Raw genomic sequence first — 57,671 nt, forward strand, 5'->3', positions numbered from 1 at the left:
GTCGTTTCCAACTGTTGTCCCCCTGTACAAGGTAGGTTACCCACGCGTTACTCACCCGTCCGCCACTCAGTCAACAAATCGTCACCCCGAAGGGATCGTAATAAGTTGCTTCGTTCGACTTGCATGTGTTAAGCACGCCGCCAGCGTTCATCCTGAGCCAGGATCAAACTCTCATGTTAAAAAGTTTAATTCCGAATCAGTATAAAACTGACTTGTTTACTAATAAAGGTTTCGTTTCATTAAGAAACTTAAATGAATTTCAAGGATACATGTTTTATACAAAACTGTATTAATTCAAGGTTTGTTTCACTGTTCAGTTATCAATCTTCACTCTGTTGTTGCCCTCAGCAGCAACTCGTTTATATTATCACGATGCTATGTTTTTGTCAACAACTTTTTTGATTTATTTTTTAAATCATTTATTTAGAAAACTCAGTGTTTTCTAAGTGTGCCGCTCTCAGCGGAACGAATAGTATAATAGCAAAGGATTTCACTAAAGTCAACACGTTTTTGCAAAAAAATTATTGTCTTTATTTTCCGATAATTCTAGCAATTAAGTTGTTCTCATAGACGAAATACAATAGCTGGTCTTTTTCGGCATTTTCTATTACAAACTGCCCTACTGCAGATGCTGGGAAACAGCTTGCAATATACATCAACAACCATATTGCTAACATTCCCTCAATCAATCCCGCTATTACTCCAAGAAGACGATTTACATCCCTTATTCCTGGAACTAAACCTATCCCCTTTATAATCTTGTCTATTATAAATATCACAAGTATGCCTATTAGTACTGCTATTATTGTGGCTATACCATTTATAGCAGCATCTGTAAGTTCTTCGGCTATGAACCTAATTGTAGCGTCTATTGAGCTTTGGACACTTTCTGTTATTTCTTCTTTTATTGAGGATGGAACCATTGACATGACCGCATCTTCGCCTGTGCCCACTTCCTGCTCTTCTGAGGCCGTATATCGCTCTGTAAGATGAGTTACAATACCTTCCTGGATTGTATACGGTACCTGTGTAGATGTAGATATATAATTATCAATAAAATTGCTGCCGTAGTTAACAAAGCATATTAAGAACACCCATGCTATGATTCCAAATACGATTCTCAGCATGCCTCTTCTTGCTCCACGTATAATACAGAACAATAATATTAACGCTGTGATAATTAATAAATAGTTTATTTCCATTTAGATTCCTACTTGATATATATTTCTTCTGTCTTACTATCTTCTATTAAATAATATCTCTTAGATGTAGTTCCAGGAATTACTCCATAGATTTTATCGTCAAATGTATAATTAAACTTTTTAAAGCCCTGTAGGTTATATATACTTACTTCGTTTTCATTACTGATATAGATTTCATTATTATCTAAAATAGTAATGTTGTCGTAGCTACTTTCTATTTCTTTTGAAATTAGTCTAAAACCGTATAAATTATATACGTTCAACTCGTTTACAATTTCACCATTGTCTGTTGCTGTTTCGCATATATATCCAAAATGACTATCATTATAGAATATACTTTTCATCTGCTGGCCAACTGTTATTTCTTTTGCCACAGTTGCACGAAGATTATTGTTGAAAATAATAATCTTTGAATCACTAAATGCAATAGCCTTATCATTTTTCATATATTCTACTTTTGGAATTAATGCACCTATGTAATTGTAAGATGCAACGATATTGTCCTCTTCTTCCTTACCAGCACTGGTAAAATCATAGAACACTAACTCTGTATCTAATTCACCGTTATTTACATTTATGATAGATAATAAAAGCCTAGTGGCATCAGATGAAAGGGCCATAGACACTGGATAGCCTCTGTTCTCAGGATGGATTTCACCTGATACAAGAACGGAACCATCCCTATCATACATTTGTATATAACTGGTTGTTCCCTCTTGAAGTAATATTGCTACTGTGCCTTTATCTGCCACTCTTGCCTCTATAACAGGCGTGGTTGTCGAAATAGTATTGATATATCCTTTTGAGGAGAATACATCTACTTCTGTTCCTTTTTTATCGTATACAACTATATAATCCCCACAGAAATCAATATTGGGATTTGTCATATCATATGTGTAATTCCAGATTAGGGTGCCATCAAATGTGGTATAGAATATTCCATCAGCACTATATTTAATTAGATTATTATTAAAGCTACAATAATTACTCTCGCTAGAGTCCTGTCGTTCCCATGTTTTTTCTACTTCATAATCATCATATGTAGTGATTATTCGTATAACAAATATGGATATAACAATAAATAGAAGTAATAAAATGATATAAAAATAGCGCTTCTTAGGAGGCTTATAGTCGTCATCTACTCGTCTTGCTACTACAGGCTCTTTTTCATCTGTTTCTTCTTCATTGTTTTTTTCTGGTAACTTTATAATCTTAAATTCTTCCATACTTCTCGCTTCTTACTATTTTTTAAAAAGAAAAGGGCTGTATTAACAGCCCAATTTTCTTTAATAAACAAATATTGCTATCTGATATGGCGCCATCGAAAATCCTATTGAGTACTCTCTGCCATCACATTCCTCATGAATTGGTGTGCAAGTCTCAGGAATTATTCCGCCTTCGCCTCCAAATTCCTTGTTTTCACTATCAAGCAATAATCTAAATCGTTTGTTTTCTGGAACACCTACTCGATAATCTTCGTATTTCATAGGGGTCATATTTATTACAAACAATAGATTATTTTTTCCATTCTTTGCCTTGCGAACAAAGCTAAAGATACTGCGGTAGCTATCGTTGGCATTTATCCATTCAAAGCCAGCCCATGAAACATCCTGTTCATACATTGCTGGATACTGTCTGTATATATGTAACAACTCTTTGAACATACGGGCTACATGTCTGTGATTTGGATTGTCTAATACATACCAATCAAGCTCTCTAGCTTCGCTCCACTCAGTTCCCTGAGCGAATTCTTGACCCATGAATAACAGCTTTTTGCCAGGATGGCCCATCATAAAGGCATATCCCGCCATCAGATTTTTATATTTATCAACCTCTAGTCCAGGCATCTTTGCAAGCATAGAGCCCTTCAAATGAACTACCTCGTCATGACTAAGCACAAGAATATATCTCTCTGCTTCATTGTAGCTCATAGCAAATGTCATTTTATTGTGGTTGTCTTTTCTGAAATAAGGATCTAGCTTCATATAGTCTATGAAGTCATGCATCCATCCCATATTCCATTTATAGGAGAAATTTAATCCTCCATTTTCAACATCCCCTGTAATCTTTGGCCAAGCTGTAGATTCTTCAGCAATCATGACAGCGCCAGGGTTTCGACCCCTTATCAAAGTATTGATATGCTTAAAGAACTCAATTGCTTCAAGATTCTCGTTGCCACCATGCTCGTTTGGAATCCACTGACCAGGCTTCTTGCCATAATCGAGGTATAACATTGATGCTACAGCATCTACTCTAAGACCATCGATATGATAATGCTCAACCCACTGTAAAGCACTACCAATCAGGAAGTTTTTAACCTCTGGTTTGCCATAATTGAAAATTTTGGTACCCCAGTCTGGATGCTCACCCTTTTTAGGATCTGGATATTCATATAATGGTCTGCCATCGAAATCAGCAAGACCATGGGCATCTTTTGGAAAATGAGCTGGAACCCAGTCCAAAATTACGCCTATTCCGTTTTTGTGCAAATAATTGATGAGATACATGAAATCATCAGGTGTACCATAACGTGATGTAGGTGCATAATAGCCTGTTACCTGATATCCCCATGAACCATCAAATGGATATTCTGCAATACCCATTAACTCAACATGGGTGTATCCCATGTCGAGAACATATTCTGTAAGACTATGAGCAAATTCTTTGTAGCTGTAAAAGCCATCGTTTTCTGGCCTTGGATGACGCTTCCATGAACCTGGATGAACCTCATAGATTGCAAGTGGCTGCTCCCAGAAATTCTTTGCTGCCTTGCGCTGCTTCATCCAAGCATTATCAGTCCATTTGAACTTTGTGTTGTCGTATATTCGAGATGCTGTGCCAGGGCGTACTTCAGCGTATGTAGCGTATGGATCCGCTTTGTAAAGCTTTGTTCCATCCTCTGTATAAATAAGATATTTATACAGCTGCCCTTCCTTTACATTTGGAATAAATGTCTCGAATATTCCATGGCTCTCTGGCTCAACTCGCTGCATATAATTGCGAGTCTCATCCCAATCGTTAAACTCTCCAATAACCGCTACTCTACTGGCGTGTGGTGCCCACACATCAAAGTAGTATCCAGACTCTTTGCCTTGCTTCCCCCTGTGTGCTCCGAGCTTTTTGTAAATGTCATAATGTGTGCCTTGCCCGAATAAATAGGCATCCAAATCTGTAAAATTGCTCATAAACTATCCCCTTTTATTAATTATTTATTTGTCGAAATCCTTCTCTTTTAAGATGATATTGCCATTCTTATCGTATTTAGGCTTATTGAAGAATCCACCCTTTGTAGACTTTTCAATAGCATCATCCATTATCTCTGCAACCTCTTTGATTGTAGTAACATGATCATAGCGACCGATAAGATTGATTCTATTGTAAAGTGCAAGAATTCCCATATCATCTATAGTGCATTCTGCTTCGAGAGCATATGTCTTTGCAAATGATACCAATTCATCTATTGAGAAAACAGGAATGACAATCTTTTCTGTAAATCTCTTTGCAAATGAACTGTCTTTGATAAGGGCTTTATCAATACCCTTTTTACTATCTTCAATAATGATGATTGTTCCTGATGTATCGTTTTGCATAAGAAGAGACAATGTAACCGCTGTCTCCTTTGAAATGCCACCAGCTGATTCGATGATTAAGCAACCACCCTGAATCTTGCTGTAAAGCTTTTGAATATCCTTCTCGTTAAGCTTTTCTCCGGAAATCTTTCCAATTCCACCCTTTGGATATCCAGTCTTCTTTTGTAAAACCTTGATAATGCTAGTTGCCATCTGTGTTTTACCTGAGCCAGGCTCACCAACAATGACAATACTTCCACCATTTGCGTTAGGCTTATCAAGGTATGATGCTGCTCCCTCGATTACGCGAGTAATATTAGCCTTCATTCCATTAATTGGAAGGAAGTATGAGAAGATATCAAGATCTTCATCATCAACCTTAATAGATGATTGCTGATTTGGCGCTGCAACTGGAGGGTTTACCTCGGCCACAGGAATTTCAGCCTCCTGAATCTGTACTTTTTCGATCTGTACTGGTTCTGGCTGAATTAGCTCTGGCTGGATTACCTCAGGCTGAATCTGATCAACCTCCTCGAACTGTGGCTCAGTAACAGCTGGCTCTTGCTCCTCAGCAAATAAATCTTCTGGAAGAATAATAGGAGGTAATTCAATATCATCGATATTGATACTTGGTTCTTCTACTGATTCTTCTATTGACTCCTCTATTGGTTCCTCTTCTGATTCTTCTACTACTTCTTCAATTGGAGCCTCTACCTGCTCTGCCTGTTCAGGCTCTTCTACAGGCTCCTGGATAAATTCATCGCCAAGCCCCTCTATTATTTCTGCAACGGGCTCCATATCAGGCATTACTATAGCTGGTTCCTCTGCGAACTTTACTACAGGCTCTTCCTCGTAAGTCTCTACTGGAGCTGGGATTTGTGTATCCACTCCACTAAGTCTATCTATTTCTTTTTGTAAAAGGCTATTTACATCAGCAATCATCTGGGATGCTTCTTTGAAATCCACGTCTTCTGTCTCCTCAGTGTCATTTTCATTTAGCGTTGGAGGCTGCCAACTTGGTGTTGCCTCCTTTAACTCCCCTGCTGCATGCATAATAGCACTTGGTACTGCAGCTGCTGCTCCTGCAAGTGCCGCTTCCTCAGCGGATACAACCGGTATATCAATCATGCCTGTTTGTAATCCATCTGTAGAAAGCATTGGGATGGTAAATCCCGCGTGTGTTTCTGTATATTCTGGCTGCTGATTTTGCTCAGTGTCGTCAGGAACAGATTCCTCTTCTTCAAGCTGAACCTCTTTTGCTTCTGTAGGTTCTGCGGCGCCCAGGTATTCTTCCTTGAGAAGCTCCTGCGAAGACATACCAGCATCGAGCTTTGACATAACTCCTTCTAATCGGTTCAAGACGTTGTTTGCCTCGCGAAGGGCTTTCGCTCTAGCACTTTCAAGCTCCTTGCTCTTGGCATCCTCCATGGCCGCCTCTGCTGCACGCTTTGTCTTTTCCCACTCAGCTAAAACATCCTCGATGGTCATCTGTCCTTCGATTTGCTCTTCAGTTTGAGTGCTTTCATCAGCAAGCTTAAGGCTCATTTGGCCATCAAAGCCTTCTTCCAAGTATTGCTGGAATGTGTCGTTTATTGAGAAGTCCTCTGGCTCCTCTACAACTTCTTCCTCTGCCACCTGAAGATAAGGTATTTCTTCAACGAGATTCTTGATGGCACCGATGTTTTCTGAAACCTCACCAGCATCGGTTGCTTTCATGATTTCGTCTATATTCTTTTTGATTTCCGCCTGAAGGTTGATTGTGTCGAAACGCTCTGGCCCTTCAGGAAGCTGGATATTTTTAATATTTGGAACAATACTGCTTGAATCAGCAACTATCTGTGGAGTAATTTCTGTGATGCCGTCTTTCTTCTGCTGCAAGCTACGATATTTATCCTCTTGGGACTTATCAAGTGGCTGATAAAGCATTTTTAATTCCAATGCTCTTTCAACTACTGGACCATCACCAAACCAAAGAATGATTTCATCGCAAAGTGCTATACATTTATCACCCTGATTTGTCTTGTGATAAAGATAAGCAAGCTCATAAGCCCACTCCTCTATAAAATCATTTTCCTTGAGCTGCTCAAGAATCTTGATAAGAGTGGCATTATCTGCGCCCTTTGCAACATTAATATTGTATTTGAGGATATATTTAAGACTATCGTGTGGAGCTATCTGTACGAATTCATTGTAGTATTCCTGAGCTACATCTATCTCTTTGAGCTTCAGTGATATCATGCAAAGCTTGTACAGAATCATCCTTCCGATAGGAGAACGCTCATGTGCAACTAATAATAAATCCCTTGCTTCTTCGATTCTACCAGCCGCTTCATAGGATTCACTTCCCGCAATCAAATCATTGATATTGTGAACCTTTCTCCAGTTGATAGTATCAGCAACGGACATTGCATCTGTAAATTTGTTTTTTTCGATGAGATTTTTCATCTCTTCAATTCGAGTACGATATTCCATTTTTTCCACAGAATTATTCTCCAAATTACATACTTATAGTTATTAAAATATTATCATAGCTTGTCATTAAAATCAAAAAACCAGGACTAAAAATCCTGGTTTTTCAAAATTCATTATTTCTTTTTGTTTTTCCCAAAAATATGAGATTTCTTCTCTTCTTTAGCCTCTTTTTCCGCATGCTGTAGAAGAATATTTTTTTCTAAATCGATATATTCCATCTTTTCATATTCGATTGTTTGCTCCGGCAGATTCCTTCTTTTTACTAGGTAATTTGCTACTCGTCCAATTATGTAGTAAATAATTGCCACAATTGGTACAGCTACAATCATTCCTCCAAATCCAAAGAAGCCTGCGCCTACAACTACAGCAAATACTACCCAGAATGAAGATATACCTGTTGAATCACCAAGAATCTTTGGTCCAATAAGGTTTCCATCAACCTGCTGCAGAATCAAGATGAAGATGAGGAAATAAATTCCCTTCATAGGCTCTGTAAGGAAGATGATGATGACAGTAGGTACTGCTCCGATGTATGGACCAAATACTGGAACAATGTTTGTAACACCAACAATAACTGATACTAATACCGGATATGGCATCTTCATAATTAAGCATGCTATATAACAAATTATGCCAATGATTATAGAATCAATTATTTTTCCGATGATAAATCCGTAGAAGATATCTGCTGATTTACGTGTTATTTCAAGAGTGATATTTGCATATTTAGGAGACATCAATCCGCATATAAGCTTTTTGGCCTGTGCTTTGAATGTTTCCTTTGAAATCAATACATACACTGAAACAAACATTCCAATGATTATATTGATAATAAACTTTCCTATTGTCAGTATACTGCTTGTTATAAGAGACATCATATCTGTCTCATCATAATCAATATACTGTTCTACAAAGGACAACCCTTGGTTTACCAAATCGCCAATGTTGTTATCCTTGGCTTTCATAAGGGCTTCTTCGTACTGGCCTTTTGTAATTACATTGCACCAGTCCAAAACACCTGCTATCTGCTCTTCAATATGCTTTGCAAGATAGATGATTGTGCTAATTAGGTTTGGCACTATGGCGTTTATAATAAAGATTACTACTCCAGCCAATACTACTAAAGAGAGTATTGATGACAAAGTTCTATTTGCTTTCCTTGCCCCCAGCTCTGTTTTACAAAACCTATTGAACAACCTGCTAAAGCGCTTTTCGAAGAACCCCATTATAGGATTCATCAAAAAGGCCATTATAAAACCAATCAGAATCGGCTGAATGACAGTATTTACATGATTAATAGCTGCAGATACGCCACGGCTATTTCTCAGTAAAAAGTAAAAGATTATTACAATAAAAGCTGCAATAACATAGCTAAATAGTCTTTTTCTGAGAGCCTTTTGTTCAATTTTTGCCTCTTCGTCTGTCATAAATACCCTCCCTAAGAGCTTGTTCTTACTGTCTATTGTAATTGATCAAGCATCCTTTAAGAATAATTTCTCTTTCATCGTCTGTAAGTTCTCCAAGAGTAAGATCAAATTCTTTTAATCCTTCCTCTTTTACAACATACGCCTTAATTGTTTCAGCTTTGTTAACAACTGCCTCTTTAATGCCTGGAATAAAGAGATAATCTAAATTCTTAAATGGCAACTGGCCTTCCTTGATAACGAATGGAAGCATTCCCCAGTTGATAAGGTTTGAACGGTAACGCTTTGTTGCATACTCATTTGCAATATTTGCCCATCCACCAAGAACCTTCTGACAAGATGCAGCCTGCTCTCTTGCAGAACCATCACCTGGTTTAACAGCGAAAATTGTGCTACCTACTCCAAAGTTGCTATGATTTACATCTGGATATGTCTCTTTAACTTTATGTACGATTTGTTTTAACTCTGGTACAGCTTCACCTGCACACTCTCCAGCTTCAAGAGCCTTCTGAGCTTTTTGGATATTTTTAGCTCTTCCTACGTATTCAGGGTCTTTTCTAGAGAGAGTAAATTCTGCCAATCCAAGAGGATTAGAGCGGTAAGAAGATGTCTCTCCTGATGGAATTAATTCATCTGTAGTTGTAACTGGGTCGTGAATCTCAGATACAACCTGTAAGAATAAATTCTCTGGTAATGGACTCATCTTTGGCCAATCCTTGATGTTTGGACCAAAGTGAATCTCTGTATCTGGCTCTGCTACGCCCTTTGAATCGAATACGCGGTTTGCATAAATTCTGCCATCGAAATGATATTTTGGCTTTGTAAAGTCTACGTCAATATCTGTTGCTGCTGTAAGATATCCCTTATTTGCTGCTGTTGCTGCAATTGAACGAGCATCCATAAGAGCAACTGATGCAATTTGACCATTCTGAAGCTTTGATCCCTCACGGTTAGGGAAGTTTCTAGTAGAATGACGAATTGAGAAGCCATTGTTAGATGGTGTGTCTCCTGCGCCAAAGCATGGTCCACAGAATGCAGTCTTAACGATAGCACCTGTGCTCATAAGATCTGCTACTGCACCATTCTTAACAAGCTCCATGTATATAGGTGTAGATGCTGGGTAAACTGAAAGAGTAAACTCGTCTGGGCCGATGCTTGTACCGCGAAGAATATCTGCTGCATCGCAAATATTTTCAAATCCGCCACCAGCGCATCCTGCAATGATACCCTGATCTACGTATAATTTGCCGTTTCTAACCTTATCCTTAAGAGAGAACTCTACCTGGCCATCAAGAGATACCTTTGCACGCTTCTCGCAATCATCAAGGATATCCATAAGGTTAGCATTTAGCTCTTCGATTGTGTATGTGTTGCTTGGATGGAATGGCATAGCAATCATAGGCTTGATTTCATCAAGATTGATTTCAATCATTCCATCGTAATATGCTACCTTGCCTGGATTAAGCTCTTTGAACTCTTCCTTGCGACCATGGATTTCATAGAACTCCTCTGTAGCTTTATCTGTTGTCCAGATTGAACTGAGGCAAGTTGTCTCTGTAGTCATAACGTCCACGCCAATTCTAAAGTCCATAGAAAGATTTGCAACGCCTGGGCCAACAAACTCCATAACTTTATTCTTAACGTAGCCTTTATCGAACACTTCACCGATGATAGCAAGCGCAACGTCCTGTGGACCTACGCCCTTTCGTGGTGTTCCTGTCATATATACGCCAATAACGCCTGGCATAGCGATATCATATGTCTGATTAAGAAGCTGCTTTACAAGCTCTGGGCCACCTTCGCCCATTGCCATAGTTCCAAGAGCTCCATATCTTGTGTGGGAATCTGAACCAAGAAGCATCTTTCCGCCTCCTGCCATCATCTCACGAGCGAATTGGTGAATAACAGCCTGATGTGGTGGAACATAGATTCCGCCGTATTTCTTAGCACATGTAAGACCAAACATGTGGTCATCTTCGTTGATAGTACCGCCTACAGCACAAAGTGAATTGTGGCAGTTTGTAAGGCAGTATGGGATTGGGAATTTTTCAAGGCCTGAAGCCCTTGCAGTCTGAATAATACCTACATATGTGATGTCGTGACTGATTAACTTATCAAACTTAATCTGTAGGTGCTGCATGTTTCCAGAAGTGTTATGGCTGGACAAAATTCCATATGCCATTGTTTCCTGGTGTGCCTGGTCTTTAGTTACATCCTTACCTGTTGCGGCTTTGATTGCGCTGAGAGCCTCTGGGCTATCCTCTACAATTTGGTTGCCGTTTACAAGGTAAACTCCATTGTTGTAAAGCTTCATCCTTTATTCTCCTTCTAGTGCTTTAATCCAAAAAGGCCTCCGAGACCTTTCTTACCAGGTTTCTTCTCTCCTTCGGACTCTTCTTCCTGCCACTTGAAGTACTCTGCATCTAAGTCCTCTGAGGAGATTCCATTTTCCTCTGCATCTGCTGGTGCATCTAAATCGTCATCGATTTCAAGACCTGCCTTTGCGAAGTATTCTTTATCTATTCTAATTTCTGGAGCTGCATATTTAGGAGCACTATCATACTCCTCATCAGTTCCTTCCTCTTTTTCACGGCGAATTCGCATATTTTCTTCATCGATAAGACGAAGGTATTTTTGTGTATCAATTAAATCATTGAGGTGACTCTTAAGCTCTAACTGATTAGATTTAACAAGTCTTGTTTCCTCTTTGATTTTTTTATTTGCTTCTTCATATATCTTTGCAATAGATTCTTGGGATTCTTTGATAATTGACTGGATAGAATCCATAGCATTATCTGTATACATAAGTGATGCGGCATAGATATCTTCTGCTTTGCGAGTGGCTTCGAAGACAATATCGTCCCCCTGCTTTTGCATCTCACGATTTGCCTTGTCACGGCTCTTTACAGTGAGCTCGTGCTCCTCCATCATATCGTACATGCACTCATTAAGCTCCTTAAGAAGATCCATCATTGCATTTTTATCAACAATGACATTTCTCGCGCTGCCTTCATAAGGCTGAGCCTTTGAAAACAATACATGCATATCTCTAAGTACTTTTTCTGTTCTATCCTGTGCACCCATAATTAATCCACCTTGATATAAAAATACCGAGTTAACTACATCGGTATCATTTGGTAGCCGCCCTGGGAAAACTCCCTCCAGGTGACCCCTCGTCAGATGAACGGTCCTACTTAGTGCTGCTGCATTCCTGCCCTGACACGATTCGCAGGTGCCCATTACGAGGGACCCAAAGATCAACATCCTCTCAGGACGACCGCCAAATGATACCTTATGTCATTACTCGGAGACCTTATTGTATGAAAAAAGGCCCTATTTGTCAATAAAACAACCTGTTACATTAACTGATTTTTCTGTTCTCTTAACTCTTCAAAAAACTTTGTCATCATTTCTGTGCATCTTTCACCCAAAATTCCGGTCTCAAGCTCGCACTGATGATTGAATTTATCTATCTGTAAAATGTTTATTACTGAGCCTGCACAGCCTGCTTTAGGATTCATCGCTCCAACTACAACCTTTGGAATACGAGCCTGAACTATTGCTCCTGCGCACATCTGACATGGCTCCAACGTAACATACAATGTGCAATCCTCTAATCTCCAGTCACCTGTTTTTCTGCAGGCTTCCTGAATGGCTGCTATTTCCGCATGAGCCAAAACGCTCTTATCTGTATTTCTGCGATTGTACCCTCTGGCAATGATTTTGTCATCCTGAACAATAACACATCCTATAGGAACCTCATTGATGTCATATGCCTTCTTTGCTTCTTTGATGGCCTGTTCCATATATTTTTCGTATACTTTGAGAGTCTTTTTCTCCTCTTTTTCTGCCTGTTTTGCGATGCGCTTCTCTTGGCGCTCTTCTTTCGACATCATGGATTTTCCCCTCCTAGTTTGCTATACTTTTTATAATATCTACAGAATAAATTTTAACAGAAAAGCCTTGGCAAGCAATCATTTTCTTTAGAAAAATTGCCTGTTTTAGCTTTTAAATAGGAATTATTACTATGCTTATATTAGGAATGCAAAAAACTACATTGTTGGACTATCCTGGGAAGGTGGCTACCACTCTTTTTACTGGTGGTTGTAACTTTAGATGTCCATACTGTCACAACAGGGATTTGGTTATGCCTCCTGCGGATGTTTTTGCATATTCTATGGATGAAATCTTTGAACATCTTAATAAGAAAAAGAAGATTTTAGATGGAGTATGCATCACTGGCGGCGAACCCACTTTACACAAGGATTTACCTGATTTTATTAAGCAGATTAAGGATTTGGGTTTATTGGTAAAGCTTGATTCTAACGGAACAAATCCAAAAATGCTTAGAACTTTGATTGATAGCGGACTTATCGATTATGTGGCTATGGATATTAAACATTCAAAGGATAAATACAACACTATTGCATGTATGAAGACCTTTGATATCGGGCCTATTCAAGAATCAATTGATATTTTGATGGAAGGGAAGATAGACTACGAATTCCGAACAACTATCATGAAAGAATGCCATGAAAGCGAGGATATGGAATCCATCGGCAGGTGGCTAAAGGGCGCCAAGGCTTATTATTTACAAAGCTATAAAGAGTCTGAGCAGGTCATAAATCCTATCTTTTCACCTCATTCACTGGAGACTTTAGAATCATTTGTTGATATTTTGAAGCCTTATATTCCTAACACTAGTTTAAGAGGAATAGATTAATCTATTATTCAGGGGAGGATTATATGCAATTCGAAATTAACACTGAACGTCTTACATTAAAAGTACTGGGAAAAGAATCGGCACATCTTGTACTGGATTTTTATTCTAGAAACAGAGATATTTTTGAGAAATATGAGCCTATTATCGGAGATGATTTCTACACTCTCAATCATCAAAAGAAAATTTTGGAATTTGAGCACAACAATATTCTTAAGTTGATTATGGTCCGTTACTGGATTTTTGAGAAAGATAATCCTAACAAAATCATTGGAACAGTAAGCTATAGAAATATAGTTAGACCTATTTACCAAAGCTGTACCATCGGCTATAAAATGGATAGAGATTACATGAATAGAGGTTATTGCAGCGAAGCTATCGCATATACCATTCCTATTATTGCACGTGACCTTGGTATTCATCGCTTTGAAGCCTTAATCTTGCCTGATAACGACCCATCTATACACATGGTTAAAAAGTTGGGCTTCCAATTTGAAGGCGTCCTCCGCGATAAAATCATTATCAACGGACAACGCCTTGACCACTGTCTGTATGCATATCTTGCAAACAACTAACTATTTAAAAATCTTGCTACCATGAGGCTCCAGCACAAAGTCATAGTGCTGACCTCGATAGTCAAAGACCATTTGTTTTTCTTCGGCTGTGTTATTTAAAGCCACTATCATGTACTCATCATTCCAGACTCTTGCAAATACTAATGTTTCATTCTTAACCTGCACTTCCTCGTATACCCCTTGTTTCAGAGGATTTGAATTCTTTCTAATCTCCGCTAAGGTCTTTATATGATCAATTAAATCTGGATTGCTCATTTTACTTGGATCTATTTCTGGTCGAAGTGCATAGTCTCCATCTCCAGAATTTTTATCCCCTTCAATTGCCCACTCACTGCCGTAATAAATAGATGGTATTCCCGGCATAGTGAATAAAAGAGTGTAAACAGGATAGATATTGGCCTTATCTGTCAGCAGATTATATATTCTATTTACATCGTGATTATCCACAAAGTTATATAGGTACTTACCAACATAGAGTCCACCTTGGCCCCACTGGCGCTTCATAGCATAGTTTATCTCGAAATAGTTATGGTCATTGTGGCTTGAGTATATTCCCTTCCAGCACTCATAATTTGTTACTGCATCCAGCATGTTTTCGTTTACATAAATATTGTAATCTCCATGGATTATCTCGCCCATGAGCCAGAAATTCGATGCTTTCTCTTCAGTAAAGTTCTTAAGCCTATTAAAAAAGCCTCTCTCTATGCAGTCTGCTGCATCCAGACGCAAGCCATCTATCTTAAAATCATCTATCCACATCCCGACGGCATTTAAAATATGGTTATCCACATCATTGCACCAATGATTCAACTTTACCAACTCTTCTGCACCGGACCAACATTCATATGACAAACCGTCTCCATGCCAGTTATTTCCCGACAGATTCAAGCCTGCAATCCATTCTTTGTAGGTTGAGTTTTCCCGCTTTTCTAATACATCCTTGAATGCAATGTGGCCCCTACCCACATGATTGAAGACGCCATCCAGGACAACCTTTATATCATTGTCATGACAAGCTTTTACGACCTTTTTAAAATCATCATTTGTACCTAACCTACTATCGATTTTATAGTAATCCCAGGTGTCATACCCATGGGTACCTGATTCCATAATAGGCCCTAGATACAAGGCATTAACACCGATTTCTTTTAGATGAGGTATCCAGTCAATTAGCTGCAATATACGATGGCCTGCGGTTTCTTCGCCTTTATTCTCTCTAGGACAGCCAAATGCTCCCAGTGGATAAATATGATAAAAAACCGAATCTTTAACCCAACTAATATCTCTCATACAAACCTCCTATATGATGCAAAAAAGGGCAGGATTATCCTGCCCTCATCTTAGATCAATATACCTGATTTTTCTTTACTACTCTCAATTTTTTCATTTAATATTTTAAATGGATGATAAAGTGTAACGCCTATAAACACCGCAATTAACCCATAGATGGTGAGTGTTAACATGCAGTTTCTATATGTATTTTCATAGAATCCTGCGATGCACTCTCTAAGCGCATTCATTGAATAGTTAAATGGCATAAACTTGTAAAGCACTTGGAATACCTTTGGAAGTACTTCGATTGGGAATGTACCGCCTGCACCTGCAACCTGTATAACCATTAATACTACTGATAACGCTTCACCTACATTTCCAAATGAATATGTAAATGAATATAACAACAATGAATAAATCAATGATGTCCATGCACATGCCATCCAGAAGTAGAATGGATGCTCACACTGAATTCCTACAAACAGGAACGCTCCTAGCACAGTGATGATTGTCTGTATCTGGCCTATCACAAAGGTTGTGAAATATCTTCCTAAGAAGCACTGCCAGTTCTTTAGGTTGTCCATACCTGTTGTGTCCTTAACAGTTGTCTTTAGAATGGTGGACATGATAAGTGCACCAACCCAAATAGAAAGAACAATGTAAAATGGCGCTGTCATTGAACCATTATTTTCCACTGGATAAATATACTCATCAGAAATATCTACCGGGCTGCTAATAAAATCAGACAGCAAATCTGGATCTGACTGAAGCAATTCCATTATCTTTTGATATGCTTCGTTTTGACCAATGGCTTTGATCTCAGCTATCAATGCCGCTAATTGGCTTTCCATTTCCACAGCTTCATCTCTTGATTTTACTAAAGAATCCTTAGACTGCTCCATAATTACAGCGTAATTATCTAAGTTATCAGCTACCAAATCGATGCTTGTTGCATTGTAATTGATAAGCTTTTCTACTTCTTCAACTGCCTTTGATCCTGCATCGATTGCTTCCTGTCCCACTAAAGAAATTGCACCATAGTAATCACGAATGTTTTTTGTACATGCAAGGACTGCTGCCACATTATTTACTAATGTGTCTTTAGCTGCATTAAAATCCTCTTCGCCCTTTGTAGTGGCTGATTGTATATTTGCCACATCTTCATCTAATCCTGCAATCAAACCGTCTAATACATTGGCATACTCCGTGATTGCTTCTTTTGCTTTTGCTCCCTCTTCTGTATTAGGAGCATTTACATTTAATAATAACTGGTATAAACCTTGTTGGTCGGTTCCCCACATTTCCTGGATTGTGCTAACACTTGATTGTAGCTGTGTATAGTCAATATCAACGTCCAGGCTTAACCCCGCCACTTTTTCATTTAATGTATTTGCATCTGAATCTACAGCGCTTAATTTTTCATTCAGGTTTTCTATTTTTCGATCAGCATTTTTCTTACTTTGCTCAACATCATCTTTTACACCAGCTGCCTTGTTTTGTGAGTCCTCAGCCATTGAACCAGCCAGCTCTGTAATGCTATTTGCGCTGTCTGTGATTGCTTCTCCAGCCTCTGATATGCTTTCTGTTGAATCCATAAGTGCAATGTATGAATCCAAAATGGTAATCATTCCATTTAAGTCTGAATCAAGCTGCTCAAGCTTATTGATACCTGCGCCAGTGATATTTCCTTCTTCATCCAATGTTGCGAAATATTCACCGCCCTTAAGAAGAGATTCTGCCACAGTACTTACAAAAGCATGATCAACCTCTCGCTCAATAGTAGTCTTTACTTTCGCGGTGATCTTTGGTGCAATGGCATTTTTCTTTTCATTTTCGTAGTAAGTGATTACTGGATTTTCAATATCTCCACTTAGGAAGCTTATCATGTTTGAACTAAACTCTTCGTCAATGACAAGAGCAGCGTAATAATCACCTGAGTAAACACCATTTATAGCATCCTGTGGGGTATCTGTAAATACCCAGCCAATAGTAGTATTTTCTTTTAGATTGCTGATTATAATATCTCCGACATTTAATTCAACGCTGCCAATCATGATTCCTTCATCCGCGGATGCAACCGCAACCTGTAGATTTGTAGTGGCACTTTCCCCATAGGGATCCCAATTGGACAATATATTAAACCAGGCATATAGGCATGGAATTACTGTAAGTCCTATGATAACAACCATAGCAACTACATTTGTTGATAATCTTTTTATGTCTGAAACGATAATCTTAATAACGTTTTTCATCTTTTCAGCTTGTCTCCCACTGATTGAATATCAGTTTTAATCTCTTTTCTTAAATCCTTAATATCCTTTACCATTTCGTTTTTAGCATTGTTTATTTCATCAATACTCTGAATAACTTCTTCACCAATAAGGGCTTGTGCCTCTGCCTCTTTTTCCATAATTCCAAGCTCCTTTAATTGCTCCTGAAGCTCAAAATCCATGTATTCCACATATAAAAGATAAAATGCAATACCAAACAATGAAACAATCCAAAGTACTAAGAACACAAGCTTAGAACGGTCAGTGATAAAGCTTATTACCAAAAAGACAAGTGGCAATAAAATATTAACTTTTAACCCTACCTTTATCTTTTTCTGATTACGCTGATGAACCTGCTGCTGCAAATCCATGAACTTCTCATAAACGATTTCTTTTTCTTTTCCCAAAACTGCCTCCTACATCATTTCGGTATCTTCCATTCGCTCTTCCATGTAATGATTAAGCTTTTCAAATGGAATTCTTACCAAAAGACCTATCACAAGTGATATAGCCATAAATATAACGAGTGTACCCAAGTACTTTAAATAGTCGCATTCGTAAGTTCCACATAAGCATTCTCGAATAGAGTTGATTGCGTATGGGAATGGGAAGAATATGTATACCTTTCTAAAGAACTCTGGCAAAAGCTCAATAGGATATGTTCCTGAACTACCTGCAATCTGAATAACTACAAGTACTACTGCAAGTGCCTTACCCGCGTCCCCCCAAGTTGTAACAAGCGAATAGATTAGGATAGTAAAAGTGGTGGCAATTACTGATCCAGCCAATAAGAATAACCAAGGATGTAGGCACTGCACATGCAACAGGAATATGTCTCCTAATACAATAATCACCGCCTGAACTTGTCCAAGTACCCAATATAGGACATATCTGCCGAAATATAATTGTCTCTCAGACGCATTTGGATATTTGTTTTTATCTGGCTTAATTTTAATAATTGCTGTTAATATCAATGCTCCTACCCAGAATGCCAATGTTGAATAGAATGGTGCTACTGCCGAACCATAATTCTCGATAGGGTATACGGCTTCTGTTTTCATTTCTACTGGTGTTGAGAAGAACTTTCCATATACTTCCGGGTCACCAGATAAAGCATTTACTAATACTTGAATTTTATCAGCTGAGCCGGCTTCTTCGATTTCTGCTATTGCATCAATCAATCTTCCATTTACGTATACGATAGCCTCGCTTGTTTTTTGTAAGCTTGTATCTGCGCAATCTACTGTGTTTCCAATTGCATCGAACATTACAACTAAATTGCCAAATGTTTCGCCAACAGTATTAAGTATCGCGCTTGAATTGTTAAGCATTCCTTCAAGTGAAGATAAGCCTGCATCGATCTTTTCTCTAAGTGGTCCAGATATTGTTTTATTTAACTCTTCACCCTTTGTTCTTGCGTCAGTAGCTGCTGACTTAAGGTTCTCTGTACCAACTGATACTAATTCTTCTTCATTAACATTATTTAATGCATCTGTTGCTTCTTTGATTGCTTTGTCAGCTGCTGCAACCTGATTTTGATATTCTGTTGAAGATGGATCAATCGAATTTATAGCAGTCTGGACTGACTGTAACTTTGCTACCATCTCTTTCAAATTCGCTGGTATCATCTGCTCAGGAACACCATTTGTCAATTCTTTATAGGTGGCTAATATTTCATTAACAACATTATTGAATTCTGTTTTTGCCGCACTTAATTCTGTTTCATCAAGTTTAGTTGGCAGATATATGGCTACGTCAGCCATCTCTAAAGTATCAAGCATAGCCCCTTTAAGGCTTCTTGCAACTTCTGTGGCATCATCGCTTATCTTTGCTGTATCAAGGTTTTGATTCATAGAAGCTGCTTTTACTTCTATAAGAGTCATAGCTCTTTCAACAGTTTGTGAGTAAGAATTAATAGTTGTATCACTTTTGTCTGTAATATTCCCAGCTGTCTCAAGAGACTTAGCACTCTGCTCTGCCTGATTCTTGACGTTTGTTGCATCCTGTTCTGCTGCCTCTAAGGAAGCCTTAAGCTGTGCATCGTTTTCTATGATTGTTGTCATAGCATTTTGATATGTAGTTAAATCTGCGCTAAGGCTTTCAAGCTTGTTTACAATCTCGTCTACTCCGCCCTTTTCCTGCAAATCTTCTGACACATCTGACGCACTAGAAAATACCTTGCTTACAACAACTTCTGTGAATGCCACATTAATGTTGTTCTGCAAGGACTGGGCTACTGTATCTGAAATTTTAGTCGCTACGGGATTCTTCTTTTGATTCTCATAGAAATGTAGAACCGGTCTTTTGACGTCGTCTGTAAGAACGTTGTACATGTTATATGTGAAATCTTCATCTACAACAATTGCTGCATAATACTCCCCGCTATAAACTCCATTTACAGCATCCTCCTCTGAATCGACAAACTGCCAATCCACAGAGGTATTTTCATGAAGGTTTTCAATTATGGTATCACCTTGATTGTGATACTCACCTTCTTCATCTGTGTATCCTTTGTCCAAAGATATAGCTGCGAACTTTAGCGCTCCTGTGTTGCCATATGGGTCCCAGTTAGAATAGATGTTGAACCATGCATACAGGGCTGGCAAGAAACAAATTCCTACCACAATAACAAGAGCGAAAAAATTCTTCACTAGACTGATAACATCATCAAAAAAAATCTTTTTAATGGTTTTCATTTTTATTCATCCTCTAGTTCTACTAAGTCTGTCGCATCGCAGATTTTAATTGCATTTCTGCTTTGCTGCTTAACCTCGTATAGCATTTTGTCTGCTCCCTGAAGATAACCAAACATGCTAGCATCTCTTTCTGGTATTCCATAACAGATACCCTGAGAAATGGTTACAATGTTGTCTGTAAGAGAAAACTTATGCTCCCACTTTTGCTGGTATATTCGATCTCTTAATTCATTTGCTTTGGCCTCCACCATTTCTTTGGTAAGACCTTCATAGATAACTACGAACTCATCTCCACCATATCTTGCTGTGAAAATGCCATCCTCTTTTGCCATCTCTATTAAAGTGCTGGCAATGAACTTGATACAATTATCACCTTCCTGGTGACCATAGTTATCGTTGTACTGCTTAAAGAAATCTATATCAAGGATTTCAACTGCTATACTAGATCTATTAATAAGGGCCTTTTCAAAGGCTTCCTCACTATACTCATTAAGCTTCAGTCTATTATACATTCCTGTTAATGGGTCTGTCTCTGAACGTTTCTGCAAGAATGTATTCTTCTCTTCGACTTTTTTATTGATTTGTGTAAGCTCCATATACGAATTACGCATAACGATCATATTGCTGACCATCAAGCGATTTTCACGTTCCATAAATTCTGATAGCTCGAAATACAAAACTGAAGCGATTTTATATTCTTCGATTTGTCCTACTCTTCTGTAGTAACGAATCTTAAGGGTAAGAAGCTTTCTTTCTAAGTTTTTGATAGAAGTGTGCTTTGTTAAATCATCAAGAACTGTGTAAGCTTTAAAGAAATCATCGTATTTTTCAATTTTAAGAAGCATGTGAAGATAATCATAGAAATCATCAAACACATCTAAAATAGGCATGCTTGTGCTGGCATGCTTATTAACCATTTCAATCCAATAGTCTCTTGCTTCATCCTCGCCTATTGCCTGATGAACTCGTGCAAAATAGCAATAGATGACTATTCTGTCCATCTCCATCAAATATGGAAGACAATCTGTTCTAAGCTTCTTCTCGATTTCAAGACATCTGTCCTCTCTATCAAGATTTAAGTAAGCTCGTCCCATGCCAAGTAGGATGGCTGTATAACTTTCAGTAAAACCATCCAAGCTCTTGTGATCAAGAATATATCTATATGCAATTTCAGTATGAGAAATGGATTTCTGGTATTCCTCGATGTTAAGGTACAATGAACCAAGATTCATGTGGATCATCCACTCTATATCTGGAAGTGAATAATCCTCACAAATACTGATTGCTTTAATGAAATAATCCAGGGCAAATGGAGCATTTCCGCGATTTAGAGAAACAATGCCTAGCATATTGTTTGCCATGGCAACATATCCCCACTCCTTTACGTGCTCCATAGGTCCCATGCAAGAAAGCATTTGAGAATAGAAATTTGATGCGTCATTTAAAAGATAATAGGTTTCGCCCTTTGAAAAATAAGCATACCCAATAAGGGCATCGTCCTTCATGCCCTTACCGTAAGCTAAAAGCTTATCGCAAGCTGATAAAACTGTACCTGAGTCCTTGCCCCTATTTTTTTGTATTTCACCTATGAGAAGCTGAACTTCTCTGCTGTAGCTACGGACATCCATTAATTAAGCTCTCCCTACTAGTCTGTTAATCTCCTAAGCCTGCTTTAATACATTTGTTAATTTGGCAAAATCTTCAAGTGATAACGCCTCTCCTCGTACAGTTGGTACAAAACCACACTGCTCTATAGCATCAGCAATTTGCTCCTTTGAAAAATGAAGCCCATTGCTAAGACCGTTCAATAAAGTTTTTCTACGCTGATTAAATGAAGCTCTAATAATCTGGAATAAAAGCTTCTCGTCACATTCAACTGGCGGATTGTTGTGACATCTCAGCGATATTACTGTGCTTGATACCTTTGGCTGGGGCATAAAGCAACTTGGCGGAACCTCACATATTATCTCTGGATTTGAATAATACTGAACCGCTAAAGACAAAGCTCCGTATTCCTTGGAACCTGGTCCAGTTTTCATTCGGTCGGCCACTTCTTTTTGAATCATGATTGTAATTGACTCAAGTGGTACATGACTTTCAAATAACCCCATGATAATTGGAGTTGTAATGTAGTATGGCAGATTTGCCACTACTTTTATCGGCTTTCCACCGTTTTTCTCAAGGGCCAATTTGTTAATATCAACCTTTAAAATATCCTGATTGATAACTGTCCAATTCTTGTATGTAGATAGTGTATCATCCAAAATTGGGATAAGTGTTTTATCGATTTCCACTGCCACAACTTCCCTTGCTTCCTCGCAAAGACGTTGTGTCATTGTTCCTATACCAGGGCCGATTTCTAGAACAAAATCGTCCTTTGTAATGCCTGCTGCATCAATGATATTATCAAGGACATTGCCATCAATAAGAAAGTTCTGTCCATATTTCTTTTGAAATGAGAATCCATGAGCTTCCAAAACAGCTCTCGTATATGTTGGATTACTTAAATATGCCATATTTATTTCCTTTTGCTTTTAGTATACACCCTTAAGGCGTTTTCATAGGTAATATCTTCCACTTCTTTTACAGAAAGGCCCTTTAGCTCTGCAACCTTTTCAGCCACATGACTTAGATAGATTGAGCTGTTACGCTCGCCTCTATGTGGGACAGGCGCCATATATGGGCAATCTGTCTCAAGAACAATGTTTTCGATTGGAACAGCCTCTACTGTCTCAACTAGCTTTCTGCCGTTCTTGAAAGTGACTACTCCTCCAACACCAATATACCATCCCATTTTCACATATTCCATGGCTATTTCCTTGGAATATGAATAACAATGGACAATACCTTTTAATCCTTGTGTATTATACCTAATAATTGTGTTTAAAGTGTCTTCTGCCGCATCTCTAGAGTGAATAATTACCGGTAAATTCAACTCTAAAGCCAAATCCATCTGTCTGTCGAACCAAAGACGCTGTTTTGCTCTTTGTTCCGGCTCCTTCACCCAGTAATAATCAAGGCCGATTTCACCTATTGCAACAACCTTTGGATTTGATGAATTTTCCTTGAGCCAATTGATGACATCTTCGTTTATTTCATCTATTTCCTCTGGATGTATTCCTATGGCTGCGTATACATTATCGTATTCCTCAGCCAGTTTTATACTGTCCTTACATCCTCTAAAGGTTGCACCTACATTTACAATATTACCGATATTGTTTTCTCTCAATAAATGAGAAAGAAGTTCGACTCTATCCTCGTCGAACTTCTCATCATCATAATGAGCATGTGTCTCAAAAATCATATTAACAAATCTCCGCGCCTGATGGCATAGACTTCTCTGGTGTCATGAGTGAAAGGTTGCCTTCAGCATCCTCTGCGCAAAGTAACATTCCTTCTGAAAGAACACCTGCAAGCTTTGCTGGCTTAAGGTTTACAAGAACCATAACCTTCTTTCCAACCATCTCCTCTGGAGAGTAGTGCTTGCTGATACCAGAAACAATCTGCTTTGTCTGTGAACCAATCTTTACCTGTGAGCAAAGGAGCTTCTTTGAACCCTTAACTGCTTCACAAGAAACAATCTTACCAACCTGGAACTGAAGCTTCATGAAATCATCAAATGTGATTTCAGGCTTTGCTTCGATATCGATGCCTTCCTCATCATCAGCATCTGCTTCCTCTGGCTGTGCTGGATGAAGCTCTGCTACCTTTGCCATAACCTCATCAAGATCAAGACGTGCGAAGAGAATCTCTGGAGCATCTGTTACCTTGTCACCGTTTACATAGTGACCGAAAGTAGAAAGCTCATCGTAAGGAATTTCCTTAGCACCAATCTGAGCTAATACCTTTTCTGATGTCTCAGGCATGAAAGCCTTAAGAAGAGTAGCACCAATTGAGATACCCTCAACCAAGTTGTAGAGAACAGTAGCAAGTCTATCCTGCTTTGTCTCATCCTTTGCAAGTGCCCAAGGCATTGTCTCGTCGATATATTTGTTACATCTCTTGAAGAGATTGAATACTTCTGTAATAGCATCTGCAACACGAAGTTCAGCCATCTTTGACTCAACTGCTGCAACTGTGCCTGTAACTACAGCCTTAAGATCTGCATCAACATCCTCTGTAACACCCTTATCCTCAACAACTCCACCGAAGTACTTGTTGCTCATTGAGATTGTACGGTTTACAAGGTTTCCAAGTGTGTTTGCAAGGTCTGAATTTACACGCTCTACCATGAGTGGCCATGAAATAGCACCATCATTCTCGAATGGCATCTCATGAAGCACGAAATATCTAACTGCATCTACACCGAAGAAATCAACTAATTCATCTGCATAGATAACATTTCCCTTTGACTTAGACATTTTGTCATCGCCACCATCAGCTGACTTTGTAAGAAGCCATGGATGTCCAAATACCTGCTTTGGAAGTGGAAGATCAAGTGCCATAAGGAAAATAGGCCAATAAATTGTATGGAAACGGATGATATCCTTTCCGATGAGGTGAAGGTCAGCTGGCCATAAAGCCTTGAACTGATCAGATGACTCACCATCACACTCATAACCAATACCAGTGATATAGTTTGTAAGAGCATCAAGCCATACGTATACAACGTGCTTTGGATCAAAATCTACTGGGATTCCCCATGTAAATGATGTACGGCTAACGCAAAGATCCTGTAATCCTGGAAGAAGGAAGTTGTTCATCATCTCGTTCTTACGAGAAACTGGCTGAATAAACTCAGGATGTGTATTGATATAATCAATAAGCTTGTCAGCGTATTTGCTCATCTTGAAGAAGTAAGCTTCTTCCTTTGCTGGCTGAACCTCACGCCCGCAGTCAGGACACTTGCCATCAACAAGCTGTGACTCTGTCCAGAAAGACTCACATGGTGTACAGTAAAGTCCTTCGTATGAGCTCTTGTAAATATCGCCCTTATCATAGAGCTTCTTGAAAATCTTCTTAACCTGCTTCTCATGATCCTCATCTGTTGTACGGATGAACTTGTCATAAGATGTGTTCATTAAATCCCAAATATTTCTAACCTGACCTGAAACATTGTCAACAAACTCCTTTGGAGTGATGCCTGCTTCAGCGGCCTTTAATTCGATTTTCTGACCGTGCTCATCTGTTCCTGTCTGGAAGAAAACATCGTATCCTTCCTGGCGACGGAAACGAGCGATTGAATCTGCAAGCACGATTTCGTATGTGTTTCCAATATGTGGCTTACCTGATGTGTAAGCAATTGCTGTGGTGATGTAATAATTGCCTTTGTTACCCATTCTTAACTCCTACTCTTCAAAAATATCCTCTATTTTTTCTCCACATGCACTACAGTACATGGAGCCATTTTTGACTAATGCGCCACACTTAGGGCAGGCTACACCGCCTTTAAGTGCCATGATATCATCTGATATCTCTTTGATTCGAAGAGTCACAGCGGTGATTCGTTTGATATCTTCGCTGTCCTCATCTTTGTGCTCTTGATAGTATTTCTTGCCAAGCTTTTCATAGAGCTTGATAAGTTCGCCTTCTTTGACCTTTTTGTCATACTGCAATTTGGTCATATCTGTAGCGTTTTGAGCTTTTTTTCCAAGGTCTTGGGTGGTACTTCTAATGCTATCTGAAAGATTGTCTAAAAGACCCATAAAATTACCTCCTTATTCAACCCTTTAAACTTTATGATTTTACCATAACACCGTTCTTTTTACCACATTTAATCTATGCTACACCGCCATCTCTTACGATGATATAAGCAAGATATGCCACATAAAGTAGCAACATGATGATTCCATTAGCTCTATTAAGATTCTTTTTCTTTAAACACATGAGCCACACAACAGCTGAAAAAGCTACAAGAATCAATGTATCAATAGCGTTTACTGTAAGGTAAGTCATAGGTGAAATAGCACCTGCTGTACCTAAAATCAAAAGAATATTGAATACATTTGAACCAACAACATTTCCGATTGCCATATCAAGCTCGTTTTTCTTAGCTGCAACAATTGATGTAACAAGCTCTGGAAGTGATGTTCCAAGGGCAACAATTGTAAGACCAACAAGAGTTTCTGACATACCAAACTTAAGAGCAAGTGTTGTACATGAATCAACTACCCAATCACCGCCAAACTTTATTGCCACTGCACCACCAACGATATAGATAATGCAAAGCCATGTTGGAATATCTACAATTTCTTTTTCTACATCTTCTTCAGCAAGCTCTGCTTCATGTGCTCTGTGATTTTTTGCGGTCATTAGCATTGAACCAAGGAAAATAGCAAAAGCTACAAGAAGAATTGCTCCATCTAAATGTCCTACTGAGCTTCCGATTAATCCCATAACCATAAGAGCAATTGCACATGCTACTGAAAAAGGAAAATCCTTTTTAATAGTGTCATCAGCTACTTCAAGGGCTGAAAACAACGCGCAGCTTCCTAAAACTACCATCAAATTAAAGATGTTTGAGCCAATTACGTTTCCAATTGCAAGCTGATTACTGTTTGCTAAGGAAGCTGTAACAGAAACTGAAAGCTCTGGAAGCGATGTTCCCATTGCAACGATTGTCATACCAATTACAAGTGCTGGAACATGAAGCTTCTTTGCTACTGCAGATGCACCTTCAACGAAGAAATCTGCCCCCTTAATCAAAAATACAAATCCTACCACCAAGAGAATCAAAGCTCCTGGTATTGTGCTAAAAAATGTCATTTATTCTCCTCCTTTAAAACCCAAATGATATTCCAAATAAATGCTCAAGCAAGATTTTAACGCCCAGGAAAATCAGGATAAATCCGCCTAATAACTGAGCCTTCGCCTTGAACTTATTACCAAAAATATTTCCCACATAAACACCACCTGCTGAAATAGCAAATGTTGTTAAACCAATAATTAAGATTGCACGAAGTATGTTAAATCCTTCGTAGAATGAGAAAGTAACACCACAGGCTAATGCATCAATACTTGTGGCAATTGCAAGAAGTGTAAGCTCCTTGTAATCAAGTGGTGGATCCATGATTTCCACCTTATCCTCATCCTTCCATTCTTTGATTGCCTCAATAGCCATTTTGCCACCTATATACAACAGAAGTATGAAGGCTATCCAATGGTCATAGGCTGAAATCATATCAGCAAATGCACTTCCCAAAATGAAACCAATCAGTGGCATCAACGCCTGAAAACCACCGAAGAATAGTGCTATCATAAACATTTGCTTTTTGTTTACCTGCTTCATTGCCAGTCCTTTGCAGATTGCAACAGCAAATGCATCCATTGATAGACCTACTCCGAATAAAAATATGTCTACTACACTCATATTAAACTCCTTTTTTGTGAGGGCTAATATAACAAAAAAGACCCACGTGTAACCAAATCTATGGCTACACGTGAGTCTCACTATTTAATGTTTGCCAGGGTAAATCCCGAGTCTGTTGACAAACAACGCATTCGTTTAATAGCGCTAGCTACTCCCTCACGAGATGTATACAATATACTAAACATTCTCGCATGATGTCAACACCAGGATTTAGATTTCCCAAACACCTGCAAACCATGCTGGGACTCTCATCTCTTTTTCCAAATCCACATTATCGTAATTACGGATTAAGCATGCCTTTTCTTCCACCTCAAAATCCAGCTTGTATTGCACCTCATTGGCACTTACATTACATACAACAAGAATTTTTCTGTCCCCCAATTGTCTTGTGTATGCAAATATATTTTCATCTTCCTTGTCTAAAAGCTGGTATGTTCCATATACGATAATGTCTGACCACTCGCTGTTTCTCCTTAGCTGGATAAGCTTTTGATAGTAATAAAAAACTGAGTTCTTATCTTCCAGTTCAGCCTTAGCATTTATTGTCTTGTAATTTGGATTTACCCCTATCCAAGGCTTTCCTGATGTAAATCCAGCTTCGCTGCTGTCATCCCACTGCATTGGAGTTCTGGCATTGTCTCGGCCCTTAGCTCTGATTCCTGCCAGTAAATCCTCCTCTGACATTCGGCCTCCGCCAACCAATTCCTTGTGAGCATTTAGTATTTCAATGTCTCTACATTCATCAATTGATTTGAAAGGATAATTTGTCATTCCCAGTTCTTCGCCCTGGTAAATATAAGGTGTCCCCTTCATCATATGAAGAACTGTGGCGATGCATTTTGCTGATAGTGGTGAGTCATCTCCAAGTCTTGATACAATTCTTGGCTGATCGTGATTGTCCCAATACAACGAATTCCATGCCTGGCCCTCGAGCTCATTCTGCCATTTACTTAAGTTTGCCTTAAGATCTGGCAAGTAGAATCTTTTGGTTGTCCATTTTCCTCGTTCGTCGTAATCTAGTCCTGTGTGCTCAAATTGGAAAACCATATTCAGCTCAGAATCATGTAAATTTGCATATTTCTTTGCTTCCTCTATTGTCACGCCTGCGCACTCACCAACTGTAATCAAGTCGTATTTTGAAAGCACACGTTTACGCATCTCTTTTAGATATTCGTGAACTCTTGGGCCGTTTGTTGTATTAGATAAGTCCCCATATAAAGCCCCATCGCCTTTGTTTCCATCAGGCAATCCTGGTACTTTTGAAATCATGGAAATAACATCCATTCTGAATCCATCAATGCCCTTTTCACACCACCAGGTCATCATGTTGAAAACTTCATCTCTTACTTTTTCGTTGTCCCAGTTCAAATCAGGCTGCTTTTTTGAAAAGCAATGTAGATAATACATACCAGTCTTTTCATCATATTCCCATGCCGACCCAGAAAAGCATGACCCCCAGTTGTTTGGCTCTTTGCCATCCTTTGGCTCTCGCCAGATGTAATAATCTCTCTTAGGATTATCCTTTGAAGATCTGCTTTCGATAAACCATTTATGCTCATCCGATGTATGATTAACTACCAAATCCATTACAATTTTGATTCCATGCTCGTGAGCCTCTTTTAATAGGGCGTCGAAATCGTCCATTGTTCCAAAATCATCCATTATGTCCTGATAATCTGAGATGTCATATCCATTGTCATCATTAGGAGATTTATATATTGGACTTAGCCAAATTACGTTTATTCCAAGCTTTTGTAAGTAATCTAATTTACTTCGTATACCATTTAAATCACCAATGCCATCACCATTTGAATCACAAAAAGATCTTGGATAAATCTGGTATATGACACTTTCTTTCCACCATGCCTTTTCCATTCTGTCCTCCTTTAGTTATACGAATAACCTTGTAACTAAAAATTAACCCAAGACTAATCTTGGGTCAAAGGTTATGCACATAACTATTACTATGTGACATATTTAGTTTTTTATTTTTATTAATATTTTACAACTGCCTACATGACTCCCTAATAACCAGCTCTACAGGCAATTTTATGTTATGTTCCACTGGCTTATTCTTAATCATTTTCATCATGCTTTCCACTGCGGATTCTGCTTTTTGCTGCACGTTTTGGCGTATTGTAGTAAGCTCCGGTGTAGATAATTTTGAGAATAATATATCATCGAATCCCGTTACTGATATGTCCTCAGGCACTTTTTTCCCATGCTCGTTTAAATACTTTATTACTCTTAATGCATAAAAATCTGAAATGCAAAATACAGCTGATTTTTCTATTAAGGCTGGATAGATTCTGTCCAAACCTTCCTGCAGTTCTTCCCTTTTCATATCGATAATAAAGTGAGAGCTTTCATCGATTTCAATACCATTATCGATAAAGCTTTGGCGGAATCCACGCCATCTATGTCTTGTTTCTTCCTCATCATTGTCATCAAGCATTGCTACATTTGTATGGCCTATTGATGCCAAATAACTGCCGATTTTGTAGCCACCATCGTAATCGTCTATAAACACCTGCACCAGTTTATCGTATTCATAAACAAAGGCGGCATCTATGGTAACAATTGGTTTCACAAACTCCTGGCTGATTGCAATCATGGCTTCCTTGGTGTAGTTACTTAGAATCAGTCCATCCAAATTCCATCTTAAGGCATCCTTAACAACTCGTTCTGGAGACTGATCCAAAATTATTAAGATATATTTGTCTCTCTTTCTAAATTCCTTTTCAAGATAGGAGAAGAGGATACTAAAATATGGATCCCCCATAATATCCTTTTTATCGCTGGAATCCATTACCGCTACGCCAATTAAGCCTGAGCATCTGCTAACCAGATTGATGGCAGATTGATTTGTAATATATCCACTTTCTGCAATTTCTGCTTCAATTCTTTCTCTTACTTCCTTTGAGACCTTTTCATACTTGCCATGAAGTACATACGATACAGTTGCTGTACTTACCCCGCATGTTTTTGCAATGTCTTTGATTCTTACCATAGCATCTCCTCCTTGTTTTTAGTTATACGCATAACCTATTTACCTGTCAATATTTTTATGTTAGCGTTTACTTAGATTAATCTAAGGAGTGGCTTTTACATGGAAAAAAAATGGTGGCACAACAAGGTAGCTTATCAAATCTACCCAAAGAGTTTTTATGATACCAATGGGGATGGTATTGGAGATATTAACGGAGTTATTGAAAAACTAGATTATTTGCGGGATCTTGGAATTGATATTATTTGGCTTTCACCTATTTACTGTTCACCTTTAGCTGACCAGGGATATGATATTTCAGATTATTACGATATCGACCCACGCTTTGGCACTATTGCTGATTTGGACCGTCTAATTGAAGAAGGGAAGAAGAGGGGTATAGGGATTGTAATGGACTTGGTGGTAAACCATTGCTCTGATGAACATGAATGGTTTAAAAAAGCATGCGAAGACCCTGACGGAGAATACGGCAAATTCTTTTACATTGAAGATTACAAGGATGGTGATCCTTTGCCTTGCAATTGGAGAAGCTATTTTGGTGGAAGTGTATGGAAAAAATTGCCAGGACATGACGACAAAATCTATCTTCATGTATTCCACAAGAAACAGCCAGATTTGAACTGGGAAAATCCTAAGCTTCGCAAGGAAGTTTACAAAATGATTAACTGGTGGCTAGATAAGGGTATTGCTGGATTTAGAATCGACGCCATCATCAACATTAAAAAGAAACTTCCATTTTCAGATTATCCTGTAGATGGTGATGACGGACTTTCTACAATCGACAATATGCTAAAAGAAGCAACTGGGGTAGGAGAATTCCTTAATGAATTAGCTGATGAGACATTCAGAAAGCATGATGCCTTTACCGTAGGTGAAGTATTTAATGAAAAGGATGATGAATTGCCTTTATTCATCGGGTCACATGGATACTTTTCTACCATGTTTGATTTTTCTGCTGAATCTACCAAAGAAGATATTTCGCCAGAGAATTATAAAAAGGCAGTCTTTAAGGCCCATGAGAGAGTTGATGGCATAGGTTTTCTCTCTAACATCATCGAAAACCATGACGAACCTAGAGGAGTTTCAAGGTTCATACCAAACGAAGATTTAGATGACACCAGCAAAAAGATGCTGGCAGGTATATATTTCCTTCTTCCTGGACTTCCATTTATTTACCAGGGGCAGGAGATAGGTATGGAAAACCTAGATAAAGTTAATGACATTAATGATTTGGATGACTGTGCAAATGCCAACATCTACGAAACAGCATTACATGAAGGCAAAACACATGCTGAGGCCCTTGCACATCTTATAAATGTGACAAGAGATAATGCCCGCACCCCTTTCCAGTGGGATGACTCTGAGAATGCAGGATTCACTGATGGTAGTCCATGGCTTATGGTTAATCCAAAATACAAAAACATCAACCTTGCGGCGCAGATTAATGATTCGGATTCTGTATTTAATTTTTATAAGGAGCTCATTTCACTTAGAAAGAATCCTGAATATGAATCAACTTTAGTATATGGCGAATTTGCTCCATACAAACCAGAGCAGAAAAACCTTCTTGCCTACAGTAGGGTAGGAGAGAAGAGTGTAATGGTTATTGCTAATTATCAGAAGGATGCCCAGACACTTAGTCTTCCTTCCAAAATAAAAAAGGTTTTGCTTTCCAATACAAGCAAAACCTTAGACAATTCTTCATCTAACAGCACAGAAATTGTGCTCTCTCCTTATGAATTGTTAGTTGTTGAAATGGTTTAGACACGGGCATCATCTAGACCATTTCTATTGAATTTTTTATAAATGAAATTCACAATGAAAAAGCTTGTGATTCCACCACAGATTCCTATCAAGGAACCTGCTAGCACATCTGTAGGCCAGTGTACAAACACATACAAACGGCTTATGGCGATTAAAGCTGCTAGTACAAGTGCTGGAATTCCAAGCTTTTTATTTCTTGTAAATATAGCAGTTGCCACAGCAAAGCTGGCATTTGAATGACCTGATGGAAATGAAAAATCCTTTGGAATACTTACAAGCATCTGCACATCTGGCTCAAGCCAACATGGTCGACATCTCATAATACTTGGCTTTAATATCACATTGCAAATAATAACTGTCATGATAAGTGATATTGCCGCCTGCACCCCCATCTTTCTATTAAATGGCAAAATCAAGAGTAGGAGAGTAACAACTATCCAAAACCATCCGCCATTTCCTAAGGAAGTAATCTTTGGAACTATCCAGTCTAAAAATCCATTGTGTATACTCTGAAACCAGTGGAGTAAATCAAGCTCCCATTGAAAATAAAAAACGTTACCCATTATTTATATTCTCCTTTATACAAAAAAGTGCCAAGGTATCTTGGCACTTTTATTATATCATTTTTAGATTTTATGCTTCAATCTTGCAGAACGATTTCTTGCCCTTCTTAAGAAGGAATTCCTCTGCAAATGCATCCTTTTCATATGATGTAAATGGATCAGCAACCTTATCTCCGTTAACTGAAACACCACCCTGCTGAACAGCACGGCGAGCCTCTGCACGGCTAGCTGTAAGACCAGCAGAAACAAGGATTTGAAGGATATCTACCTTGCCGTCCTTGAAGTCCTCATCTGAAAGCTTGTGGCATGGTACGTTTTCTGAGTTTGCTCCACCTGCGAAAAGTGCCTTAGAAGCCTCGCGAGCCTTGTCAGCCTCCTCTGTACCGTGAACCATCTGTGTAAGCTCATAAGCAAGGATATCCTTTGCTTCATTAAGCTGTGCACCTTCCCAGCTATCCATCTTTTCAATCTCCTCGATTGGAATGAATGTAAGCATACGGATGCACTTAAGAACATCTGCATCACCAACATTTCTCCAGTACTGGTAGAACTCGAATGGTGAAGTCTTATTAGGATCAAGCCATACTGCGTTACCAGCTGTCTTACCCATTTTCTTACCCTGTGAATCAGTGAGAAGAGTAATAGTCATGGCGTGAGCATCCTTACCAAGCTTACGTCTGATAAGCTCTGTACCACCAAGCATGTTTGACCACTGATCGTCACCACCGAACTCAAGGTTACAATCATAGTGCTGGAACATGTGATAGAAGTCGTATGACTGCATAATCATGTAGTTGAACTCAAGGAATGAAAGTCCCTTTTCCATACGCTGCTTGTAGCACTCTGCACGAAGCATGTTGTTAACTGAGAAACATGCACCTACTTCTCTAAGAAGCTCAACATAGTTGAGGTCAAGTAACCAATCAGCGTTGTTAAGCATAAGAGCTTTGCCATCAGAGAAATCGATGAAACGCTCCATCTGACGCTTGAAGCACTCAGCGTTGTGATCGATGTCCTCACGTGTAAGCATCTTTCTCATATCTGTACGACCTGAAGGATCACCAATCATAGTAGTACCGCCACCGATAAGGGCGATTGGCTTGTTGCCAGCCATCTGTAATCTCTTCATAAGTGTGAGAGCCATAAAGTGACCGGCTGTAAGGCTATCTGCAGTACAATCAAAACCGATATAGAAAGTTGCCTTGCCCTCATTTATTAATTTTTTAATTTCTTCTTCGTTTGTTACCTGAGCAATCAGGCCACGAGCAACTAACTCGTCATAAATTGTCATTGCAAAATTCTCCTTTCTCACATTTTTGAATAGTTAGTTTTGTATAAACAAAAATCCCTCGCCCCCATTACTTAGGGTCGAGGGATTTAAATTAGAGGTGCCAACCAGATTTGAACTGGTGATAGAGGTGTTGCAGACCTTTGCCTTACCACTTGGCTATGGCACCTTATTAAGTAAAACGGAGAAGGAGGGATTTGAACCCTCGCGCCGGTTGCCCGACCTACACCCTTAGCAGGGGCGCCTCTTCGGCCTCTTGAGTACTTCTCCAAAGTTGTAGGTAAATTACTTATTTTGTTTCGACGCAAGTGTTATTCTACTAGAGTAATGCACCATTGTCAACAATATTTTGGGGAAATCTTCACGATTTCCCCAAAAATTTTTCACATATAGATCCTAGTTGATTTACATCAACGGGAAGGAACAGCTATTGTATATTTCCTTCGGAAATGGAGCTGTTCCGTGAATCAATCAAAATAAGCATTTATGCTTATTTTAATTGATTGTCGCATGATAGAAGTACTTCATTCCCTCTACAGTACCATATACACCATCTACATAATCCTTGATCATGTATGGATCGTTGTAGTAGTAGATAGGGATGATGCACCATGTATCCATAAGGTAATCCTCTGCCTCATGCATAAGCTCTGCACGTGCTGCAAGATCTGCCTCTGAACGGATATCAGAAATCATCTGATCATACTTAGCCCAATCAAGATCCTTGCTAGAATCCTTACCGAACTGTGGGTTGTTGTTTCCTGAAGATGTTGTGTACATTTCAAGCATGTTGATAGGATCGTTGTAATCCATGATCCAACCTTCACGAGCGAAGTCGTACTTACCAGCCTTACGTGTCTCCTGGAATACGTTCCACTCTTCCTGATCGATAGAAAGGTTGATTCCTACTGTTGCAAGGTCAGCCTGGATACACTCACCAATCTTTACGTTACCTTCTGAGTTGTTTGTAAGGTATGTTAAAGAAATATCCTGTGTAAGAGCATCTGAAGCTGTATCATATAAACCGATAGACTCAAGAAGTGACTTAGCCTCTTCTACGTTTGCTTCGTAATCTGTTGAGTAGTAATCCTTGTTCTTGAACTCACCACCGTTACCATCTGAGCATCCAGCTGGAACAAATGATGTAGCAACTTCCTGGTTGTTCTGACCTACTGTGTCAATGATGTACTGACGGTCAATTAAAAGAGCGATAGCATGACGGAATACCTTTGCCTGCTCCTCATCAAGACCAAGCTCATCATAAAGATCTGTGTTGTAGTTGAATGATGCATAGTATGTACCAAGGTTATCAAGTACTACATACTCTGAGCTTGTCTTAGCTGTTTCCATTTCCTCTACAGGAATATCATCGATGAAATCAAGATCTCCTGTTGTGTAAGCTGTGTAAGCAGCTGTTGTTTCAGCTGTAAGCATTACGTTAAGTGTTGTAACTGTTACTGAATCAGCATCCCAGTAATTTTCGTTCTTTACATATGTCATATCTGAATCATGGTTCCATGATTTAAGAACATAAGCACCGTTACATACGAAGTTGTCGCCTGCATCGTTTGCCCATGTACCAACTGGATCACCATCAGACATAGAAGCTTCTACAGCTTCCTGGTTAACTGGGAAGAAGAATGGGAATGCACATAAATCAAGGAAATATGGGCAAACTGCTCCAAGTGTTACTGTAAGAGTCTTACCATCTTCAGAAGCAACTACATCATCACCAAGACCATCTTCATATGTGAAGCTTGGGAAGATTTCACAAAGGTAGCTGTAATCAGCTGCAACCTCTGGAGAAGCTGCACGCTTCCAAGAGTAAACGAAATCTGTTGCATCAAGATCATCACCGTTAGACCACTTTAAACCATCACGCATTGTGAATGTGTATGTAAGTCCATCATCTGATACCTCATAGCTCTCTGCACAAGCTGGCTCAAGCTCGCCTGCTTCGTTGTAACGCATCAAACCTTCAAATGAGTTAACTGCAAGACATCCACCATCTACTGATGAGTTAAGAGCTGGATCAATGTGAGCTGGCTCACTAGACATCCAAATGTTAAGTGTTGTCTTATCTTCCTTTGTTGTTGCAACTGCTGGTGCTTCACCTGTAGATGAGCTCTCAGTAGATGCTGCCTTATTGCCACATGCAACCATTGAAAGTGCCATAGCAGCAACAAGTACTAATGAGACTAATTTCTTCTTCATACTATCCCTCCTATAATTTTAATCTCTTTATATTTCAATCCCTATAGGAATTAAAACCAATACCTTCTCTTATTTGTTCCAGCAAGCAACCATATGACCATTACCTCTATCTGTAAATGGAGGCATCTCACATGCACACTGCTCTGTAGCGTAGCGACATCTTGTTCTGAATGGACATCCGCTAGGCATCTTAAGAGGACTAGGAACATCGCCCTCAAGGATAATTCTCTGGCTCTTTCTAGCTGTCTCAGGATCTGGAATTGGTACTGCTGAAAGAAGTGACTGAGTATATGGATGAATTGGGTTGTCCATAAGCTCGTCTGCATCAGCAATTTCCATCATGTGACCTAAGTACATAACAGCAATTCTGTCAGAGATATGCTGAACTACTAATAAATCGTGAGCGATAAATAAGTATGATAAACCTCTTTGCTTTTGAAGGTCCTCAAACATATTTACAACCTGTGCCTGAATTGAAACATCAAGAGCTGATACAGGCTCATCACAAACGATGAATTTTGGATCTACAGCAAGGGCTCTTGCAATACCGATTCTCTGACGCTGTCCGCCTGAGAACTCGTGAGCATAACGTGTTGCATGCTCTGCGTTAAGTCCTACTGTTTCCATAAGCTCCATGATTTTGTCATGGCGTTCACCCTTTGATGTGTAAAGCTTATGCACATCAAGAGGCTCACCGATAATATCTTCTACAGTCATACGTGGGTTAAGAGAAGAGTATGGATCCTGGAATACCATCTGCATCTGCTTACGATATGGCTGCATTTTTACATCAATTTTTTTCTCGCTATCATAAAGAACATCGCCATCAAATACAATACGTCCGCTTGTTGGCTGGTAAAGACGTAGAAGAGTACGTCCTACTGTTGTCTTACCACAACCTGACTCACCTACAAGACCAAGTGTCTCACCTGGCTTGATTGTAAAAGAAATATCATCAACAGCCTTAAGAGGAACTGTTCTAAATCCATTTTTTACTGGGAAGTACTGCTTTAAGTGGCTTACTTCTAAAATATTCTCGCTACTCATTTACTACTTCCTCCTGCTTCATATTCTTAATATTCATCCAACATGATGCCATGTGTGTTTCGCCAACTCTGATTTCTTCTGGCTTTTCCTTCAAACAAATCTTCATTGCTTCGTCACAACGAGGGCAGAATGCACATCCTTCTGGCATGTTTAAAAGATTGATTGGTGTACCACCGATTGGTACTAATCTTTCTTTGCTGTTTGATTTTGTTGGAATAGAGCGGAGTAAGCCCTTTGTATATTCATGTGAAGGAGAGTAGAAGATATCATCTGCTGTACCTCTTTCACAAACACGACCACCATACATAACGATGATTTCATCACACATAGATGCGATTACACCAAGGTCATGAGTTACCATGATGATTGCCATACCAAGCTTTTTCTGAAGATCCTGCATAAGCTCAAGAATCTGTGCCTGGATTGTAACATCAAGGGCAGTAGTAGGCTCATCGGCAATAAGGATATCTGGTTCACAAGCAAGTGCCATGGCAATCATAACACGCTGTCTCATACCACCTGAAAGCTCATGTGGATACTGCTTGAGACGCTTTTCTGGCTCATTGATTCCTACAAGGCTAAGTAATTCCTTAGCTCTTTCGTTTGCCTGTTCCTTTGTTTTGTCTGTATGTAAAAGAATTGCTTCTTTTAACTGATAACCGATTGAAAATACTGGGTTAAGAGATGTCATTGGATCCTGGAAAATGATAGAAACGCATCTACCACGGAATCCTGCCATCTGCTTAGCATCCCAATCTACAATGTTTTCGCCTTTGTATAAAACCTTGCCCCCGGAAATGCTTCCGTTATCAGCAAGAATCTGCATTATAGAATATGCAGTAACTGATTTACCAGAACCAGACTCACCTACAATACCAAGAGTCTTTCCTGGCTCAAGTGTAAAATTAACTCCGTTTACAGCACTTACATCACCGTTATCTGTAGTAAAGGTAGTATGTAGATCCTGTAACTCTAATATGTACTTATAATCTTCCATCACTATCACCTCTTATCTAGATAACTTTGGATCGAATGCGTCACGAAGACCATCGCCAAGTAAGTTTAATGCAAGTACAATCAAGCAGATTGCAAATGCTGGGAACAAAAGTCTTTCTGGATATGTCATCATACCGCTTCTTGCTTCGTTAGCAAGTGAACCAAGTGATGGCATTGGAGCAGAAACACCAAGTCCTACGAATGAAAGGTAGCTCTCTGTAAAGATAGCTGATGGAATCTGAAGGGCAGTAGTAATGATAATTACTGATAAGCAGTTTGGTAAAATGTGCTTCAAAATTGTACGTGATGTAGATGTACCGATACATTTTGCAGCAAGTACGTATTCATTCTGCTTGATAGTAAGAATCTGACCTCTGATAAGGCGGGCCATACCTACCCAATATAAAAGTCCAAATACGATGAACAAAGCAATCATATTTGTTCCAAGTTTAGCAAAAATAGTTCCTTTGATAATACTTCCAAGTGTTTCGTTTAAAACTACGGCAAGAAGAATTATCAACAACATGTCTGGTAAAGAATAGATGATATCAACAATTCTCATCATAACAAGGTCAACTCGTCCACCAAGGTAACCTGAGATAGAACCATAAAGCATACCAATCATTAAAACAAGGATTGATGCAAAGATACCAACTACAAGTGAAACTCTAGCTCCGTAAATTACACGGATAAAATAATCTCTTCCAAGTGAATCTGTACCAAAGATGTGAGGGAATACGCTTTCCCCTTTTGCTATCTGCTTAAGTTCTGATGCACTGTATTCAAATGGATGTAAGTTTGCAGAACCCTTCATGATATCTGCATAACCGTAAGGAATAACAAGTGGTGCAAAAATAATAACTATGATAAGTGCTATAAGAATTCCAATAGCAAGCATTGCTAATGGATTCTTTCTAAGACGTCTCATACCATCCTTAAAGAATGTAGTAGATTCGCCCATAACATCCTGCTGTCTTTTTTCTTCGTCTGTTGCCTTTTCAAAATCCTGCATAGAAAACTTGCTAAGGTCAATCTGTGCAGAAAAAGGCGCCTTTTTAAAATTGTCCTTCATCGAATATAACTCCTTTTCAATTGATTCTTAGTCAAGCTTAATACGAGGGTCAACAATCTTATAAACAATATCTGTTATAAGGTTTGCAATTACCATTACTGTTGCAAGGAAGATGGTAGTTGCCATGATAAGTGTGTAGTCACGGTTTGTGATAGCACTTACGAACTTTGATCCAAGACCACCAAGGTTGAAGATTGCTTCTACTACCATTGATCCAGTAAGAATTCCAGCAACCATAGGTCCTACATAAGTAATAACTGGAATCAACGCATTTCTAAGACCATGAACGAAGATAACTTTTCTCGATGAAACACCCTTTGCCTTTGCTGTACGGATGTAATCCTGTCCAAGTGCATCAAGCATTGATGTCTTTGTAAGTCGAGTAATATATGCAAGTGGAGATAAACAAAGAGCAAGCACCGGTAAGAATACTAAGTTTTCTCCAGCGGAGAAGGCCTGTATTACACCAAGCTTTACACTAAATACGTAAAGCAAAATAGTTGCTACTACGAACGATGGCATGGAGGTAATTATCGTAATGAAGAAGATAATCAATCTATCCTGCCATTTATTTCTCTTAAGTGCTGCAATTGATCCGAGGATAATTCCAAAGATGATTGCGAAGAATGCTGCAATTAAACCAATCTTTGCAGAGATAGGAAAACTCTCCGCGAAAATATCTTTAATCTCACGACCGTTTTTAAGAGATACACCGAAATCACCGTGTGCCATATTTTTCATATAAATTATGTACTGCTCCCACAGAGGCTTATCCAAATTATATCTAGCCTCAAGCTGTCTAATAACAGCTTCATTGACTGCCTTTTCTTTATTGAAAGGACCGCCTGGAATAGCATTCATTGCGAAGAATGTAATCAAACTAATAATGATTACTGTAACGAATGCCAGCAAAACTCTTTTAACAACATATTTTGCCAATTTTTTATACTCCTTTTCTTGTACTACTTTATTTAAAAACCCCGCACAGTTTTTAAATCTAATTTAAAACTTGAAATTCCTTGATAGCTGTTTCGTATAGGTTGTTTCCATCAGAATCAATAACCACGATTACTGGAAAATTCTCTACATAAAGCTTTCGGATTGCTTCAGCTCCAAGGTCGTCGTAACAAATCACTTCTGAAGATTTGATACATTTTGATAGAAGAGCACCAGCTCCTCCAACAGCTGCAAAATAAACAGCTTTGTTTCTAACTATGGCATCTACAACTTCTGGATTTCTTTTGCCCTTGCCAATCATGGCCTTCATTCCAAGGTCAAGAAGCTGTGGGGCGTATTTATCCATACGGCTTGCTGTAGTAGGACCTGCCGACCCGATTGGTCTTCCTTCCCTGGCTGGGGATGGTCCCATATAGTAGATTGTAGAATTTTCAATAGGTATTGGAAGTTCTTCTCCCTTATCAAGAGCTTCTTTCATCCGCTTGTGAGCGGCGTCTCTAGCAACATATATTTCTCCTGTGATGTAGACATAATCACCTGAATGAAGTGATGTTGCTATTTTTGAAGTTATTGGAGTTTGAATTTTATGCTCCATTAAATCTCCCTTGTAATATGCCTATTTACGTGACAACAAATATTGATTGCCACTGGTAGTCCTGCAATGTGAGTTGCATATGTATTAATGTTTACTGCTAGAGCAGTAGTAGTACCACCGAGACCGCCTGGTCCAATGCCTAGATTATTAATCTTTTCAAGCATTTCGTCCTCTAGGTCTTTCACCCATGGGGTTGATGGTCTATCGTCGAAGCTTCTTGTAAGTGCTTGTTTGGCCATGAGGGCTGACTTTTCAAAAGTTCCACCTATGCCAACACCAACAACCATTGGTGGACAGGCATTTGGCCCAGCATCTTTTACCGCCGTAAGAATAGCTTCTTTAACTCCCTCGATTCCATCAGCTGGCTTCAGCATGAAAACTCTACTCATGTTTTCAGAACCAAATCCTTTTGGTGCCAATGTAATCTTTAATTTGTCCCCAGCTACATAATCATAATGGATTACTGCAGGTGTATTATCTTTTGTATTGATTCTTTCAATTGGATCTGAAACTACTGACTTTCTAAGGTATCCCTCTGTGTAACCTTTTCTAACGCCTTCGTTTATAGCATCTGTTAAAAGTCCACCGTCGATATGAACTTCCTGACCAATCTCCACAAAAAATACTGCCATTCCAGTATCCTGACAAATAGGAATCTGTTCCTTATCTGCTATATCAAGATTTTCTTGAAGCTGGTTTAAAATTTTCTTTCCAAGCTCAGATTTTTCAGTGTTAACAGAATTTTTTAATCGTGAATTCATATCATCAGATAGATAATGATTTGCTTGAATACACATTTCACTAACGATGTTAACAATATCTGCTGTTTTAATGTCCTTCATCACTATATCCTGTTAATGCTTTAATTTATCGTCACTTTAAATGAGTAAAGCAATAAGTTTTAAATAAAAAGGGCTGCTATTTTTAAAATAACAGCCCCATTGCTATTACACACTTTTATGATTCGGTTGTTGAACCTTCATTTAATTCTTCAACCTCTTCCGCAAGTATTGTATCACTTTTTCTAACTTTTGCAATACTAATTAACTTAGTATTTTCTTTTAAGTCGATTAATTTTACACCTGATGTAATTCTGCTAAGTAGAGCAGTACCAGCAACATTGATTCTGATGATTGTACCTGCATCATTAATGAGCATTACTTCATCATCTTTTTCTACTGCCTTTGCTCCGATAAGGTTACCAGTCTTTTCTGTAATCTTGTAACACTTAACACCCTTACCACCACGGTGGATTGTGTTGAACTCAGTCATAAGAGTACATTTACCAAGACCATTTTCTGATACAGTCATAAGACTTTCACCCTGAGAAATAAGCTGCATTCCGATAATCATATCATCTGCAGCAAGGTTCATACCGATAACACCCATTGTTGCACGACCTGTTGGACGAACCTCTGTCTCGCTAAAGCGTATTGCCTGACCATATTTTGTAACCATAATTACATCTTCATCGCCATCTGTAAGCTTAACCTCAATAAGCATATCATCATCACGAAGTGTAATTGCTGTAAGACCATTCTTTCGAATATTCTCGTATTCAGTTATCTTTGTCTTCTTAACAAATCCATCTGCAGTTGCCATGAATAAGTATTTATCTTCGCTGTAATCCTCAACAGGAATCATAGCAGTTACCTTTTCATCTGGCTGAAGCTGAAGGATATTAACTACTGCAATACCTCGGCTTGTTCTGCTGCTTTCTGGAATCTCGTATGCTTTGATTCTGTATACTCGACCCTTATTTGTGAAGAAGAGGAGATAGTCATGGGATGACATCATAAGCATTTCAACAACGTAATCGTCATCAATTGTATCCATTCCCTTGATTCCCTTACCACCTCTATGCTGAGTCTTGAAGTTATCCTCATTCATACGCTTGATATATCCAAGCTTTGTGAATGTAACAACTGTATTAGTAACAGGAATCATATCCTCCATATTGATATCGTACTCATCAAATCCGATTGATGTACGTCTATCATCGCCATATTTATCAGCGATTTCTGTAATTTCAGTTTTGATTACTGAAAGAAGTACCTTTTCATCTGAAAGAATAGCTTTCAATTTTCCGATTAATACCTGTAATTCATTGTATTCCTGCTGAATCTTGTCTCGCTCCAAACCTGTAAGAGCACGAAGACGCATATCAACAATGGCCTGAGCCTGAGCATCTGAAAGACCAAAGCGCTCCATCAATGTAGCCTTTGCTGTTGCTACATCAGCTGAACTACGGATAATCTGAATTACTTCATCGATATTATCAAGGGCAATAAGTAATCCCTCTAATATGTGAGCACGTTCCTCAGCTTTGTTGAGCTCGTACTTTGTACGACGAGTAACAACATCCTTCTGATGATTAAGGTAATGTACAAGCATTTCCTTAAGGCTAAGAATCTTTGGCTGATTATCAACAAGTGCAAGCATGATAACACCGAAAGTATCCTGAAGCTGAGTGTGCTTATAAAGCTGATTTAAAATGATGTTTGGATTTACATCACGTCTAAGCTCGATACAGATTCTCATACCTTCACGAGATGACTCATCACGAAGATCTGTGATTCCGTCGATTCTCTTATCTTTGTGAAGCTCTGCAATCTTTTCAATAAGACGAGCTTTATTAACCATGTATGGAAGCTCAGTAACAACAATTCTGTTTTTACCGTTGTCCATTGGTTCGATTTCTGAAACGGCACGAACTCTGATTTTAGCACGACCTGTACGGTATGCTTCTTCAATTCCAGCCTTTCCAAGAATTACACCACCTGTAGGGAAATCTGGTCCCTTTACAATATCAAGAAGCTCATCGATTTCTGTATCTCTATCTTCCTCGATTTGGTTGTCGATGATTTTATTAACAGCACCAATTACTTCACGAAGATTGTGTGGTGGAATGTTTGTAGCCATACCAACGGCGATACCAGTTGTACCATTAACAAGTAGGTTAGGGTAGCGGGCTGGAAGAACTGTTGGCTCTTTTTCAGTCTCATCAAAGTTTGGCATGAAGTCTACGCCATCCATGTCAATATCTTTACCAAGGGTGAACTTTTCATCCTTGTAGTTGATACCAAACATTGTCATGGAAATCTTTGAGAGACGGGCCTCAGTGTATCGCATGGCAGCGGCGCCATCGCCATCCACAGAACCGAAGTTACCATGGCCATCTACCAGTGGATAACGTGTGTTCCATTCCTGTGCCATGTTGACAAGTGCGCCATAAATAGAACTATCACCATGAGGGTGATACTTACCCATTGTATCACCGACAATACGAGCACATTTTCTGTGTGGCTTGTCGGGACCATTATTAAGCTCAATCATAGAGAAGAGAACTCTACGCTGAACTGGTTTTAAACCATCTCGTACATCTGGAAGAGCACGTGAGGCAATTACACTCATGGCATAATCGATGTATGAGGTTTCCATTGTTTGTTTCAGATCAACATCATGAATATTATCAAAAATTTTGTCGTCCATATTTTTCCTTCGTCTTTGCTATCGGGGCTTGCCCCGAAAATTTTTTACGATTAGATATCTAAGTTCTGTACGTATTTAGCGTTAGCCTCGATGAATTCACGTCTTGGCTCAACCTTGTCACCCATAAGAGTAGAGAATGTAACATTGATTTCAGAAGCATCTTCATCATCAATAACTACACGCTTAAGAATTCTCTTTTCAGGATCCATTGTTGTTTCCCAAAGCTGCTCTGCATCCATCTCACCAAGTCCTTTGTATCGCTGGATTTTGTTTGAGCTGTCACGGCCAACTTCTGTAAGAATCTGATTTAATTCTTCATCAGAATATGCATACCAAACCTTTTTGTTTTTCTCCAACTTGTAAAGTGGAGGAGTAGCAAGATATACATAGCCCTGCTTAATAAGCTCTGGCATAAATCTGTAAAGGAATGTAAGCATAAGTGTTGCAATGTGAGCACCATCAACATCGGCATCAGTCATGATAATGATTTTGTGATAACGAAGCTTTGAAATATCAAAGTCTTCGTGAATACCAGTACCGAATGCTGTAATCATTGCCTTGATTTCGGCATTGCTGTAAATTCTATCTTCACGAGCTTTTTCTACGTTAAGAATTTTTCCACGAAGTGGCAAAATAGCCTGTGTTGCACGGCTACGGGCTGTCTTTGCTGAACCTCCAGCGGAATCACCCTCTACAATAAAGATTTCGCAGTTCTTTGGATCCTTGTCTGAGCAATCTGCAAGCTTTCCAGGAAGTGACATTCCTTCAAGAGCTGTTTTTCTACGAGTAAGATCACGAGCCTTTCTAGCTGCTTCTCTTGCTCGCTGCGCAAGCAGCGATTTTTCGCAGATATTTTTAGCAATTGTAGGATTCTGCTCAAGGAACCATGTAAGCTGCTCTGATACGATTGCATCAACAGCTCCACGAGCTTCTGAGTTTCCAAGCTTTTGCTTTGTCTGACCTTCAAACTGAGGCTCTTCAATCTTGATAGAAATAATAGCTGTAAGACCTTCTCTAATATCATCACCATCAAGCTGTGGATCAGAATCCTTTAAAATCTTGTAATCTCTAGCATATTTATTAAATACTTTTGTAAGAGCACCTCTGAAACCAGTAAGATGTGTACCACCTTCTGGAGTTACGATGTTATTTACATAACTGTAGGCCTGATCCTGATATCCATCATTGTGCTGCATAGCAACCTCAACATAGATATTGTCCTTTGTACCTTCGCAATAAATAACCTCATCGTAAAGTGCTTCATTTCCACGGTTGATATACTGAACAAATTCCTTGATACCACCTTCGTAGTGGAAGCTCTCTTCGTGTGGCTCATCACCTCTTGTATCTGTAAGAGTGATTCTGAGTCCCTTTGTAAGGAACGCAGTCTCACGAAGTCTAACTTTAAGTGTTTTATAATCAAAAATTGTTGTTTCAAAAATTGTATCATCTGGAAGGAATGTTACTTTTGTTCCAGTCTCTTCAACAGGACATGTACCAATTTCTTTAAGAGGATACATTGTCTTTCCACGCTCATATCTCTGCTTAAAGATTTTTCCTTCACGCTTGATTTCTACTTCAACCCAATTTGAAAGGGCATTAACAACTGAAGCACCTACACCGTGAAGTCCACCTGATACCTTGTATCCGCCACCGCCGAACTTTCCTCCGGCATGAAGCACGGTAAATACAACCTCTACCGCAGGGATACCTGCCTTACTATTAATTCCTGTAGGAATTCCTCGGCCATCATCGACTACTGTAATCGAATTGTCAGGATTAATTGTTACTTGAATATGAGTACAAAATCCAGCAAGTGCTTCATCTACAGCATTATCAACTATCTCATATACTAAATGATGAAGACCTCTTTCAGATGTAGATCCGATATACATACCAGGACGCTTACGAACTGCTTCAAGTCCTTCCAAAATCTGTATTTGGTCTGCACCGTACTCCTGATTTACTTCCTTACTCACCTGTGTTCCTCCGTTATTAATTCTATAGAACCATTTGTTACTTTATAAACTGTGTTTAGCATAAATCTATTTTTTACAAATTCATCAAGACCTGTACAGGTAATGATAGTTTGTGTATCAATTAAATTATCAAGCAAATCACTTTGACGATTTTTATCAAGCTCTGATAATACATCATCTAAAAGTAATATTGGTTTATCATTTATTGTATTTTCAACTAATTTTATTTCTGAAAGCTTTAGCGAGAGAGCGCAGGTACGCTGCTGGCCTTGGCTTCCATATTTTCTAATATCAATTCCATCAACAGTAATTTTGATATCGTCCCTATGAGGACCAACAGAAGTTTGGCAAAACCTCATATCTTTTTCTTTGTTTTTTACTAATTCATCAAGGAAAAATATATCCTCAATATTTGGATCATAGGTTACTTCTATGTTTTCCTTGCCAGAAGTAATCTTTGAGTGGATATCTTTGACAATAATGTTGATATCATTAATAAATTGCTGACGTCTTGTGATTATCTTTTTACCATAGGATATAAGTTGTTCATCCCATAAGCTTAAAGTTTCTTTTAATTCAGGCTTATAAATCATCTCTTTAAGAAGAGCATTTCTTTGATTTAGAGCTTTGTTATAATTTGTTAAATCTGAAAGGTAGATTTTATCAATTTGGCAAAGCTCAGCATCCATAAATTTTCTTCTTTCTGAAGGACCATTTTTTATGATATTTAAGTCCTCAGGAGAGAAGAAAATAATATTTATAAGTCCAAATAATTCGGCTGCTTTTTTTATTGGAACCCTATTAATAGCAATTCCTTTTGATTTGTTTTTCTTAAGGTGAATATCGATTTGATATTCCCTTTCATTTTTTACAACAATTGTTTTGATATGACTTTCATCAGTATCAAACTTTATTATTTCTTTGTCACGACTTCCCTTATGGGATTTTGTTGTGCCACTTAAATAAGCAGCCTCTAATATATTTGTTTTACCTTGAGCATTATCTCCATAAAGAATAGTAGTATGATCATCAAAATTTATATTAAGTGATTCATAATTTCTAAAATTCTTAAGTTCAATGGATTTAATTATCATTAGTAACTGTTACGCTTTCTCCATTAAATTCAACAACATCGCCAGGATAAATTTTCTTGCCTCGACGAGTTTCTACTTCGCCATTATATTTTACAAGACCTTCCTCAATAACTTCCTTTGCCATTGCACCTGATTCAACAAGATTTGCAAGCTTAAGAAGCTGGCCAAGTTTTATAAATTCATCTCTAATTTGAATAGTTTCCATTAGTTTGCTCCTGGATTATTAAAGTTTACAGGAAGAACGATGTAAATAAATGAACCATTGTCATCCTTGATGAAACATGGGCTCTTTGCATTTAACATGTAAAGATTTATTTCTTCATCGTCAATTACCTTAAGGGCATCGATAACAAACTTTGGATTAAATCCAATCATGATATCTTTTCCCTCTTTTACAATATCAATATCTTCGTTCATTGATCCAATGAATGATGAAATTGAAAGTGACATTGTGTTGTTTGTTGCATTTACAATAATTGGCTTCTTGTCACCTTCGTTAACAAGAATAGTTGCTCTATCAATACAATCAAAGAATTCTCTTTTATTGATTTTGATTTTTGTTTCATAATCAGCTGAAAGCATCTGCTCAATTTTGAAGTATTCTCCTTCAATAATACGAGATACAACAGTAGTCTGATCAAATTCAAAAATGATGTGGTTATCAGTAACAAAAATATTTACTTCATCATCGATACCACCATCAATGATTTTAACGATTTCATTAAGTGTCTTCTTTGGAACTACAACCTTTACATCAGGTGCATCGTTCTTTAATTCTACGTTTCTAATTGAAACTCTATGACCATCAAGTGCTACAACTTTAAGCTTATTATCTTTAATTTCAATAAGCTCACCAGTCATCATTTTATTATTATCATTATCAGCAACTGAGAAGATTGTCTGTCTGATGATATCTCTTAATGTAAGCTGTGATAAAACGATTGGCTGATTTCTAGGAATTACAGGAATATAAGAAAAGTCTTCTCCAGATTTTCCTACAATATCAAATTTAGCTTTTTCACATGTGATAGATGTTTTAAATGAAGAATCTGTTTCTATAGTAACTTCATTTTCAGGAAGCTTTCTTACAATCTCAGAAAACTTTTTAGCATCAAGAGCAATGATACCTCTTTCTAAAATGTTTCCATTAACAATAGTTTCAATTCCTATTTCCATATCATTAGCAGTGAGTTTGATTTCACCAGATGAAGCATCAATAAGAATACATTCAAGTATTGCCATTGTAGTTCTGGTTGGCACTGCCTTTGATACAATATTTACTCCTTTAACAAGGTCAGCTTTTTGACAAGTAATTTTCATTTGATACGCTCCCTTTCTTAAACATAAAAAATAAATAATTTTATTCTAAGTATTATTCTTATAGGTTGTTGATTTGTATATAACTGTGAAACACCAGTATTTATACGTAAAACATGAATTAATAACTCATGAAAAACTGTGAATTAAGTATTGATAATTTATGGATAAATTGTGAATAAAAAGTGTCTAAATTTTCAAATATTAACCGTTATGTGATGTAATAAACATGGTTTTAACAATTTATCCAAAGGGTTATCAACAAGTTATTAACATTAATTAGGATTAATCTTTTTCTTAATTGTTTCTACAAGGTTTCTTGTATTTTCATCTTTATCAATTTCATCCTCGATTTTATTAGCACCGTGAATGATTGTTGAATGATCTCTTCCTCCAAGAAGAAGACCAATTGCTTGTAAAGATGAATCTGTCATTGTGTTACATAAATACATGGCAATTTGTCTAGGTCTAACTACTGAACTAGAGCGGTTTTTAGATGCCATTTGATCAACTGTAATATTAAAATGCTCAGCAACAACTTCTATTATAAGCTGCGGAGTAATTTCTCTTGAAACATTAGGAGAGATGAAGTTTTGTAATTCTCTCTCTGCTATATCCATAGTAATATCAATCTTTTCAAGTCTTGAGAAAGCAATAAGCTTATTAAGAGCTCCTTCGATTTCTCTAATGTTTGATTGAATATTTTCTGCAATATATTTTCTGATTGATTCATCAAGATTAAAGTTCTTTTCTTCAATCTTTTTATTAAGAATGGCCATACGTGTTTCATAATCTGGATATCCAATATCTGCCATAAGACCCATATCGAATCTTGATTTGAAACGATCATCTAATGTCTCCATATCCTTTGGAGGTTTATCAGATGAAATAACAATTTGTTTACCCATTGCATGTAAAGCATTGAATGTATGGAAAAATTCTTCCTGTGTAGATTCTTTTCCTATAATAAACTGAATATCATCTACCATTAAAACATCTACTGTACGATATTTATCGCGGAAGCGTTGCATAGCAGTAGCATTATTGTTTGTTCTAAGGTTTTCAATAACCTCGTTAGTAAATTCTTCTGATGTTACATATAATATGTGAGTGTTTGGATTTTGATTTTCGATGTAATTACCAATAGCTTGCATTAAGTGAGTTTTACCAAGACCTGGTCCACCGTAGATATATAGTGGGTTGTAAAATTCTCCTGGTGATTCAGCAACTGCAAGAGCTGCAGTTTGAGCAAATCTATTATTTCTACCAACGACAAAATTATCAAAAGTAAACTTAGGATTAATAGTAGAATTTCCCATTCTTTTTTCTTCAAAAGAAGGTGTTTCTTCTATTTTAATGTGTTCAATATTTTTTTCTTTTTTGATTTGGTTTGCATTGTCTTGAGATATAACTAAGATGTCATCATATTGAATTCCAGTAAGTTCTGCGATTGTGATACGAAGTGGAGTAGTAAACTTTCTGGTTACATAACCAAGTGTCATACTGTTTTGATCACCGTTATAGATGATGTATAATTTGTTATCTTCTATTTGAAATAATTCTAGAGGTTTAAGCCAAGAATCATAAGAAACATCAGTGACTTTATACTCATTTTTTAAGTAGTCTAGGATTTCATCCCATTTTTTAACAAGTTCTTCCATATAATTTCCCTTTTATCCACATTTAAACTATTTTATATTCTACCCTAAATACGGCTTTTATTCAATAATTAGTGTAAAAACGTGTAGGGGGTAGTTTAAAGGCTAAAATGGCTTATTTTTTGAATTTGAGCGTTTAAAATTGATATTGTGAGTTATCCACAGTCATAGAAGAGAGTTTTCCACAATTTTAGCCTTTAAATTTCACATATTTTTATGTTTTTTGTGGAAAAATGTTAATTATTACTATTTTATCCACATGGTTATCCACAGCTTGTAGATAAATAAAATATTTTTTTTAACGATTTTCCACTATATTTAGTATTGTTTATTTTAGATTTCATTTATATCTTGTGTTTTTTAGTTATCCACATTCTTTCATTATTATAATAATGCTTTTTATTATTGACTTTATGGGCTTTTCCTTATATAATTTCAACTGATGTTTTCTCATAAAGAGGAGGTGGATATATTATGAAGATGACATATCAACCAAAAAAGAGACAGAGATCCAAAGTTCATGGATTTAGATCTAGAATGAGCACAGCAGGCGGACGTAAGGTTCTTGCTTCAAGACGTGCAAAAGGAAGAAAGAAATTATCAGCTTAGGCCACAGACCATGTGGTCTTTCTTTCTATTTTAAGGAAAATTTTTGTTATGGAATTTAGTGAATCTCTAAAAAAGAATAAAGACTTCACAACTGTATACAGAAGAGGTGTGTCTAAAGCTAATCGACAGCTTGTAATGTATATCTACCATAATAATACAGATCGAAATCGAATTGGAATTTCTGTTAGTAAAAAGGTTGGAAATTCAGTAGTACGACATCATTTGACGAGACTGATAAGAGAAAGTTATAGACTTAATGAAGAGATGTTCAATAGTGGTTTGGACATTGTAGTCGTTGCAAGAGAAGCCAGTGCATCTGCAACTTTTGATGAAATACAAAAATCTTTACTTCATCTTGCAAATCTTCACAGGGTAACTCGAAAATAAATGGAATCGTCGTTTCTATTATGTTGAAGAAGATATTTATATATTTAATTAAGTTTTATCAAAAATATATTTCTCCAATGAAAACCACCAAATGTCCTTATTATCCAACATGCTCTTGCTACGGCCTTGAGGCAGTTCAAAAGTATGGAGCTATAAAAGGCGGTGGATTAGCTCTTTGGAGAATTATCAGATGTAATCCTTTTTCTCATGGTGGATTTGATCCGGTTCCATAGTAACTGGAGGTTTTACATTGAGCGATTTATTTCTTACCGCTTACGGTGGATCTATCCTTGGACCTATTGCTAAGGTTTTAGGATGGATTATGGATAAGATTTATGTTTTTCTCGCTGGTTTAGGTGTTGAAAACATAGCTCTTACAATCCTTGTTTTTACTATTCTTATTTATGTTTGTATGTTTCCTATTACATACAAGCAGCAAAAGTTTGCAGTACTTACTCGTAAGATGCAGCCTGAGATGAAGGCTATTCAGGATAAGTACAAAGGTTCTAGAGACCAGGCAACTATGCAAAAGCAGCAGGAAGAGACACAGGCTTTATATGATAAGTACGGCATTTCACCTACTGGTAGCTGTGTTTACATGTTGATTCAGATGCCTATTCTTTTTGCACTTTATAGAGTTTTCTATAATGTACCTGCTTATATTGGTTCTGTTAAGAATATTTTTACAGAATTAGTTAACGGTATTGTTGCTACTGATGGTTTTGCTACTACAATGCAGACTATTTACGATGAATCTGGAATCAGATTACAGCAGACACCTGAATTTGCATCTGCAGATCCTGATGCTGTTTCTAACTTTATCGTTGATGTTTTGTATAAGCTTCCTGCTTCAGGATGGGCTGAGGTCACTGACAAGTTCCCAAGCTTATCTTCATCAATCGATTCTGTTGTTGCAAAGCTTGAGCAAATCAACTATTTATTCATTTTAAATATTTCTGATACACCACTTAACCTTGTTAAGACTGGTTGGGCTGGAAAAGATTTTGGATTAATCATTGCAGCTTTAATGATTCCACTTCTTTCATATCTTTCACAGCTTGCTACAATTAAGCTTATGCCTACAAACACTGAAGGTCAGTCTGATCAGATGGCACAGCAGATGAAGACAATGAATCTTATGATGCCTTTAATGTCACTTTTCATTGGTTTCACTGTTCCTGTTGGTCTTGTATTCTACTGGATCGTCGGTGGTGTAGTTCGTATTACACAGCAGTACTTCTTAAATAAGCATTTTGAGAAGATTGATCTTGAAAGTATTATTGAAAAGAATAAAGATAAAGCAGCTGCAAAGGCTGAAAAGCGTGGTATTCGTCAGGCTCAGATTTACGAAGCAGCTCGCATGTCTACAAAGTCTTCTTCTATGGCTGACAAGGCAAACCTTGTAAAAAATAATGAAGAAGCTCTTAATGCAGCTAACGAGTTAAGAGCAAAAGCTAATGCTAATTCTCTTGCTGCAAAAGCAAATCTTGTGAAAGATTTCAATGAACAAAATAATAAGTAAGGGGGCAATAATCTTGGAATTCAAAGAATTTACAGGTAAAACTGTTGATGATGCACTTACTAATGCTACTGTTAGTTTAGGTGTTACATCTGATCAGATTAAATACGAAGTTATTGAAGAGGGAAGTACAGGTTTCCTTGGAATCGGTTCAAAGGATGCAATTATTAAAGTTGTAATTTCTGCAGATGAAGATCCAAAGGAAGTTGCTAAGGAATTCCTTGATGGAGTTTTTGAAGCAATGCAGCTTGAAGTTAATATTTCAATGTCATTTGATGAAGAAGATAAAACTCTTTCAATTGATTTAGCTGGTCCAGAGATGGGTGTTTTAATTGGTAAGCGTGGACAGACACTTGATTCACTTCAGTATCTTACAAACCTTGCAGTTAATCGTTCATCAGAAAATTATACTAGAGTAAAAATCGATACAGAAGATTACAGACGTCGTAGAAAAGAAACTCTTGAAAATCTTGCAAGAAATATGGCAAGCAAAGTTAAGAGAACAAAGAAGTCAGTTACTCTTGAAGCTATGAATCCTTATGAGAGACGCATTATTCATTCTGCTCTTCAAAACGATAATAATGTTACTACTCATTCAGAGGGCGAAGAGCCATATCGTTATGTAGTTATTACTCTTAAGAAATAATTTTTGATTTTTTTAGGGTTAGTCTTTTAAATTGGACTAACCCTTCTCTTTGTTTTTAAAAGAATCTAGATAAATATCATTTTAAATAGTATTTTATAATTAAGTGTTATTTAAAATCATATTTATAATTTTTATGGAGGTTTGATTTGTACCAGTCAGATACTATTGCAGCAATCGCTACATCTATGAATAGTTCTGGAATAGGAATAATCCGCGTTAGTGGAGAAGATTCTATTTCTATAGTAGATACTATTTTTCGTGGTAAGAATAAATTAAAAGATTGCGATAGTCATACAATTCAATATGGTCATATTTATTCTGGTGATGAGATAGTAGATGAAGTACTAGTACTTATCATGAAAGCTCCTCGTAGTTATACTACTGAGGATGTTGTTGAAATAGATTGTCATGGTGGCATTTTAGTTCTTAAAAAAGTTTTATCTCTTTTAGTTAAAGCTGGAGCACGTATTGCTGAACCAGGTGAGTTTACAAAGAGAGCATTTCTTAATGGAAGAATAGATTTATCAGAAGCAGAATCTATTATGGATTTGATTTCTTCAAATTCAGAGCTTGCTATGAAAAATTCTATTAAGCAGCTATCTGGATCATTAAATAAAATCATTGTTGATTTACGCGATAAGATTTTATATGAAACTGCTTTTATTGAGTCTGCATTAGATGACCCAGAACATTATGATTTAACAGGATACCCAGAACAACTTAAAGAAAAGGTTGAAGGAATTATTGATACTGTTGATGGATTAATAGATTCATTTAATTCTGGTCATATTTTAAAAGAGGGAATCAATACTCTTATTCTTGGAAAACCAAATGCAGGAAAATCTTCTTTGCTCAATACTTTATCAAGAAGAGAGAGAGCAATTGTTACAGATATTCCTGGCACCACACGTGATACTTTGGAAGAGCAGATTACTATCAATGGTGTTAGTTTAAATATCATTGATACAGCTGGTATTCGTGAGACAGATGATGTCGTAGAAAAAATTGGTGTTGATAAAGCTATCGATTCTATTGATGATGCAGATTTAATTTTATTTGTATTGGACTCTTCAAGACCGCTTGATGAAAATGATGAGTTCATTATCAATAAGATTTTGGATAAAAAAGTTATTATATTACTAAATAAATCTGACCTATCTACGGTAATCAGCGAGGAAGAAATATACAATAAATATAATAAATGCGTTATTTCATTCTCGTCAGTAAGCCTTGATGGACTTAAGACTCTTGAATCTACTATTACTGATATGTTCTTTAGTGGTGAGGTTCGCAGTGATGATACTTTATACATTACAAACTCTCGTCAGGCTGCTTGTCTTTCTAATGCAAAGAGTAGTTTAGAAAATGTACTTACAAGTATCGATAATATGATGCCAGAAGATTTCTTTTCTATTGATTTGATGGATGCCTATAGTTATTTAGGTGAAATTACTGGTGAAACAATAGATGATGATTTAGCTAATAAAATTTTCTCAGAATTTTGTATGGGAAAATAATTATTAAAATCGAGCTATGCGATGATTTTAATAATTACAAAACTGCCCATCGCCAAAGGCGATTATAATTGGCAGTTTTTCATTATTTTATGTAAGGAGTAATAAAATGTCTGTAGTTGAAGAATCCTATGATGTAGTTGTTATAGGTGCAGGTCATGCTGGTTGTGAAGCAGCTCTTGCATCTGCTCGAATGGGATTAAATACAATTTGTTTTACTGTAAGCATGGATTCAGTTGCTTTAATGCCATGCAATCCTAATATTGGTGGTAGTTCAAAAGGTCATCTTGTCAGAGAGTTGGATGCACTTGGTGGTCAGATGGGTATCAATATTGATCATACTTTTATTCAATCAAAGATGCTCAATTCTTCTAAGGGACCTGCAGTACATTCACTTAGAGCTCAGGCTGATAAAAGTGCTTATTCACTTCGAATGAGAAAGACAATGCAAGATACAGATAATCTTACACTTAGACAAGCTGAAGTTACCGAATTAATTATGGATGGCAAAAAGGTTGCAGGTGTTAAGACTTTATCTGGAGCAATTTATCATGCGAGAGCAGTAGTAATATGTACAGGTACATATCTTAGAGCTAGATGTTTATACGGAGATGTAATTGAACATACTGGCCCTAACGGTTTAAAGGCAGCTAACCATTTAACTCAGTCATTATTGAATAATAATGTAGAAATGAACCGCTTTAAAACTGGTACTCCGGCAAGAGTTGATAGTCGTTCTATTGATTATTCTAAGATGGAAATCCAGCTTGGTGATAATCCTGTAGTTCCTTTTTCATTTAGTACCAATAGAGAAGATGTTCAGATTGAACAGGTTCCATGTTATCTTACTTATACTAACGAAAAGACTCATGAAATTATTAGAGCTAATCTTGATAGATCACCAATGTATTCTGGTGTAATCGAAGGAACTGGTCCAAGATACTGTCCAAGTATTGAAGATAAGGTAGTTCGTTTTGCCGATAAGAATAGACATCAATTATTTGTTGAGCCAGAGGGACTTAATACTAATGAGATGTATATTGGTGGTATGAGTTCATCAATGCCAGAGGATGTTCAGTACGTTATGTACCATACAGTTCCTGGTCTTGAAAATTGTAAAATTGTTCGTAACGCATATGCGATAGAGTATGATTGTATTAAAGCTACTCAGCTAAAAGCATCACTTGAGTTTAAGGATATTGATGGTCTTTTTGCTGCTGGTCAGTTTAATGGAAGTAGCGGATACGAGGAGGCTGCAGCTCAGGGATTAGTTGCAGGTATTAATGCAGCGTTAAAATTACTTGGAAAAGAGCCAATGATTCTTGATAGATCAAATTCGTATATTGGCGTTCTTATAGACGACCTTGTTACTAAGGAAACTAAAGAGCCATATCGTATGATGACATCAAGAGCAGAGTATAGACTTCTACTTAGGCAAGATAATGCAGATTTACGCCTCTCTAAAATCGGTTACGAGGTAGGTTTATTACCTAAAAATCGCTATGATCATGTGGTAGAAAAAGAGCGTCAAATCGAAGAAGAGGTTGCTCGAGTTAAAGAAATTAATATTGGTGCTAGAAAAGAAGTTCAAACTCTACTTGAATCATATGGAAGTATTCCTCTTTCAAATGGTATTAAGCTAGTAGATTTGATTAGACGTCCAGAACTTGATTATGATAAGCTTGCTCCTATTGATCCAGATAGACCAGAGCTATCTGATGAGGTAAGAGAAGAAGTTAATATTTACATTAAGTATGAAGGATATCTTACTAGACAGGCTAAGCAAGTTGCTCAGTTTAAAAAGCTTGAGTCAAAGATGATTCCTTCAGATATCGATTATGATGATGTTTCTAGTTTACGAATTGAAGCTCGTCAAAAACTTACAAAACTTAGACCAGCTAACATTGGACAGGCATCAAGAATCTCTGGTGTTAGTCCTGCAGATATCTCAGTACTTTTAGTTTATTTGGAAACTTATAAGAGTAAAGAAAAATAATCGGTCTGTTTTAAGGGTACTTCTATATACCCTCAAAACAATACAATTTTTTATTATAGGAGATTTATGAGTAGAGATTATTCATATTTGAAGAATACAATTATTGATTGGAATCTTACTTTAGATGACAAGCAAATAAATCAGTTAGATTTATTCTATGAGATGTTAGTTGAAAAAAATAAGGTAATGAATCTTACTGCTATTACAGAGTTTGATGAAGTTATTGTAAAGCATTTTGCAGATAGTTTATCTATAGGTAAAGTTATGCCATCAAACATTAATACAGTATGTGACCTTGGAACAGGAGCAGGTTTCCCAGGTATACCTATGGCTATAGCTTATCCTAATATTCAATTTACATTGATTGATTCTCTAAATAAAAGAATCAAATTTCTTCAGGAAGTAGTAGATGCATTAGGATTAAGGAATGTTACTCTTATTCATGCAA

47 protein-coding genes, 2 tRNA genes, 1 rRNA gene and 1 other RNA gene (1 of these 51 running past the window's edge) are annotated in these 57,671 nt (G+C 37.7%); 11 read left to right on the forward strand and 40 right to left on the reverse strand.

Features of this window, described 5'->3' with window-relative positions; genetic code table 11:
• The 10 genes from BMY66_RS10795 to tadA form a co-directional block, all read right to left on the reverse strand.
• A 16S ribosomal RNA gene (locus BMY66_RS10795) occupies positions 1-179 on the reverse strand; the annotation flags it as partial.
• 351 nt (positions 180-530) lie between these two features.
• Positions 531-1,202, reverse strand: a complete 672-nt coding sequence (locus BMY66_RS10800) for a CvpA family protein (protein WP_090395177.1) — start codon at positions 1,200-1,202, stop codon at positions 531-533.
• 8 nt (positions 1,203-1,210) lie between these two features.
• Positions 1,211-2,428, reverse strand: coding sequence for a DUF5711 family protein (locus tag BMY66_RS10805; RefSeq protein WP_090395178.1), 1,218 nt, complete (start codon positions 2,426-2,428; stop codon positions 1,211-1,213).
• Between the two features lie 60 nt (positions 2,429-2,488).
• Positions 2,489-4,387, reverse strand: a complete 1,899-nt coding sequence (gene glgB / locus BMY66_RS10810) for a 1,4-alpha-glucan branching protein GlgB (protein ID WP_090395179.1) — start codon at positions 4,385-4,387, stop codon at positions 2,489-2,491.
• A gap of 24 nt (positions 4,388-4,411) precedes the next feature.
• Positions 4,412-7,252: a tetratricopeptide repeat protein gene (locus tag BMY66_RS10815; RefSeq protein WP_090395180.1), complete on the reverse strand. Its 2,841-nt coding sequence runs from the start codon at positions 7,250-7,252 to the stop codon at positions 4,412-4,414.
• Positions 7,253-7,356: 104 nt separating this feature from the next.
• A complete protein-coding gene (locus tag BMY66_RS10820) occupies positions 7,357-8,670 on the reverse strand; it encodes an AI-2E family transporter (RefSeq protein ID WP_090395181.1) in 1,314 nt (437 codons plus the stop codon).
• A gap of 25 nt (positions 8,671-8,695) precedes the next feature.
• The gene (locus BMY66_RS10825; RefSeq protein ID WP_090395182.1) at positions 8,696-10,981 is read right to left on the reverse strand and encodes a hydratase; all 2,286 of its coding nucleotides are present in this window, start codon (positions 10,979-10,981) and stop codon (positions 8,696-8,698) included.
• A gap of 14 nt (positions 10,982-10,995) precedes the next feature.
• Positions 10,996-11,751 (reverse strand): hypothetical protein, encoded by a 756-nt coding sequence (locus BMY66_RS13635; protein ID WP_033152577.1) that lies wholly within the window; start codon positions 11,749-11,751, stop codon positions 10,996-10,998.
• A 26-nt stretch (positions 11,752-11,777) separates the two neighbouring features.
• Positions 11,778-11,975, reverse strand: an RNA gene (gene ffs, locus BMY66_RS10830) — signal recognition particle sRNA large type.
• A gap of 48 nt (positions 11,976-12,023) precedes the next feature.
• The gene (tadA, locus tag BMY66_RS10835; protein ID WP_033154669.1) at positions 12,024-12,473 is read right to left on the reverse strand and encodes a tRNA adenosine(34) deaminase TadA; all 450 of its coding nucleotides are present in this window, start codon (positions 12,471-12,473) and stop codon (positions 12,024-12,026) included.
• Positions 12,474-12,694: 221 nt separating this feature from the next.
• On the opposite strand from tadA, the gene BMY66_RS10840 reads away from it, so the two are divergent.
• Positions 12,695-13,390 carry an anaerobic ribonucleoside-triphosphate reductase activating protein gene (locus tag BMY66_RS10840; RefSeq protein ID WP_090395183.1) on the forward strand — a complete coding sequence of 232 codons (696 nt, stop codon included), beginning with the start codon at positions 12,695-12,697 and terminating at the stop codon, positions 13,388-13,390.
• A gap of 23 nt (positions 13,391-13,413) precedes the next feature.
• The gene (locus BMY66_RS10845; protein WP_044939330.1) at positions 13,414-13,962 is read left to right on the forward strand and encodes a GNAT family N-acetyltransferase; all 549 of its coding nucleotides are present in this window, start codon (positions 13,414-13,416) and stop codon (positions 13,960-13,962) included.
• Here the strand turns inward: BMY66_RS10845 and BMY66_RS10850 are convergent, their stop codons facing one another.
• From BMY66_RS10850 to BMY66_RS10910, 13 genes are all read right to left on the reverse strand, one after another.
• The gene (locus BMY66_RS10850) at positions 13,963-15,252 is read right to left on the reverse strand and encodes an alpha-amylase family glycosyl hydrolase (RefSeq protein WP_090395184.1); all 1,290 of its coding nucleotides are present in this window, start codon (positions 15,250-15,252) and stop codon (positions 13,963-13,965) included.
• Between the two features lie 50 nt (positions 15,253-15,302).
• The gene (locus BMY66_RS10855) at positions 15,303-17,486 is read right to left on the reverse strand and encodes a YhgE/Pip domain-containing protein (RefSeq protein ID WP_090395185.1); all 2,184 of its coding nucleotides are present in this window, start codon (positions 17,484-17,486) and stop codon (positions 15,303-15,305) included.
• Positions 17,483-17,911, reverse strand: a complete 429-nt coding sequence (locus tag BMY66_RS10860; protein ID WP_090395186.1) for a hypothetical protein — start codon at positions 17,909-17,911, stop codon at positions 17,483-17,485. The genes BMY66_RS10855 and BMY66_RS10860 overlap by 4 nt, the downstream gene beginning before the upstream one ends.
• A gap of 9 nt (positions 17,912-17,920) precedes the next feature.
• Positions 17,921-20,200 carry a YhgE/Pip domain-containing protein gene (locus tag BMY66_RS10865; protein ID WP_090395187.1) on the reverse strand — a complete coding sequence of 760 codons (2,280 nt, stop codon included), beginning with the start codon at positions 20,198-20,200 and terminating at the stop codon, positions 17,921-17,923.
• Positions 20,201-20,202: 2 nt separating this feature from the next.
• Positions 20,203-21,828 (reverse strand): tetratricopeptide repeat-containing diguanylate cyclase, encoded by a 1,626-nt coding sequence (locus BMY66_RS10870; protein ID WP_049960443.1) that lies wholly within the window; start codon positions 21,826-21,828, stop codon positions 20,203-20,205.
• A 33-nt stretch (positions 21,829-21,861) separates the two neighbouring features.
• Entirely contained in the window at positions 21,862-22,716 is an 855-nt protein-coding gene (rsmA, locus tag BMY66_RS10875) for a 16S rRNA (adenine(1518)-N(6)/adenine(1519)-N(6))-dimethyltransferase RsmA (RefSeq protein WP_044939319.1), read from the reverse strand.
• A gap of 2 nt (positions 22,717-22,718) precedes the next feature.
• A complete protein-coding gene (locus tag BMY66_RS10880) occupies positions 22,719-23,504 on the reverse strand; it encodes a TatD family hydrolase (RefSeq protein ID WP_044939316.1) in 786 nt (261 codons plus the stop codon).
• A gap of 1 nt (position 23,505) precedes the next feature.
• A complete protein-coding gene (gene metG, locus BMY66_RS10885) occupies positions 23,506-25,479 on the reverse strand; it encodes a methionine--tRNA ligase (protein WP_044939313.1) in 1,974 nt (657 codons plus the stop codon).
• Between the two features lie 9 nt (positions 25,480-25,488).
• A complete protein-coding gene (locus tag BMY66_RS10890; RefSeq protein ID WP_074791019.1) occupies positions 25,489-25,845 on the reverse strand; it encodes a zinc ribbon domain-containing protein in 357 nt (118 codons plus the stop codon).
• A gap of 73 nt (positions 25,846-25,918) precedes the next feature.
• The gene (locus BMY66_RS10895; RefSeq protein WP_090395188.1) at positions 25,919-26,905 is read right to left on the reverse strand and encodes a calcium/sodium antiporter; all 987 of its coding nucleotides are present in this window, start codon (positions 26,903-26,905) and stop codon (positions 25,919-25,921) included.
• Between the two features lie 13 nt (positions 26,906-26,918).
• Positions 26,919-27,509: a manganese efflux pump MntP gene (locus tag BMY66_RS10900; RefSeq protein WP_090395189.1), complete on the reverse strand. Its 591-nt coding sequence runs from the start codon at positions 27,507-27,509 to the stop codon at positions 26,919-26,921.
• 210 nt (positions 27,510-27,719) lie between these two features.
• Complete coding sequence (locus BMY66_RS10905) at positions 27,720-29,384, reverse strand: glycoside hydrolase family 13 protein (protein WP_090395190.1); 1,665 nt, start codon at positions 29,382-29,384, stop codon at positions 27,720-27,722.
• Between the two features lie 127 nt (positions 29,385-29,511).
• On the reverse strand, positions 29,512-30,519 hold the full coding sequence (locus tag BMY66_RS10910) for a LacI family DNA-binding transcriptional regulator (RefSeq protein WP_090395191.1): 1,008 nt from the start codon (positions 30,517-30,519) through the stop codon (positions 29,512-29,514).
• Between the two features lie 99 nt (positions 30,520-30,618).
• Here BMY66_RS10910 and BMY66_RS10915 point away from each other — a divergent pair, with 99 nt between their 5' ends.
• Positions 30,619-32,280 (forward strand): alpha-glucosidase, encoded by a 1,662-nt coding sequence (locus tag BMY66_RS10915; RefSeq protein ID WP_090395192.1) that lies wholly within the window; start codon positions 30,619-30,621, stop codon positions 32,278-32,280.
• On the opposite strand, the gene BMY66_RS10920 is transcribed toward BMY66_RS10915, so the two are convergent.
• The 17 genes from BMY66_RS10920 to dnaA form a co-directional block, all read right to left on the reverse strand.
• Positions 32,277-32,843, reverse strand: a complete 567-nt coding sequence (locus BMY66_RS10920; RefSeq protein ID WP_090395193.1) for a phosphatase PAP2 family protein — start codon at positions 32,841-32,843, stop codon at positions 32,277-32,279. The two genes, BMY66_RS10915 and BMY66_RS10920, sit on opposite strands and share 4 nt — an antisense overlap.
• A gap of 70 nt (positions 32,844-32,913) precedes the next feature.
• Complete coding sequence (tyrS, locus tag BMY66_RS10925) at positions 32,914-34,134, reverse strand: tyrosine--tRNA ligase (RefSeq protein ID WP_090395194.1); 1,221 nt, start codon at positions 34,132-34,134, stop codon at positions 32,914-32,916.
• Between the two features lie 95 nt (positions 34,135-34,229).
• Positions 34,230-34,300: transfer RNA gene (locus BMY66_RS10930), tRNA-Cys, on the reverse strand.
• A 13-nt stretch (positions 34,301-34,313) separates the two neighbouring features.
• A tRNA-Ser gene (locus tag BMY66_RS10935) sits at positions 34,314-34,401 on the reverse strand.
• 225 nt (positions 34,402-34,626) lie between these two features.
• On the reverse strand, positions 34,627-36,345 hold the full coding sequence (locus tag BMY66_RS10940) for a peptide ABC transporter substrate-binding protein (protein WP_090395195.1): 1,719 nt from the start codon (positions 36,343-36,345) through the stop codon (positions 34,627-34,629).
• 69 nt (positions 36,346-36,414) lie between these two features.
• Positions 36,415-37,392 (reverse strand): ABC transporter ATP-binding protein, encoded by a 978-nt coding sequence (locus BMY66_RS10945; RefSeq protein WP_033152540.1) that lies wholly within the window; start codon positions 37,390-37,392, stop codon positions 36,415-36,417.
• On the reverse strand, positions 37,385-38,389 hold the full coding sequence (locus BMY66_RS10950) for an ABC transporter ATP-binding protein (RefSeq protein ID WP_044939283.1): 1,005 nt from the start codon (positions 38,387-38,389) through the stop codon (positions 37,385-37,387). The genes BMY66_RS10945 and BMY66_RS10950 overlap by 8 nt, the downstream gene beginning before the upstream one ends.
• 12 nt (positions 38,390-38,401) lie before the next feature.
• A complete protein-coding gene (locus BMY66_RS10955; RefSeq protein ID WP_044939280.1) occupies positions 38,402-39,460 on the reverse strand; it encodes an ABC transporter permease in 1,059 nt (352 codons plus the stop codon).
• 27 nt (positions 39,461-39,487) lie between these two features.
• Positions 39,488-40,399 (reverse strand): ABC transporter permease, encoded by a 912-nt coding sequence (locus BMY66_RS10960; protein ID WP_044939277.1) that lies wholly within the window; start codon positions 40,397-40,399, stop codon positions 39,488-39,490.
• Between the two features lie 58 nt (positions 40,400-40,457).
• Positions 40,458-41,012 carry a Fe-S-containing hydro-lyase gene (locus BMY66_RS10965; RefSeq protein WP_090395196.1) on the reverse strand — a complete coding sequence of 185 codons (555 nt, stop codon included), beginning with the start codon at positions 41,010-41,012 and terminating at the stop codon, positions 40,458-40,460.
• A complete protein-coding gene (locus BMY66_RS10970; protein ID WP_090395197.1) occupies positions 41,012-41,854 on the reverse strand; it encodes a fumarate hydratase in 843 nt (280 codons plus the stop codon). The genes BMY66_RS10965 and BMY66_RS10970 overlap by 1 nt, the downstream gene beginning before the upstream one ends.
• A gap of 115 nt (positions 41,855-41,969) precedes the next feature.
• Entirely contained in the window at positions 41,970-44,504 is a 2,535-nt protein-coding gene (gyrA, locus tag BMY66_RS10975; protein ID WP_044939267.1) for a DNA gyrase subunit A, read from the reverse strand.
• Between the two features lie 50 nt (positions 44,505-44,554).
• Complete coding sequence (gene gyrB / locus BMY66_RS10980) at positions 44,555-46,483, reverse strand: DNA topoisomerase (ATP-hydrolyzing) subunit B (protein WP_044939265.1); 1,929 nt, start codon at positions 46,481-46,483, stop codon at positions 44,555-44,557.
• Positions 46,480-47,577, reverse strand: a complete 1,098-nt coding sequence (gene recF / locus BMY66_RS10985) for a DNA replication/repair protein RecF (protein ID WP_090395198.1) — start codon at positions 47,575-47,577, stop codon at positions 46,480-46,482. Before recF ends, gyrB begins: the two co-directional genes overlap by 4 nt.
• Positions 47,567-47,782 (reverse strand): S4 domain-containing protein YaaA, encoded by a 216-nt coding sequence (gene yaaA, locus BMY66_RS10990; RefSeq protein WP_033152527.1) that lies wholly within the window; start codon positions 47,780-47,782, stop codon positions 47,567-47,569. The genes recF and yaaA overlap by 11 nt, the downstream gene beginning before the upstream one ends.
• Positions 47,782-48,897, reverse strand: coding sequence for a DNA polymerase III subunit beta (gene dnaN / locus BMY66_RS10995; protein ID WP_033152526.1), 1,116 nt, complete (start codon positions 48,895-48,897; stop codon positions 47,782-47,784). Before dnaN ends, yaaA begins: the two co-directional genes overlap by 1 nt.
• Positions 48,898-49,169: 272 nt before the next feature.
• Positions 49,170-50,555 (reverse strand): chromosomal replication initiator protein DnaA, encoded by a 1,386-nt coding sequence (gene dnaA / locus BMY66_RS11000; RefSeq protein WP_033152525.1) that lies wholly within the window; start codon positions 50,553-50,555, stop codon positions 49,170-49,172.
• Positions 50,556-51,026: 471 nt separating this feature from the next.
• On the opposite strand from dnaA, the gene rpmH reads away from it, so the two are divergent.
• The 8 genes from rpmH to rsmG all read left to right on the forward strand — a co-directional run.
• Positions 51,027-51,161 (forward strand): 50S ribosomal protein L34, encoded by a 135-nt coding sequence (rpmH, locus tag BMY66_RS11005; RefSeq protein ID WP_044939261.1) that lies wholly within the window; start codon positions 51,027-51,029, stop codon positions 51,159-51,161.
• 48 nt (positions 51,162-51,209) lie between these two features.
• On the forward strand, positions 51,210-51,548 hold the full coding sequence (rnpA, locus tag BMY66_RS11010; protein ID WP_044939259.1) for a ribonuclease P protein component: 339 nt from the start codon (positions 51,210-51,212) through the stop codon (positions 51,546-51,548).
• Between the two features lie 20 nt (positions 51,549-51,568).
• Positions 51,569-51,781: a membrane protein insertion efficiency factor YidD gene (gene yidD / locus BMY66_RS11015; RefSeq protein ID WP_090395199.1), complete on the forward strand. Its 213-nt coding sequence runs from the start codon at positions 51,569-51,571 to the stop codon at positions 51,779-51,781.
• Between the two features lie 17 nt (positions 51,782-51,798).
• Positions 51,799-53,070 carry a YidC/Oxa1 family membrane protein insertase gene (locus BMY66_RS11020; protein WP_242942711.1) on the forward strand — a complete coding sequence of 424 codons (1,272 nt, stop codon included), beginning with the start codon at positions 51,799-51,801 and terminating at the stop codon, positions 53,068-53,070.
• A gap of 13 nt (positions 53,071-53,083) precedes the next feature.
• Positions 53,084-53,713, forward strand: a complete 630-nt coding sequence (jag, locus tag BMY66_RS11025; RefSeq protein ID WP_044939253.1) for an RNA-binding cell elongation regulator Jag/EloR — start codon at positions 53,084-53,086, stop codon at positions 53,711-53,713.
• A 146-nt stretch (positions 53,714-53,859) separates the two neighbouring features.
• Positions 53,860-55,230, forward strand: a complete 1,371-nt coding sequence (gene mnmE / locus BMY66_RS11030) for a tRNA uridine-5-carboxymethylaminomethyl(34) synthesis GTPase MnmE (protein WP_090395200.1) — start codon at positions 53,860-53,862, stop codon at positions 55,228-55,230.
• 106 nt (positions 55,231-55,336) lie between these two features.
• Positions 55,337-57,223, forward strand: a complete 1,887-nt coding sequence (gene mnmG, locus BMY66_RS11035) for a tRNA uridine-5-carboxymethylaminomethyl(34) synthesis enzyme MnmG (RefSeq protein WP_090395201.1) — start codon at positions 55,337-55,339, stop codon at positions 57,221-57,223.
• Between the two features lie 66 nt (positions 57,224-57,289).
• Positions 57,290-57,671: the 5' portion of a 16S rRNA (guanine(527)-N(7))-methyltransferase RsmG gene (rsmG, locus tag BMY66_RS11040; RefSeq protein ID WP_090395202.1), read on the forward strand. Its footprint extends 338 nt past the window's final position; the window shows 382 of its 720 coding nt (coding positions 1-382); its start codon is at positions 57,290-57,292; its stop codon lies beyond the right edge, outside the window.

Origin of the sequence: Pseudobutyrivibrio sp. C4, assembly GCF_900111635.1 — a bacterium.
Taxonomy (GTDB): domain Bacteria; phylum Bacillota; class Clostridia; order Lachnospirales; family Lachnospiraceae; genus Pseudobutyrivibrio; species Pseudobutyrivibrio ruminis.

What these genes read in the sequence shown, in the direction of transcription:
- BMY66_RS10800 (WP_090395177.1), bottom strand. Translation starts at nt 1,202, where the DNA reads ATGGAAATAAACTATTTATTAATTATCACAGCGTTAATATTATTGTTC.
- BMY66_RS10805 (WP_090395178.1), bottom strand. Translation starts at nt 2,428, where the DNA reads ATGGAAGAATTTAAGATTATAAAGTTACCAGAAAAAAACAATGAAGAA.
- glgB (WP_090395179.1), bottom strand. Translation starts at nt 4,387, where the DNA reads ATGAGCAATTTTACAGATTTGGATGCCTATTTATTCGGGCAAGGCACA.
- BMY66_RS10820 (WP_090395181.1), bottom strand. Translation starts at nt 8,670, where the DNA reads ATGACAGACGAAGAGGCAAAAATTGAACAAAAGGCTCTCAGAAAAAGA.
- BMY66_RS10825 (WP_090395182.1), bottom strand. Translation starts at nt 10,981, where the DNA reads ATGAAGCTTTACAACAATGGAGTTTACCTTGTAAACGGCAACCAAATT.
- BMY66_RS13635 (WP_033152577.1), bottom strand. Translation starts at nt 11,751, where the DNA reads ATGGGTGCACAGGATAGAACAGAAAAAGTACTTAGAGATATGCATGTA.
- tadA (WP_033154669.1), bottom strand. Translation starts at nt 12,473, where the DNA reads ATGGAACAGGCCATCAAAGAAGCAAAGAAGGCATATGACATCAATGAG.
- BMY66_RS10840 (WP_090395183.1), top strand. Translation starts at nt 12,695, where the DNA reads ATGCTTATATTAGGAATGCAAAAAACTACATTGTTGGACTATCCTGGG.
- BMY66_RS10845 (WP_044939330.1), top strand. Translation starts at nt 13,414, where the DNA reads ATGCAATTCGAAATTAACACTGAACGTCTTACATTAAAAGTACTGGGA.
- BMY66_RS10850 (WP_090395184.1), bottom strand. Translation starts at nt 15,252, where the DNA reads ATGAGAGATATTAGTTGGGTTAAAGATTCGGTTTTTTATCATATTTAT.
- BMY66_RS10855 (WP_090395185.1), bottom strand. Translation starts at nt 17,486, where the DNA reads ATGAAAAACGTTATTAAGATTATCGTTTCAGACATAAAAAGATTATCA.
- BMY66_RS10865 (WP_090395187.1), bottom strand. Translation starts at nt 20,200, where the DNA reads ATGAAAACCATTAAAAAGATTTTTTTTGATGATGTTATCAGTCTAGTG.
- BMY66_RS10870 (WP_049960443.1), bottom strand. Translation starts at nt 21,828, where the DNA reads ATGGATGTCCGTAGCTACAGCAGAGAAGTTCAGCTTCTCATAGGTGAA.
- rsmA (WP_044939319.1), bottom strand. Translation starts at nt 22,716, where the DNA reads ATGGCATATTTAAGTAATCCAACATATACGAGAGCTGTTTTGGAAGCT.
- BMY66_RS10880 (WP_044939316.1), bottom strand. Translation starts at nt 23,504, where the DNA reads ATGATTTTTGAGACACATGCTCATTATGATGATGAGAAGTTCGACGAG.
- metG (WP_044939313.1), bottom strand. Translation starts at nt 25,479, where the DNA reads ATGGGTAACAAAGGCAATTATTACATCACCACAGCAATTGCTTACACA.
- BMY66_RS10890 (WP_074791019.1), bottom strand. Translation starts at nt 25,845, where the DNA reads ATGGGTCTTTTAGACAATCTTTCAGATAGCATTAGAAGTACCACCCAA.
- BMY66_RS10895 (WP_090395188.1), bottom strand. Translation starts at nt 26,905, where the DNA reads ATGACATTTTTTAGCACAATACCAGGAGCTTTGATTCTCTTGGTGGTA.
- BMY66_RS10900 (WP_090395189.1), bottom strand. Translation starts at nt 27,509, where the DNA reads ATGAGTGTAGTAGACATATTTTTATTCGGAGTAGGTCTATCAATGGAT.
- BMY66_RS10905 (WP_090395190.1), bottom strand. Translation starts at nt 29,384, where the DNA reads ATGGAAAAGGCATGGTGGAAAGAAAGTGTCATATACCAGATTTATCCA.
- BMY66_RS10910 (WP_090395191.1), bottom strand. Translation starts at nt 30,519, where the DNA reads ATGGTAAGAATCAAAGACATTGCAAAAACATGCGGGGTAAGTACAGCA.
- BMY66_RS10915 (WP_090395192.1), top strand. Translation starts at nt 30,619, where the DNA reads ATGGAAAAAAAATGGTGGCACAACAAGGTAGCTTATCAAATCTACCCA.
- BMY66_RS10920 (WP_090395193.1), bottom strand. Translation starts at nt 32,843, where the DNA reads ATGGGTAACGTTTTTTATTTTCAATGGGAGCTTGATTTACTCCACTGG.
- tyrS (WP_090395194.1), bottom strand. Translation starts at nt 34,134, where the DNA reads ATGACAATTTATGACGAGTTAGTTGCTCGTGGCCTGATTGCTCAGGTA.
- BMY66_RS10940 (WP_090395195.1), bottom strand. Translation starts at nt 36,345, where the DNA reads ATGAAGAAGAAATTAGTCTCATTAGTACTTGTTGCTGCTATGGCACTT.
- BMY66_RS10945 (WP_033152540.1), bottom strand. Translation starts at nt 37,392, where the DNA reads ATGAGTAGCGAGAATATTTTAGAAGTAAGCCACTTAAAGCAGTACTTC.
- BMY66_RS10950 (WP_044939283.1), bottom strand. Translation starts at nt 38,389, where the DNA reads ATGGAAGATTATAAGTACATATTAGAGTTACAGGATCTACATACTACC.
- BMY66_RS10955 (WP_044939280.1), bottom strand. Translation starts at nt 39,460, where the DNA reads ATGAAGGACAATTTTAAAAAGGCGCCTTTTTCTGCACAGATTGACCTT.
- BMY66_RS10965 (WP_090395196.1), bottom strand. Translation starts at nt 41,012, where the DNA reads ATGGAGCATAAAATTCAAACTCCAATAACTTCAAAAATAGCAACATCA.
- BMY66_RS10970 (WP_090395197.1), bottom strand. Translation starts at nt 41,854, where the DNA reads ATGAAGGACATTAAAACAGCAGATATTGTTAACATCGTTAGTGAAATG.
- gyrA (WP_044939267.1), bottom strand. Translation starts at nt 44,504, where the DNA reads ATGGACGACAAAATTTTTGATAATATTCATGATGTTGATCTGAAACAA.
- recF (WP_090395198.1), bottom strand. Translation starts at nt 47,577, where the DNA reads ATGATAATTAAATCCATTGAACTTAAGAATTTTAGAAATTATGAATCA.
- yaaA (WP_033152527.1), bottom strand. Translation starts at nt 47,782, where the DNA reads ATGGAAACTATTCAAATTAGAGATGAATTTATAAAACTTGGCCAGCTT.
- dnaN (WP_033152526.1), bottom strand. Translation starts at nt 48,897, where the DNA reads ATGAAAATTACTTGTCAAAAAGCTGACCTTGTTAAAGGAGTAAATATT.
- dnaA (WP_033152525.1), bottom strand. Translation starts at nt 50,555, where the DNA reads ATGGAAGAACTTGTTAAAAAATGGGATGAAATCCTAGACTACTTAAAA.
- rpmH (WP_044939261.1), top strand. Translation starts at nt 51,027, where the DNA reads ATGAAGATGACATATCAACCAAAAAAGAGACAGAGATCCAAAGTTCAT.
- rnpA (WP_044939259.1), top strand. Translation starts at nt 51,210, where the DNA reads ATGGAATTTAGTGAATCTCTAAAAAAGAATAAAGACTTCACAACTGTA.
- yidD (WP_090395199.1), top strand. Translation starts at nt 51,569, where the DNA reads ATGTTGAAGAAGATATTTATATATTTAATTAAGTTTTATCAAAAATAT.
- mnmG (WP_090395201.1), top strand. Translation starts at nt 55,337, where the DNA reads ATGTCTGTAGTTGAAGAATCCTATGATGTAGTTGTTATAGGTGCAGGT.